At 46.4% G+C, this 57,671-nt stretch carries 35 protein-coding genes and 1 pseudogene (1 of these 36 cut by a window edge); 21 read left to right on the forward strand and 15 right to left on the reverse strand.

Annotated elements, in window-relative coordinates; translation table 11 throughout:
• From HMPREF9447_RS28805 to HMPREF9447_RS27820, 8 genes and pseudogenes are all read right to left on the reverse strand, one after another.
• A pseudogene (locus tag HMPREF9447_RS28805) lies at positions 1–304 on the reverse strand (RHS repeat-associated core domain-containing protein); the annotation flags it as partial.
• Positions 305–1,072: 768 nt separating this feature from the next.
• Positions 1,073–4,165 carry an RHS repeat domain-containing protein gene (locus HMPREF9447_RS28920; protein ID WP_009130124.1) on the reverse strand — a complete coding sequence of 1,031 codons (3,093 nt, stop codon included), beginning with the start codon at positions 4,163–4,165 and terminating at the stop codon, positions 1,073–1,075.
• A 9-nt stretch (positions 4,166–4,174) separates the two neighbouring features.
• A complete protein-coding gene (locus tag HMPREF9447_RS12610) occupies positions 4,175–7,018 on the reverse strand; it encodes an RHS repeat domain-containing protein (protein WP_244267611.1) in 2,844 nt (947 codons plus the stop codon).
• A gap of 106 nt (positions 7,019–7,124) precedes the next feature.
• Entirely contained in the window at positions 7,125–7,226 is a 102-nt protein-coding gene (locus HMPREF9447_RS28470) for a smalltalk protein (RefSeq protein WP_009130126.1), read from the reverse strand.
• A 21-nt stretch (positions 7,227–7,247) separates the two neighbouring features.
• Complete coding sequence (locus HMPREF9447_RS12615; RefSeq protein ID WP_009130127.1) at positions 7,248–7,688, reverse strand: N-acetylmuramoyl-L-alanine amidase; 441 nt, start codon at positions 7,686–7,688, stop codon at positions 7,248–7,250.
• Between the two features lie 178 nt (positions 7,689–7,866).
• Positions 7,867–8,352: an HU family DNA-binding protein gene (locus HMPREF9447_RS12620; RefSeq protein ID WP_009130128.1), complete on the reverse strand. Its 486-nt coding sequence runs from the start codon at positions 8,350–8,352 to the stop codon at positions 7,867–7,869.
• Positions 8,353–8,511: 159 nt separating this feature from the next.
• On the reverse strand, positions 8,512–9,546 hold the full coding sequence (locus tag HMPREF9447_RS12625) for a DUF4373 domain-containing protein (protein ID WP_009130129.1): 1,035 nt from the start codon (positions 9,544–9,546) through the stop codon (positions 8,512–8,514).
• 367 nt (positions 9,547–9,913) lie between these two features.
• Positions 9,914–10,252 (reverse strand): hypothetical protein, encoded by a 339-nt coding sequence (locus HMPREF9447_RS27820; protein WP_009130130.1) that lies wholly within the window; start codon positions 10,250–10,252, stop codon positions 9,914–9,916.
• Between the two features lie 375 nt (positions 10,253–10,627).
• Between HMPREF9447_RS27820 and HMPREF9447_RS12635 the strand changes: the two genes are divergently transcribed.
• Positions 10,628–11,350: a LexA family transcriptional regulator gene (locus tag HMPREF9447_RS12635; RefSeq protein ID WP_009130131.1), complete on the forward strand. Its 723-nt coding sequence runs from the start codon at positions 10,628–10,630 to the stop codon at positions 11,348–11,350.
• Positions 11,351–11,369: 19 nt separating this feature from the next.
• Here HMPREF9447_RS12635 and HMPREF9447_RS12640 read toward each other — a convergent pair whose 3' ends face one another.
• Entirely contained in the window at positions 11,370–11,846 is a 477-nt protein-coding gene (locus HMPREF9447_RS12640; protein WP_009130132.1) for a pyridoxamine 5'-phosphate oxidase family protein, read from the reverse strand.
• Positions 11,809–12,516: a YczE/YyaS/YitT family protein gene (locus HMPREF9447_RS12645; RefSeq protein ID WP_009130133.1), complete on the reverse strand. Its 708-nt coding sequence runs from the start codon at positions 12,514–12,516 to the stop codon at positions 11,809–11,811. The genes HMPREF9447_RS12640 and HMPREF9447_RS12645 overlap by 38 nt, the downstream gene beginning before the upstream one ends.
• Before the next feature lie 306 nt (positions 12,517–12,822).
• On the opposite strand from HMPREF9447_RS12645, the gene HMPREF9447_RS12650 reads away from it, so the two are divergent.
• Positions 12,823–13,635 (forward strand): AraC family transcriptional regulator, encoded by an 813-nt coding sequence (locus HMPREF9447_RS12650; protein ID WP_009130134.1) that lies wholly within the window; start codon positions 12,823–12,825, stop codon positions 13,633–13,635.
• 94 nt (positions 13,636–13,729) lie between these two features.
• Here HMPREF9447_RS12650 and rnr read toward each other — a convergent pair whose 3' ends face one another.
• The 4 genes from rnr to HMPREF9447_RS12670 form a co-directional block, all read right to left on the reverse strand.
• A complete protein-coding gene (gene rnr / locus HMPREF9447_RS12655; RefSeq protein ID WP_009130135.1) occupies positions 13,730–15,871 on the reverse strand; it encodes a ribonuclease R in 2,142 nt (713 codons plus the stop codon).
• Between the two features lie 197 nt (positions 15,872–16,068).
• On the reverse strand, positions 16,069–16,998 hold the full coding sequence (locus HMPREF9447_RS12660) for a PorV/PorQ family protein (protein ID WP_009130136.1): 930 nt from the start codon (positions 16,996–16,998) through the stop codon (positions 16,069–16,071).
• A 14-nt stretch (positions 16,999–17,012) separates the two neighbouring features.
• Positions 17,013–19,748: a S8 family serine peptidase gene (locus HMPREF9447_RS12665; protein ID WP_009130137.1), complete on the reverse strand. Its 2,736-nt coding sequence runs from the start codon at positions 19,746–19,748 to the stop codon at positions 17,013–17,015.
• Between the two features lie 142 nt (positions 19,749–19,890).
• On the reverse strand, positions 19,891–21,510 hold the full coding sequence (locus HMPREF9447_RS12670; RefSeq protein WP_009130138.1) for a BACON domain-containing protein: 1,620 nt from the start codon (positions 21,508–21,510) through the stop codon (positions 19,891–19,893).
• A gap of 562 nt (positions 21,511–22,072) precedes the next feature.
• On the opposite strand from HMPREF9447_RS12670, the gene HMPREF9447_RS12675 reads away from it, so the two are divergent.
• Genes HMPREF9447_RS12675 through HMPREF9447_RS12685 form a run of 3 tightly spaced genes read left to right on the forward strand, consistent with a single transcriptional unit; the run spans position 22,073 to position 24,938 of the window.
• Complete coding sequence (locus tag HMPREF9447_RS12675; protein WP_009130139.1) at positions 22,073–22,975, forward strand: cation diffusion facilitator family transporter; 903 nt, start codon at positions 22,073–22,075, stop codon at positions 22,973–22,975.
• Complete coding sequence (locus HMPREF9447_RS12680; RefSeq protein WP_009130140.1) at positions 22,975–23,982, forward strand: NAD-dependent epimerase/dehydratase family protein; 1,008 nt, start codon at positions 22,975–22,977, stop codon at positions 23,980–23,982. Before HMPREF9447_RS12675 ends, HMPREF9447_RS12680 begins: the two co-directional genes overlap by 1 nt.
• The gene (locus HMPREF9447_RS12685; protein ID WP_009130141.1) at positions 23,973–24,938 is read left to right on the forward strand and encodes a phosphatase PAP2 family protein; all 966 of its coding nucleotides are present in this window, start codon (positions 23,973–23,975) and stop codon (positions 24,936–24,938) included. Before HMPREF9447_RS12680 ends, HMPREF9447_RS12685 begins: the two co-directional genes overlap by 10 nt.
• Positions 24,939–25,657: 719 nt before the next feature.
• Here HMPREF9447_RS12685 and dusB read toward each other — a convergent pair.
• Positions 25,658–26,647, reverse strand: coding sequence for a tRNA dihydrouridine synthase DusB (dusB, locus tag HMPREF9447_RS12695; protein WP_009130142.1), 990 nt, complete (start codon positions 26,645–26,647; stop codon positions 25,658–25,660).
• A gap of 90 nt (positions 26,648–26,737) precedes the next feature.
• Between dusB and HMPREF9447_RS12700 the strand changes: the two genes are divergently transcribed.
• From HMPREF9447_RS12700 to HMPREF9447_RS12780, 16 genes are all read left to right on the forward strand, one after another.
• Positions 26,738–27,199: a DUF2059 domain-containing protein gene (locus tag HMPREF9447_RS12700; RefSeq protein ID WP_009130143.1), complete on the forward strand. Its 462-nt coding sequence runs from the start codon at positions 26,738–26,740 to the stop codon at positions 27,197–27,199.
• Positions 27,200–27,369: 170 nt separating this feature from the next.
• A complete protein-coding gene (locus tag HMPREF9447_RS12705; RefSeq protein WP_009130144.1) occupies positions 27,370–28,653 on the forward strand; it encodes a peptidase U32 family protein in 1,284 nt (427 codons plus the stop codon).
• Positions 28,654–28,774: 121 nt separating this feature from the next.
• Positions 28,775–29,188 (forward strand): acyl-CoA thioesterase, encoded by a 414-nt coding sequence (locus tag HMPREF9447_RS12710; protein WP_009130145.1) that lies wholly within the window; start codon positions 28,775–28,777, stop codon positions 29,186–29,188.
• A gap of 26 nt (positions 29,189–29,214) precedes the next feature.
• Positions 29,215–30,336 carry a DNA-processing protein DprA gene (gene dprA / locus HMPREF9447_RS12715; RefSeq protein ID WP_009130146.1) on the forward strand — a complete coding sequence of 374 codons (1,122 nt, stop codon included), beginning with the start codon at positions 29,215–29,217 and terminating at the stop codon, positions 30,334–30,336.
• 172 nt (positions 30,337–30,508) lie between these two features.
• Positions 30,509–32,578, forward strand: a complete 2,070-nt coding sequence (locus HMPREF9447_RS12720) for a beta-galactosidase (protein ID WP_009130147.1) — start codon at positions 30,509–30,511, stop codon at positions 32,576–32,578.
• A 72-nt stretch (positions 32,579–32,650) separates the two neighbouring features.
• A complete protein-coding gene (locus HMPREF9447_RS12725; RefSeq protein ID WP_009130148.1) occupies positions 32,651–36,595 on the forward strand; it encodes a hybrid sensor histidine kinase/response regulator transcription factor in 3,945 nt (1,314 codons plus the stop codon).
• A 145-nt stretch (positions 36,596–36,740) separates the two neighbouring features.
• The gene (locus HMPREF9447_RS12730) at positions 36,741–39,548 is read left to right on the forward strand and encodes a LamG-like jellyroll fold domain-containing protein (protein WP_009130149.1); all 2,808 of its coding nucleotides are present in this window, start codon (positions 36,741–36,743) and stop codon (positions 39,546–39,548) included.
• Between the two features lie 266 nt (positions 39,549–39,814).
• Positions 39,815–42,247: a glycoside hydrolase family 2 TIM barrel-domain containing protein gene (locus tag HMPREF9447_RS12735; RefSeq protein WP_009130150.1), complete on the forward strand. Its 2,433-nt coding sequence runs from the start codon at positions 39,815–39,817 to the stop codon at positions 42,245–42,247.
• Positions 42,248–42,421: 174 nt separating this feature from the next.
• Entirely contained in the window at positions 42,422–45,586 is a 3,165-nt protein-coding gene (locus HMPREF9447_RS12740; RefSeq protein ID WP_009130151.1) for a SusC/RagA family TonB-linked outer membrane protein, read from the forward strand.
• Between the two features lie 24 nt (positions 45,587–45,610).
• Entirely contained in the window at positions 45,611–47,626 is a 2,016-nt protein-coding gene (locus tag HMPREF9447_RS12745; protein WP_009130152.1) for a RagB/SusD family nutrient uptake outer membrane protein, read from the forward strand.
• Between the two features lie 27 nt (positions 47,627–47,653).
• A complete protein-coding gene (locus HMPREF9447_RS12750) occupies positions 47,654–49,000 on the forward strand; it encodes a BT_3987 domain-containing protein (RefSeq protein ID WP_009130153.1) in 1,347 nt (448 codons plus the stop codon).
• A 203-nt stretch (positions 49,001–49,203) separates the two neighbouring features.
• Positions 49,204–51,723, forward strand: a complete 2,520-nt coding sequence (locus tag HMPREF9447_RS12755; protein ID WP_009130154.1) for an alpha-L-arabinofuranosidase C-terminal domain-containing protein — start codon at positions 49,204–49,206, stop codon at positions 51,721–51,723.
• 597 nt (positions 51,724–52,320) lie between these two features.
• Positions 52,321–52,881 carry an RNA polymerase sigma-70 factor gene (locus tag HMPREF9447_RS12765; protein ID WP_044138073.1) on the forward strand — a complete coding sequence of 187 codons (561 nt, stop codon included), beginning with the start codon at positions 52,321–52,323 and terminating at the stop codon, positions 52,879–52,881.
• Between the two features lie 74 nt (positions 52,882–52,955).
• Complete coding sequence (locus tag HMPREF9447_RS12770) at positions 52,956–53,903, forward strand: FecR family protein (RefSeq protein WP_044138074.1); 948 nt, start codon at positions 52,956–52,958, stop codon at positions 53,901–53,903.
• Positions 53,904–54,122: 219 nt separating this feature from the next.
• Positions 54,123–57,494 carry a TonB-dependent receptor gene (locus HMPREF9447_RS12775; RefSeq protein WP_244267612.1) on the forward strand — a complete coding sequence of 1,124 codons (3,372 nt, stop codon included), beginning with the start codon at positions 54,123–54,125 and terminating at the stop codon, positions 57,492–57,494.
• Between the two features lie 13 nt (positions 57,495–57,507).
• Positions 57,508–57,671 carry the start of a RagB/SusD family nutrient uptake outer membrane protein gene (locus HMPREF9447_RS12780; RefSeq protein ID WP_044138172.1) on the forward strand. The gene runs 1,780 nt beyond the window's last position, so 164 of the gene's 1,944 nt are visible here — the first part of the coding sequence; its start codon is at positions 57,508–57,510; its stop codon lies beyond the right edge, outside the window.

The raw sequence follows: 57,671 nt of genomic DNA on the forward strand, positions 1-57,671 counted from the left end.
TGAACTTGCCACCCGTAATGCGGGTCAGCCAACTACGGATGTTGTAGGAATAGGTCGAACTGTGCGCAGTTCCACCCAGCTTTTTCTGCTCCATGTGACCAAGATCATTATAGGTATATTCGGTAAGGGTGACGATGGTATTGCCGTCCAGTTTGTGCTGTAACTTCAACAGTCGGTCGGCGTAGTCATAGCTGTAGGTGTAGACTTCTGTCAGGCTTTTGCTGCCTGAAGTGTGCACATGGGTCAGGGTCAGCGGTTTGTTAGTGAAGCTGTAGAAAGTCGTAGTCAGGTCGTAACCGTTCATGGCGTATTTTTCATATTCTCCCGACAATTGCTTGATGTAAGTGTCATTGTCGCTCTTATAGAAAGTCTTTTATCCCTTTATCATTATTGTAAAGATGGAGTATAAGTGTAAAGGTATGGGGAGCAATAAATAATCCTTGCCTTTACAGATGTGCATCTGTGCAGGCAAGGATTCTGAATTTAGTGCGGATTAGGAAATGCTAATACTTAATGACAGCTGGATAACATATCCATCTGGACGTAATGGACTAGTTGGCTTTAATTTATCTATCTAAGGAAATATCTTTATTTCAATTCTAAAGATTGCCATTTATGTAGAATAAACCAAATACAAATTACTATAGATAAGATATGCGGAACAAATTCTCCTATAAAACAATCCTTTATCCCAAATGTACTTATTTTAATCATGGTCGTGAAAACTAAATGATAAAGTTGAAAGCCTAATGCACCTATTCCAAGTACAATCAACGGTATTCTAACAAAGTTTTTTAATCTATTTTTTTGGATAAAATATTTGTTCAATTTGGATGTTGTCCTTCTATGGATGGAATCTAAGCTTCTCTTTTGTATCATAATTATTTGATAGAAAATAAACCAAATGTAAATTAAGATAGAAAATAAATGAAATATACCTTCAATTTTATAGCAAAAAAATAATATATAATCATTTGAGCATTTACAAACCGTAGTTCCAAAAATGAAATTCACAAACTGGAATCCTAAGGCATAGAATCCTAAAATAATTAATAATATTCTGAAAAGGGTTTTAGTTTCCATTTACTTTTATATTTGGGTTTTGCTGTATCCATTTTTGTATCAACGACATAGCGTCGTTCCAACTCTTCTCGTTATTGATATTCCAAAGGTCTCCATCATCAATTAAGTCTCGATGTATAGACTTCCATTCTTTTGTACTCTTTTTTCTTATTTTATAATCCGCATTTGGAATATCACGATTACCACTAATTGGAAGACTTAAACCTTGTACCCAATCATTCGTTATCGTAGCATCAACGCGAAGAGGTCCTTTTACACCGTACAATTCAGTAGGCTGCCATGCATTTAAATGAAACACTGTATTGACAGTCCACCCTTGTTCTTCAAGGTATCTAACCATCCCCTCAGAGAAGGCACCACCCATACTATGAGATATAAAATGAAATACATCCTTCTTTGAGTTCATTCCATCTATTAATTGAGAATAATTTTCCTTTGCATAATTATATCCATCCAAATTGCGTAAGAAAGTAGAACTACGCCAATAGTTATATTCAATATTTGTAAAATAAGTAGATTTATCTTGTAAAAAAACCTGTGCTCCTCTGACAAAACTACTATTTGTGCCTCCCCAATATACCGCATCTCCAGTTGGTGAGCCAAAACCTAAGAAACCATTAACAAAAACTATTTTCTCCCCATTTGAGTCAATTGCATTTACTGGATTGTTATTACAATAGATATAAGGAGAAAGAGAGTAATACTTTTCAGCCATTGGATCCACAACATGCCATCTTCCCAGTGCTGCATCATACATTCTCGCCCCATAGTCATACCAATTCAGCCCCTTCTTTGTATCAAGTTCTTTGCCATTATACTTGTAAGGTTGAATATTACCTGTACTTGCAAAGATACCGCCAAACGGGTAATAATGATTTGTTTCTTCCACGTTACTATTCTGATCCACGACTACCCGGTTATTTCCCAGATGATCTTTTAAGTAATAGTGGTATTTATTATCATTCAAAGAAACGTATCCTTCTTCAGTTAACAACAGTTTTGCTGTATTGTTTTCATAGACCACATTGCCGCAATAATCCGTAGTGGTAGTCGCACTGCCTATCGTATGTACCGTATGTCGCTTCGTTCCATCCGCTGCATAAACATAGGTAACCGTACTCCCGTCACTAAATATGACCTTACTTGGCAAATTTAAACAATTATATTGAATCCCGGTGATTCCTTTGTTTAAATCTTTAGTTAAATTGCCATTATTGTCATAGGTATACTCGTTTGCCTGTTTCACACCGTCTTTGAATTCAAAACCTCCATTATAAGCAGAGGCATTCACTGCATCGTCCACACGGTTCAACTGATTACCGTTCAACGTATAAGAAAGATTGTCGATCAGGCCATAGCCTGACGAAGAAGTTTGCCCATAGCGTTGCAATCCTTTGATGTTGCCATTCTTGTCATACGAAGTCACTTTTTCAGTGAAGCGACCTGCACCGTGGGTGGCATTCAGCAGTCGACTCAAACCGTCGTAGGTGAAAGTATAGCTGTGACTGTCACCGTCTGCCGTCCAGTCCATTGCGGTGATGTTGTCGTTGTAGCCGGCAGTACCGTTGTTGTAGGTTAGCGTTTGTGTGAACTTGCCACCCGTAATGCGGGTCAGCCAACTACGGATGTTGTAGGAATAGGTCGAACTGTGCGCAGTTCCACCCAGCTTTTTCTGCTCCATGCGACCAAGATCATTATAGATATATTCGGCAAGGGTGACGATGGCATTGTTGTCCAGTTTGTGTTGCACTTTTGATAGTCGATCGGCGTAGTCATAGCTGTAGGTATAGAGTTCTGTCAGACTTTTGCTTCCTGAAGTGTGCACATGGGTCAGGGTCAGCGGTTTGTTAGTGAAGCTGTAGGAAGTCGTAGTCACATCATAGCCGTTCATGCCGTTACTTTCCACACGCTTTACTTCACGCCCACGAATATCATAGTAGAAAGCTTTCCAGACGGGATTACTGTTTATGCCTGCCACCATTTGCCCTGTCAAAGCGCCTTTGCCGTAGCCGGATGTATCTGTGGAGAAGTTACTACTGGTAAAACCTTGACTCCCAATGAAACTATAGCTGTCATAATAGTTCATGATGTGTACGGTGGTTCCGGAGGTCGTCAGTTTGTTGGTGCACAAGCCCTGTTCGGTTAGACGGTTCAATTGGTCATACTTATAATAGGTCCAGTTGTGGGCGGACAAAGTACGTTGGTTACCATCCTGCGAGAACGTCAGGCGGTCGGAATTGTCATATACATATTCGATATATTGTGCTCCAGGCAGTTTCTTCCGAACACAGCGGTTAAATCCATCGTACCCATACTGATACGCATAAAGATTCAGGTTATCGGTACTGATATTACCATTTATAGCCGGTGGCAATACATAACACAGATTTCCATAGTTATCATATACATAATAAGTATCAAGCGCTTCGCTGCCGTTCATTCTGCGTTCAAGTAGTGTGCGCCCTATCTTGTCCACAAACGTGTAGGACACATTTCCATCTTCATCCGTTGTGCGGGTTACGTTCAGTGTACCGTTAGCATAGTCTCCCGAAGCCTCTAAAGCACCTGTCGAAGTTACTTTATATCGGGTACAGCGTAACTGTGCAGTTGCGCTATTGCCCATAAACTCCATTGCAACCGGATGTCCGCTGTGCCAGTCTGCCCCTGCGCCATATTGCTTCACAATGCGGTTTTGTGGAGAAGCCTCGTAAACAGCCTCTTGATAAGGACGAGAGTCATTGCTGTGACTGCCGGGCGCACTACTCTTGAAACTGGCCGGAGCAAGATAGTCAGAGGTTATAACTGCTGGAAGCCAGGCCTTCGTTTCTCGCCCGGCAGTGTCATATTCTTGCAGGGTGGCAAGAGACACTCCTCTTTTATCAGTGTTTTCTATCGCCTTGTTCACTGTCTGGAACGGACGACCTAATCCATCATAATAAACCACTTTGCTCAAGTAAGACTTTGTGTCGGATTTAAGCATGGTGCGGGTCAGGATGTAGTTTTGAGAATTATCCTGAGCATGTCCTGCCGCTGCCTGAAGCAGCAGCAATAGATATAATAAATAAATTCGTTTCATATTCATTCTGTTGTATTACTGTTTATACTGATATTGATAAGTCTCTACTGTCCCATTGGTGTCGGCTATTTGACTTAGGCGTCCCATTACGTCGTAAGAATAGGTCTTTTTATGTCCATTCGGCGCAGTCTCTGTGGTTATTCCTACAGAAGGGGCATAAGTATAAGTAGTGACTAATGCATTGGATAGGGAGGAGCGTATGTTATCCAGTTGTGCCTGAGTGGGAGCAGTGCCGGAAGCTATTGACGAAATTGTGCTTTCGCTTACTTTCGCCGTTACTTCACTATAGGTCAATCCTTCTATGCGTGCTATGGGATAACGGTAGTTGTATCCCCATAGAATGACAATTTTCCGGTTATCGAACGTAGTCAGGTATTGCGGATTTCCTTTACTGTCATATTTCTCGTAGCGTACCAGCACCCTGTTTGCATTATTGCCTTTCTGCTGGCTGATGTTAGCTGGCAGAAACTTGTCGCCCACTTGCTGGTAGGTAGTAAGGTCGGTAGATAACAAGGTAGAGTTGCAATACTTTTCTTTCTTTACAGGAGTATCCACATAATTTTTTGCAATCATATTGCTATAAACTGTTCCGGTCTGCTGAAAGGGGTAATAGGTTTTGGTGATATAATTATCCCCGTCACTATTAGTTGCGGTTTCTGTTATCGGCTGCAAGCAGCGTAGTTGAGGGTCGTACTGATAAGTACGGGTTGCGACTACGTTTCGTTCATAATCTGTTGTCTTTAAACTTGTCAGCTTACGCAGTTTCCTGTAACCGCGTACATTAGTATATACGATGGAACTATAATATTCGTCCAAATCACTATAGGGTGCACAGCTGAAGTCTATATCTTCGTAATAGATTACCCCTATTCCCATTCTTCCTAACCGCACGCCGATAGAGATGGAATCATTGGGAGGTACGAGTTCTGTATATTCATATTCTTCCGACAACTGCTTGACGTAAGTGCCATTATTGTTCTTATAGAAAGTCTTCTCTTTCAGCAGAGCCGGAACTGTACCTTCGTCATTATTGTAAAGACCGGAGTAGAAACGTAAAGGTACGGGGACAGGCACATCTTCCTCCTCTGCCCCGGGATAACTGCTTTCAAAGTCTTGTGTGAACTTATAAACTGTTTTTCCTACGTTAGACGATTTTATCCCCTTGTATTCTGTCACTTCATTGTAAAAGATGGGACTGCCGCTCCAACCGGTGAGGGGAAGGATGGGTGAAGCCACGGCAATTTGGTGCAAGCGGCTCCTGGATTGGTATGCTCCATTTCCTTGTCGTATAAAATAATGGAAATAATCATCATAGGCGAACAACTCGTTTGAGATTTCCATTGTAGCTTCTCCTTGCCCATATTCATAAGTTTTCTGCTCTAAGATAGTGCCGTTGTGGTCTTTATTTATAATTTCCGCAACCCGCAATCCACCTATGTATGAATAAGTGCCAGTCCGGTTGGTTTCAAAATTGAAGGTTGTGCTACCTCTTGTCGGGTACTGAATTGTCTTAAGAAGACACATCTGCATATGTGAAGGAGAAGCACTTCGATTTGCCAGATTTGAGGCAGGAAATACACCATTGGGAATCATATTATAACTCTGTGTTCCATTATAATATCCCCAATAGTCTTCACGGCAATAGGAACTTGAAGAGCCTCCTGCGTTGGAAGCATTGTAATGCTCCGGAGGTGTCGATGTGTCATACGAAAATGTATAGTTGTCGGCTATGGCATTGGTTGCGTTTCCTTTCATAGAAAGACTGCTAAGTTTCATCCTGTAGTTGGAGGAACGGTCGCCGAAGTATGCATTATTATTGAAAGTAACATGCTTGACGGTTGAATTATTGTCTTTTACCGTAATAGAGGTTAGACGCTCTTTCTGCGTGTCCAGCCTGTCTTTGGCATAACTGAAAGTTATATTGACATTGTTCCAACTGATGGAACTTAACATGGGGACTCGGTATGAGTAGGTTGGCATAGATACATCTCCGCCAAAATTGCCGGTGGTTTCATTCGCGACATATTGTTGTCCCACTCCCTCACTGTAGGTAATAACATTCCCCTTGTGCAGAAACTGAGAGCGATATCTTATAATATAACTATCTCCTGTGGTGTATGAAAGGGTAATCACATTCTTGCGGCCTGCTGTTTCTATCTTGGTCAGATACCAGGCACTGGTATAGGTGTTCATTTGGGGCGAAGTGCATGATTCCTTTGCCTCAAAGTAATAAGTCGTGCCATCGGTATCAATTACCTCATATCCCTTGCTTGTTCTCTCTATTTTTATCGGTTCATGAGGGATGGTAAAAGGAACTTCATTATAAACATTGTAGCGGAATATACCGGCTTTACCTGCAAAGTTATAGCTGTATCGGTCTGATTCGGAATCGTATTCGGGAACGCCTGCAAATGCACGGTTCCACAATCTTGTTTCCATGGCTGATTCCGAAAGCCGTTTCTCTACATCTGCCTTACTTTTGAAGAACATCCGGTAGTTATAACCTTCGAAATCCGGCATTCCGCATACCGTACGGGCTATCATCCCTCCGGCATTCAACGTCCATCCCAGTCCTACGGGACCGGAAACATCCAGTACTTTGATACCCGAAGCGTGGTATGAAACAGAGATAGGGAGTTCATAGTCTCCGGTATTCAGTGTATAGATCGGAATTTCTATTTTAGGAACTCCTGTAGAATGATCCACCGGATATTCCCCATAGCGGGCATAGGCGGCAGATTGTGGGCTGGGATGGAATGTAGCTTTCAGTAATTGGTCAGCTACTCCACTTTGTGCTCCTAAAAAAGAAAACGGGAGCAGGAAAAATATTAGCAGATAGTAAATTTTATGATTTGTCATTGCTGTATAAATATAAAAGTGAATTGGATAATTGGTTATTCTTTCTCTTGTCGGGAGACTACCCCAATGCATAGCATCTTATTGCATTGGGGTAGCGGATTGCCTCTTAAGGTGTCATGGCGTTCACTCCCAGTACCCCGGCAATGGCTGTAGCCACGGTGACAATTACCTTCAGGATGGTCTTCCAAGTGTTCTTACTTATTTTCATAATGTTTAATATTTTAATTGTTTATAGTTCCTTCTTCACCTCGAAGCACGGGCATTCCTTCACCCACTCTTCCGGCTCTATCACCCCGTTCCCATTCAAGTCCGGACTGAGGTCGCGATGCCCGCAGACATAGCTGTTCCGGAACCGTTTCAGTAACTGGTGCACCAGCAACCGCAGCGCACTGCGTTGTTCCGGTGTACGGGTATCCGCAGCCTGTCCGTTGCAGTCCAGTCCACCTTCGTAGCAAAGACCGATTGAATGAGCGTTGTGCCCCTTTGCATGTGCCCCGATAAGTTCTAGGGGGCGGGTGTTGACTACGGTGCCATCCCGGCGGATGTAATAGTGGTAGCCGATGCCACGGAAGCCACGACGGCGATGAATGGTTTCCAGTTCTTCTGTCGTAAGGGCATGATCTGCCCGGGTGGCGCTGCAATGCACCACAATTAAGTTGATACTTCTCATGATTCTTTTTGGATTAAAATAGTTTAGTTAGTAAAACAGTGAATAGTTTGGTTAAGTCGTAGTATTATCGTTGTGTACGTGTTGTTGAGCGTAGGTGAGTTGCGGAGGTACAGTGCTTTTTGCTCTGTTATCCCTGGGAAGCTCTGTGTCTCCGCGTCTCTTCTGTTTTCCTGGTGTTTTAGCCCAGCGGATTATCCTCGAGTCCGTCGTCACCGCCACTGCCGCTTCCACCGCCGGAACCGCTTCCGGTTACTTTGGAGTTGTAGGGGAGGCATTTCACGCCTGTCACCATGGAGCGGGTGGCTACGGTGCGGTCGGGATTCTTGGTGTAACTGGGCAGGAAGCGCACCGTCAGGGTGGCTTGTGCTGCCGAAACCTTGTCGGCGATTTCCACGCCCTTACCGTTGGATTTCATGGTCATGCGGAACGTGCCGAAGCCATCCAGGGTGACGCTTTCTGAAGATTGCAGATGAGTGGTCATTACTCTCACCAGGTTGTCGATTGTGTTCTTAGTGTCGCCTTTGGAGAGGGAAGAGTATTCCGCAATCTCACGAGCAATCTGATTGGTAGTTACGTTGCCTTTTAGCACAATGCGCGGGTAAAATAGTTTCTTGCCGGCTTTGTTTTCCAAAATGGATTGGGCTGGTTTATAAAATACTGGCATAATTTGAATTTGTTTTTAAATTGTTAATGAAATATTTATTGTTTGTGTCTTAAGCTTAACCATATTGCAAAGATAAGGCTTTGCTTGTGAACTAAGAAATGAATATATCCGTTTTTTATCAGAAAGTGTTTTTGAATTGTTTACGTTGTGCAGCCTACCCTATTTTACGCACAAGCTCAGCAGGTACTTTCCCGGGAAGCGTATTTTCCCGTGGCTTTCGCGCAGGTCGAAGAAACCTTTCCAGAGGGGATGTCCGATAATGCCGAAGTTGCTCTTGAGGATGATGGCGTACTGTTCCTGCTGTGTGATGTGGTGCTGTCGGAGATTAAAGACTAGTCCGTCCAGATTGCGTTTTAGTCCGTCTTGGGGCGGTTGCAGGCGTGAGATGTCGTCATCGGTCCATTCCTTGCGGGGCGGGCGGCTACAGGATGTTTCTTTTGAAGGCATTTCTCTGGGTACGGCATCTTCTGAGCCCACTTCTCTTTGTGAAAAAAGAATCTCCTCCTCCCTTTCCTCCGCGGACTTCAGGTCCGCGTTCTGAGTTCCCCTGCCGGGGGAACTATTGAGGAGGGGATATTCTTTTCTATTCTGTGCTATGCTATTCTGTGCTATGCTATGTGTACCGGATGTTTCATTTTGGGACTTAAATGTTACATTATTCTTTTCCATTTCATTCTTCCCGGAAGAAGCTATTTCTTGTTTGCCGGAAGTAATGTATTGATATTCAGTCATAACAACTTCGAGCTCTTCCTTGGTTTCTTCTTCTGTCTTTTCTGCAGTCACCTCCTCTTCCTCCACCTTTCTTCCGTTGCTGATGCGGAATCGCTCGTCTATAACGCTGGACTTGCGACGTTTGGTGCTGAAGAGGTATTGGCTTTGTATTTCTCTGCTGGTGAGCACGCCGTATTGGCTGAAAATGCCGGGGTGGAAGATACCATACTCAATGGCGAGGCCGAGGATGCGTTTCACGTCGGCGGCCGACTGATTGTAGAGGCTGGCGGAGAGGTCGTCGTAGAAGAGTTCGTCGGCATGGACATAGTAGCCTTCGCCGCCGTAGATGCAAGAGAAGGCGCACATCAAGGTGGCGAGGGCGCCTTCGCCTTCGCGCTTCATGATGCGGCGCACGAGGCGGTCGTTCATGAAGTCGATGTCGACGGGGAAGTAATCGAGTCCTCGTTTTTTGATTCTGGACATGGTGATTGTTTTTAATGATTAATAATTAATGCGAATCAAGAGTTGAAATTAACTCCTTTTTATAGGGTTTTGAACTAAGCAGGCATTATTGCGCAGCTCAAGGCTGAAAGCCTTTTATCTTATAGCCCGGGGCAACGCCCTGGGAATTGAGTTGGGTTTATCCCTGCGCCCTGTAAGGGCATAACAGCACACAACGGCTTTTGCCCTTACAGGGCGTAAGATTGTGGGGTACAATTCATTCCCGGGGCGTTGCCCCGGGCTATAAGATGAAAGCCTTTCAGGCTTGGGCTGCGCTAAATCATCATTCGTCTCCTTAGGCTGCGCTAAATTATCATTTGCCTCGTTTCTTATCAGTTATAAATCTGTTTCAACTACTGATTCGCATAATTAATGATTCTTGGTTAAGGTCAGCTTCGATGAGCTTTCTTCGTTTGCGGATTACGCTCTCTTTCACCACTTGGAGGGCATGCAGGATGAGGGTCATACGCTGCTTCCGATCTTGTATGTCGGTGATTAGGAGGGGAGTGTGCGAGGTGACATTCACGAAGTGTGAATCTACGTAGCGTTTTCTATAGGCGGCGCTGCGGCATGCTTTGCAGCAACTTTCCGGTCGCTGGGTGCGTTTGTCCATGTAGAAGGCTTCGGCAGGAAGTTCCTTCAGGCAATATCTACAAGTGTGTAGGGTAGTGGTAAGTATCTGTTCCATAATGAGATGGTCTTAGTAAGTATATCCTGTTGACTGAGTATATATATCTGTCGTGTAGCATCTATATATCCTGTGTGTAGCATCTGTATATCCAGCGTGTTGCATCTATATATCCAAGGTGTTGCATCTATATATGCTACGCCTTGCATCTATATATCTTGCGGTCGGTTCTCTGTTTCGAAACCTGAAATGTTTGTTTTTCATAATTCTTCTCTATTTGTTTGCAATATAAAAATAACTTGCTTACTTTTGCCACTGCAAATATAGAATTGTTTTCGAATACAACCCAAATAGTTTTAGCAATTAATTTTCAGAAAATACGTAATGGCTTGTAAATGAACCGTTATCACATTTTGACTTATATACAATAATATTATGGAGAAAGAATCGGACTTAGTATTGAATGTTTCGGAAATAGTGAAACGTGCCAAGACTGTGTTGAACCTGAGGAATGATGCGGCATTGGCTGCCTACCTTGGTGTCTCCCGCTCTACCCTGAGCAATTGGTGTGCCCGAAACAGTATCGATTTCCCGTTGTTGCTGGGAAAAATGAAGGATGTGGATTACAACTGGTTGTTGGTAGGCAAAGGAACTCCTGTGCATCAGGCGAAAAGATGCAACAGTGGGATGATGCAGGGCGAGGTGGAGATGATACACAAACCAAAAGCGGTTGAGGCTTTAGATAATCGCAGCATATCGTTATATGACATCACCGCTGCTGCCAATCTGAAAACTATGCTTGCCGACAAGCAGCAGTATGTGGTGGCCAAAATACAAATACCCGGCATTCCGGTGTGCGATGGTGCGCTCTACATCAGTGGAGACAGCATGTATCCTATTCTGAAATCAGGTGATATCATAGGTATCAAGGAAATCAGTAGCTTTAGTAATGTGGTTTATGGAGAGATGTATCTGGTTTCATTCAACACCGATGGAGACGAATATCTGGTGGTGAAGTACGTGAACCGTTCGGATGTGGCAGGTTGTATCAAATTGGTGAGTTACAATCCACACCACGAGCCGATGGATATCCCCTTTGCGTGCATCCAGGCGATGGCGATTGTGAAGTTCTCCATTAGAAAGAATATGATAATGTAAAGATTTGGAGGTGAGGGGTTTATACTTCACTCGGCCGCAGCCCGAAGGATCTGCACGTCATTTTCTCCACCTTGACTTCCCATACTTTCACGTTGCGCACGGCGGGTTCGCTGTATTTGAATTCGTAATCGACGTATTGCTGCATGACGATGTCGAGTATGTTCCGTTTTTCATCCATGTCTTCGATGAAACGGACATTGCCCCAACACATTACGCTGCGCGACTTCATGCTATAGCTGCATGCCACCTGCCGGTGCATGTACACCAGTTCGTGTCCTTCGCAAAAGGTGATGCAGACGCGCGGACGGCGTTCGACCATCTCCACTTTGCTGCCTTCGGGGCCGGAGTGCAGATAGATTACTCCATCGCGGTAGGCGAAGTTCATGGGAACCACGTAGGGGTTGCCTTCTAGGTCGGTGATGCCCACCATGCAGTAAGGGCATTTGCGGATGATTGCTTCAATTTCCGTCGGTTCGGTGATTGCGATTGTTTTCATAAGGCTGAATGGGTGTTTTATCCGGCGCAAAGGTAATCATTTTATTGATAAAGCCCAGCCGGCGGTTGAAGAAGCGTGCGAAAAGGCCTACAATCAGTGCGGCGATTATCGTGCCTTCGCGTACGCCTTCTATGGTGCCTGCTAATAGGAGGGATGCTGCACAGGCCAGGAGCGCCAACGTTGTATCAAAACCGATTTTGGTGATTCCGAACTCTTTCCCTGTGCGTAGGGTGATGGCTTTCACAAAGGCTTCGCCGGAGAGCATCACCACGTTGGCTATCACTTCTATGCTCACTCCTAAACCAAGTATTGCGCAGCCGGCCACCAGTGATAGTATCTGCGAGGCGTATCCCGCAGGAGCAAAGTCTCCCAGCAATGTCATGGAGCAATCTATGAAGAAGCTGAAAAGTATTGCCACGGGTATTTGCAGGAGTTGTTCTTTCTTGAAGTCCTTTTTCAGGAGCCATATTTGTCCGGCTATCAGCAGGGCATTCAGCAGGAGTGTGAATTGTCCTAGTGTGACGGGGAATTTTAAACTCAATGTATAGGGCAGGCTCGATATGGGCGATGATCCCAGGTTTGCTTTAATAATTAAACTAATACCGAATGCATTTACAAATAAGCCCATGATGAAAAATAGATAACGGGCTGTCAGTTCTCTTTTTACCATATTGTTTTCTTTATTAGGTTCATTCAGTAAATGATAATTTAGCGAAGCGGAGCTTTGTTTAGTGATTAGCGTTTAGTGATTAGTGATAAGCGCCATGCGGAATAATGGCGCAGCCCACTAATCACTAATCACTAATCACTAATCACTTATCATTTACTGAATATCCCCATTCTATTGTTGCCGCAAAGTTACTGCTTCTTCCCGCCTCTCCACGGTTCAATATTCGAAACGGATTGTTCAAAAAGTGGGATTTTCTTGTATTGTAGATTCCCGAATAGTATATTTGTACTTCAAAAACGGAACTTTATGCCTGAAGAATACCTATTGCACACCCGCCGGAGAGCGAACCTGCTTTCTTATCCCTGCCGAATGGAAAACGGTGAATTCCTGTTCTGCCTGCAAGGCGAAGTACAGCTCTACATCAATCAGCAGAAGTATGCACTGGCTACCGGGAGTGTGATTCTTGTCTTCCCCGGGCAGATTGTGTTCTATAAAGATGCCACGGACGATTTGGAACTGGCTGTTTTCGCCTTCTCCAGTCAATTCAGGCATGAGATTTTCTACTCGCTGCCTTCGGACAAAGTATCTTTCCTGCGCGAACATAACTATAGCTCGTTCCAGGCTGAAGCGTGGGACGGGATGCGCAGCCATTACCTGCAACTCCTGCAGCAGAAGTCGGCAGACGGCGGAAATGTGTATCAGCGTGAACTAGTTATTTATTGCTGCCGGATGCTGTTCTATGAAATCTGCAACCAGTCGGAGAGACTTTATCAACAAACTAAATCGAACCATCTGCGCTGGCGGTTGAAGGACAGGTTTATTGCGCTCGTCATAGAATCGTTCAGGGAAGAACGCTCGGTGGATTATTATGCGGATAAGCTTTGTGTCACCACCCGGCATCTGAGTAAGACGATTCAGCAAACGGTGGGTTGCACGGCGAAGGAGTGGATAGACGATTATGTGATACTTGAACTCAAAGTGACGCTTCACTCCACGGCGCTTTCCATACAGGAGATAGCCAACCAGTTTAACTTCCCGGACCAGTCGTATCTGGGCAGGTACTTCAAGCACCACACAGGGATGTCACCTACGGCTTACAGGGGGAATATCTGTGTGTGAGGATAAATGTGGTTCATCAGTAGAATGTGCAGTATAGTAAATGATAATTTACCAGCATATCCTGGTAAATTATCATTTGTTTAAGTAATCTCGTTTACATCAGTGCAAAGTCCAACTGTTTCTTTTCCAGGTTGGCACGTGCCACTTTAATTGTAATTGCATCCCCCAGACTATACGTGCGGTGCTTGCGGCGTCCGCGCAGACAGTAGTTTTTTTCATCAAACTCGTAGTAATCATCATCGAGATCGCGGATAGGTATCATACCTTCGCACTTGTTCTCGTTCAGTTCAACATACAGTCCCCACTCCGTTACGCCGGAGATGACACCGTCGAACACTTGTCCCAGACGCTCCGTCATAAACTCCACCTGTTTGTATTTGATGGAAGCACGTTCGGCATTGGCTGCAATCTGTTCCATGTTGCTGGAATGGTCGCAGAGATCCTCGTACTTCTTTTCGGAAACACTGCGTCCGCCATCCAGATATTTGGTCAGCAAGCGATGCACCATCATGTCCGGAAAACGGCGGATGGGCGAGGTGAAGTGCGTATAGTAATCGAATGCCAGTCCGTAGTGACCGATGTTATGCGTGGAATAACGCGCTTTCTGCATGGCACGGATGGATACGGTCTCGATGAGGTTCTCTTCCTTCTTTCCCTGAATATCATCCAGCAAGTGGTTGATGGACTTGGAAACATCCGTCTTGGTTCCGCTGGTGCGCAGCTTGTAGCCGAAGCGGGCGATGAATTGCGCCAGATTATCCAGTTTCTCCGGGTCGGGCAGGTCATGGATACGGTAAGGGAATACTTTGGGCTTCTTGTTCTTGGGCACACGGCCTATCTTCTCGGCTACGGTGCGGTTGGCAAGGAGCATAAACTCTTCTACCAGCTTGTTGGCATCTTTGGATTCCTTGAAGTAAACACTGATGGGCTTCCCCTTATCGTCTATCTCGAATTTCACCTCATAGCGGTCGAAGTTGATGGCTCCCGCCACGAAGCGTTTCTGTCTCAGTGCCTTGGCAATGGTATCCAGCATGAGGACTTCTTCTTTGAAGTCACCCTCTTTCGTCTCGATAATCTGCTGCGCTTCTTCATAGGTGAAGCGGCGGTCGGACTTGATGACGGTATGAACGACACGTGCATTCTTCACGTCGCCCTTCTCGTTGATGTCGAAAATGACGGAGTATGCCAGCTTTTCTTCGTTGGGACGCAGGGAGCAGATGAAGTTACAGAGGCGTTCGGGCAGCATCGGAATGGTGCGGTCTACCAGGTAGACGGACGTGGCGCGCTTCTCGGCTTCTTTGTCGATGATGCCGCCTTCGGTGACGTAGTGACTGACGTCTGCTATGTGTACACCCACTTCCCACAAACCTTCTTTCAGCTTGCGGATGGAGAGGGCGTCGTCAAAGTCCTTGGCATCCTTCGGGTCGATGGTGAAGGTGGTTACGCCCCGGAAGTCCTCGCGCTTGGCAATCTCTTCATCGGAGATTTCAGCAGGGATTTTGTCCGCAGCTTTCTCTACGGAAGCGGGGTAGACGTAAGGCAGGCCGAACTCGGCAAGGATGGCGTGCATCTCGGTGGTGTTGTCGCCCGCTTTGCCGAGGATGTCGATGACTTGTCCGATGGGGTTCTTAGCCTTGTCGGGCCACTCCACTACTTTCACAATGGCTTTGTCGCCTGTTTTTCCACCTTTCAGTTTCTCTTTGGGAATGAAGATGTCGTTGGCAAGTGTGCGGTTCTCCGTCACCAGGAAGGCGTAGGAGTTGGCAACTTCCAGTGTGCCTACAAAGGTGTCGTTGGCACGTTCCAGTACTTCGATGACTTCGCCTTCGGCTTCGCGCCCGCGACGTTTGGCGTAGAAGGAGATGCGTACTTTATCGTTGTTCATGGCGTGCGCCGAGTTGCGTTCGGCAATGAATATCGGGTCACCGCCACCTTCAGGGATAAAGGAATTCTTTCCGTTGCTCTTGCGCTGGAAAGTGCCCACCATCTCTACACCGTGGTTGTTCAGTTTATACTTGCTTTTGTCCACTTCGGTGATGTAGTCGTCCAGTGACAGGTCGCTTAGGATGTCCTTGCACAGCATCTTCAGGGGATGTGTGGTGAGGTGAAGTTGTTCGAATATGTATTTCAGGGACAGTACTTCGTCGGGTTTTGAATGGAAAAAATCCATTAGTGCGCTCACAAGCTCTTTCTTTTTCATGCGCTTGCCAGCTTTCTTTTCTTTGTTCTTGCTCATAATTATGATGGTTATTTGTTGGATTGCATATACTATGGTATATCGTTGAGCGAGAGGTTGTCTCGCGGAAACTCTGCTACAAAGAAAACAAATTTTTAGTTAAGTTGTTTGTTTAAGTCCTGAAAGAATGAGAGGTATGGGCAAAAATACCCATACCTCCCGTTCTTTTGGATTTAAATGTATGTCGGAACGATTACTTAAAAGCTCGCACTAAGCGATATGAGCGTCACGTTGACATCATTGCCGCCCATCCCCCTTTGGTGGGTTACGTCCAAGCGAAACATATGGTAGGCAAAACCGGCGCCAAAGGCGAAGTGACTATAGTCGTGCTGGGCATAGTTGTAGCCGGCACGTAAAGAAATCATCTTGGCGTAAGTGTATTCTGCACCTACGTTGCCGGTGAATAGTTTTGCCTTTTCGGGCAAATAATAATATTGTCCGGCCAGTGAAATATTCAGTTTGTTCTTCTCGCTGAGGTTCAATCCCAACTCACCTCCTCCGCCGAAGTTGGCAGGCAGTTTCGTTTTCTTGTATTTTTTGCCATAATCCAGATTGGGGCCCATGTTGGCGGCATTTATCCCAATGACATAGTCGGCATTGATACCCATGTTGAAACTGTTGCGATAGTAGGCTGCCACATTGAATGCCACGGTGCTGGCCTCTTCGAAGACTTTGCTCCGTATGAACGATGCTCCTACGGAAGCCGAGAAGTGGTCGAACAAACGCAACGAATAGGCTACGTCTACAGACCAGTCAGCCGGTTTCAGGTCTTTCCCTCCATCCATAGGGATGGAGTATCCTCCCAGGTAGCGGAAACCGGCATGTATCCCGTGAATGCCGAAACGCCGGGATACCGAAGCCCCGTAGAACATTAGACGTCCCACCTCATCTGCCGACGGGTAGATTTGGGTGGATGCAGAGAAATTCCATACGTCTTCATTGTATAGGATAGAAGTAGGGTTGGAATAAATCATCATAGTCTGAGCCTCGCCATATTGATTGCCACCCATGGCGGTTGCGCGGGCATCGGGATTTATTTCTAACATAGGTACTGCACGACTCTGTCCGAAGACGAACATCGGAGCGGTGAGCAATGCCATTGAGATGATTATATTTCTGATTTTCATAATTTCTGAGTGATTTACTGTTTGACAAAAGTCTTTTTATAAGTACCCTTGTTGCTTTCCATCACAAGCGTATAGGTGCCGGCTGATAACTTCTGTATGTTGAGTTTCACGGGGTCCGTGCCGTTTATGGTGTAGTTCTTACTGAATACTTTCTCACCGAATAAGGAACGGATGGTAAATTCCGCTTTCTTTATCTCCGGATTAACCAATACGTTGAGCACCGTGGTGGCGGGTATCGGATAGACTTGATAAACAATGTCGCCACTGCTGGCCACTACACTTACCTGGAACTTAGTCTGTGCCGTTTCGTTTCCGTCGGAGACGCTGACGCTGACGAAGGCTTGTCCGGGCTTGTTGCCTTTGATGATGAGGATAGATGCGTTGACGGTAGCGGTAACGATGTTATTGTCGGATGAACTGGCGCTGATAGTCACCTTGCTGCCCGATTGGTAGGTGAAATGCCGGGTCAGGTCAATTTCACGGGCTGCCTCGTCTTTGCCGATAAGCATGTTTTGTATGCTGTTGGAGAGGAACGGAGATTCGTAAACATATACTTCAAAAGGTATTTTTACGGATGTGGATGCTCCTAACTCGTCGGTAACCACCAGTTCGATATCATACTTGCCCGTAGGAGCAACCGCGCGGATGGTAAACTTAAGATTGTCATCTGTCCGTACAGCCGAAACGCCCCGGTTTTCACCTTTCAGGTCATAAGATATCTTGTGCCCATCCGGGTCGGATATCTTCACGGTGAAGCTCTGGACCTCCGCACCGCTTACTCGAATCGCATTTTGAGGCACATCTCCGATTACCGGCGGATCATTCTTTAAAGTCTTGAACTCACTGGCTGCAAAGTCCGATTCAAGTCCCCAGCGGTCCACTGCAATGACGGCGGCGTAATAGGTGGTGTTTTCCTTCAGGTCTGAAATCTTGTGAGTAACCTTTTCACCCGGTTTATATCCTTGGGCATTAATGTTGAATGGAGTGAGGCTCTTGTAGTTGGATGCCGTTAATTGTTTATCGGAGAAGTAGAGTTGGTATTTGATGGCAGTGCCGTCATCTTCGTCCTTTACGGCTGTCCAATTCAGTGTCATACCCGTATATTCCGATTCGGCTTTCAGATCGGATATATTTTCGGGCTTTTGATTCTTGTTTTCGGCAAGTGTGCGGGCAGCGTCAATGTAACCTGCGCCCAGACGCCCTACGTAGTTGGGATTGCGAACGTCGATGTTCTCAGGACGTAGCGAACCCAACAGGCGGTTCTTCAATTCTTCATTGGTGAAGCCCGGGCCGCCTAGTTTGGAGACAATCAAAGCTGCAATGCCCGAAACGTGCGGGCAAGCCATGGAAGTTCCCTGCATGTATCCGTACATTTCTCCGTTATATATGGCGGCAGGCACAGTGCTGTAGACCATGCCATTGGCGAAGAATTCATCACCACCGGGGGCCATGATGTCTACCCAGTCTCCGCGGTTGGTGTACCATGCCTTTTCCCAGTTGGGAGCCATGGCTGAGACGGATATGACAGGAGGATAGGCAGATGGGTAGCTGAGGTAATCTTTGTCGTCATTGCCTGCGGCATATATCACTACTCCACCTTTCATTGGAGAATTGGGCAGTTGCTTGCCCTCATTGTCGCAGCCGGCATACTTGATGAAGTAGTCTATAGCTTCGCGTATGCTGGCGGGGATGCTGCCGGGCCCTGGATAGTCATACCCCCAGGAGTTTTGGCTGATTACGGCTCCGTTGTTGGCGCCATATACCGTAGCTCTGGCACCTTGTCCCGACCCGCCTGCTCCTTCAAATATCTGGCAGCTCATTAGGCGTGCGCCTGAGTTGGGTGTGCCGTCGCCACCTGCAACACCGCCGACACCGATGCCGTTATTGTTTCGTGCGGCTACCGTACCTGCAACGTGTGTTCCGTGTCCTGCCTCGTCCAAAGTGATTTCTCCTTTGTCCGAGACGAAGTTATATCCATATACGTCATCAATGAATCCATTGCCGTCATCATCTATGCCGTTTCCGGGAATCTCTCCTGTGTTTATCCAGAGATTGTCTTTCAGGTCTTCGTGGCTTCCATCAATACCTCCGTCCACTATAGAGACGATTACGTTGGGGGTTCCCGTGGTTTGCTTCCATGCTTCAAAAAGGTTGATGTCGGCTCCTTCCACCGAGCGCGGCGTGACGCCGAAGTTTTGGTAATGCCATTGTTTGTTCAGTTCCGGATCATTGAAAGGCATCTCGTTGGCGCTTCTGGTAACGATTGGCGAAAATGCACTGAAAGTGGCTTTGGTGGTGGGGATAGTCTGTGCATATACCTCTTCTACAATTTCGAATTGGGGGTTGGAGGCGAGAGCTGTAAGAGTCTGCTTAAGGTCTTGCTTTTCATCAAAGCTGACGATATACCAGCGGTCCAGTCCTTCACGGTGCATACGTTTTTCGAAGCGCGGGTCGGGTGTGAAGAGTCGCTCGATATGGTTGGCTTTGATGCTTTTCAGCGTAGCAGCCATAGGTGATGGCGCACTGTTGAGTGAAATGTCGTTTGGGGATATTTTTTGTATCTCATCCCGGAGTGCATCTTGCACTTTGATATAGGCAATGCCGGGTATGCCTTTTCCCAGCAATTCTTTATTGGATTTTGATATTGCGGAGGTTGGGGAGTTTGCCTCTAGGTCGATAAAGTTATCTTGACTGCATCCACCCAACAGCAATGCGATAAATCCAAGAGCATAAAATAGGTGTTTCTTCATATACTATGTTTCATAATGTCGTTAAACCTGTTTTGATAATAAAAGAGAATCACACTCTCCCGGTGACTTCTGTCTCCCATGCGGGAAAAGTTGAAAAGGAGAGTGTGATAAACTTAATTGATGTTCAGTGTGAACGCTCTTCTTATTTTATGTGTTTCAGGGGCTGTATTTTCTCCAGCTTCTGCATCTTCTTTTCCATTTGTTTGAAGAACTCGATGCGCTTGTCCATATTGGTCAATATAGATACGGCGGAAGTGCCACCTTCTAGCTTGAACGTCTGGAAATCAACCAGCCTCGTTCCTACCATAAAGTCGCTGAATTGTACTACTTTGAAGACAAGTGCATTATTACCTTTAACATAGTTGAGATAGCCTTTTGAACTGGTACTCAAGTAGATGAATCCCGCATCGGCCAGCAGCTTCTCAAACTCTTTGGTCATACGATATGTGTTGCCGTCTTGCCACATCACTAAGTCTATTTTATCATAAAGTACTCGTGCTCCATTTATTTCACTTATGTACTCGGCTGGAGCTTTATCTTCTTCCGTATTTATCCAATAAGCACGTGCAACGGTATTTGCATCACTCTTGGCTGGGTCGAACCATGCGAAGGCAGGAAGGTTACTGCTTTCAGTATTGAGGGTGGCACCTTTTTTTGCTTCCCAATCCTCTACAACTGCGTATTTCGCACCATGTATTTCTTCTTCAAAGAGGCCTGTCCATTCCATCTGTTGTTTCAGAGGAATTTCGGAGAATGTGGGATAATCCTGGCTCTGTTTTGGGGCATAGGTAGCGAGAATAGTTGCACCGCCATCCTCAAATGTGATAGCAACAGAATACGGGAACTCCTTATGATTATACTGACCTTCCCCTTTCTTCTCGAATCCTTGCGTGGTCATATATTTCTCGAATTTATCACCTTTGCAAAGATCGCCGTTCGTGGTAGCCGTGGCCGCTTGTGAATAGTTGGAGTAAGCATCCGCGCATGCATAAATAATTAGCGGGAATTCCTCGTTGGCAGTAGCGAAATGGTATTGGTCGGCATTGAACAGTCCATCAGGTGTTTTGATCAATACGCTACCGCGTTCTTGTTCGTAGGCTGCAATCTTTCCGATGGTTGGCTCCTTGGCAAAGAATGGGAGTAGGATGAGTTCTTCGCCATTTTGTGATACTGTTACTTCTTTGGTTGTACTGCCGGCGGTAATGTAGATTTTTCCGGTACGTTCATCGGCTCCGGAGTTCATGCCGGCAGATATGGTAAAGTAGTTAGTACCTTCCATAAAAGTTGTCGTTAACCAGGTGTTTGCAGCTTGGTCAACTTCAACCTTGAAGTCATCGTTGCTTACCACGTCTATGCGCTGTTCACCGCCTTTCTTTGCGAAAGCGACTTTTTCAGCCGATATATTCAGGATGACATCTCCTGCACTTTGCATGACACTAATCTTGGCGGCGGCACTTCCCGCGTTTACCAAGATATAGCCTTTGCGCTCTACACCTTCAGTGTTGATATTTGCTTTCACGCTGAGTTGATTTCCGCTTTGTGTCAGGGTCAACCACGATGATTCCAGTGGAGAGGTTGCCACCCACTTATCCATATTGGTCGTGATAGTAACTGTTTGTTCACCTCCGGCTTTGGCAAAGTTAACCGGATCCATAGAAACTTCAAGAGTTGCCTCTTCCATTTCATTGTCGTCGTCACAAGAGAAGAATGCTAATGGCATAATGGCGAATAACCATAAGAGATAATAAAGTTTTGATTTCATGTATTTCTGATATTAAAGTTAAAGGTACACTTCTCCATTAAATATAAAAGTTCCATTCGAGAAGAAGAAGTATAATTGTGTGGGATAACCGTTTATTTAGATTTGTCAATGTTTTCATTACAAATGCTGAATAAAGAAGAGAAGATCTTTGTCGCCGTTGGGTTGAAAGATAAGAACGATTTGTGTTAGTTTTGTTTCGTCACAGCGCTATTTGTGTTTTTATGAATCCATTAAAAAACATCAGCCGGCGAGTTGTTTTTAGTTCATAATGCTCATAAAGCAAGAGAGCAGTATTGAGGTAGCTGAAACCTCTGTTGAAGAAAAACTTCTATCCTCTCTCGTTATACGAAAATAATAAATGCAAATATACTATAATATGCGTAATATGAAACTTAAAAGCATATTTATTTTCAAAAAAAAGAACTATTGTCCGTTTTCGACTAGGTTGAGACTGCTTAAGATGATCTAAAATAAACTCTGATAAGGTTTTCGTATCCGTAAGATACTATTATAGCTTTTATTTTATATCTTTGCGACGTTATTGCTTTATAATCAATATGAAATGAGTGTAGCAACTGCTTCTTCCCGGGAAAAGGGTATATACAGAGTAACGATTGTAGGTAGTGTTGTTAACTTAATGCTACTTATTTTTAAGTTCGTGGCAGGTGTTTTGGGGCATAGTGCTGCGATGTTGGCTGATGCGGTTCACTCATTATCCGATTTTGTGACGGATGTCATTGTCGTCGTATTTGTTCGTATTTCCAATAAACCTCAGGACAAGGGTCATGATTATGGACATGGGAAGTATGAAACGTTGGCTACAGCTATTATCGGTGTAGTATTATTGTTTGTTGGTTTCGGTATTTTGTGGAATGGTTCTTCTACTATTTATGCCTTTATAAAAGGAGAACGACTGGAAGCGCCCGGGATGGTAGCATTGATTGCTGCCCTTGTTTCTATCTTGTTGAAAGAAATACTATATCGCTATACGGTAATTAAGGGGAAGAGCCTGAATTCGCAGGCAGTAGTGGCCAATGCCTGGCATCATCGGAGTGATGCTTTCTCATCTATAGGAACGGCTATAGGTATCGGAGGCGCAATCTTGTTGGGAGAACATTGGCGGGTGCTCGATCCGATAGCTGCCGTCATTGTCAGTCTCTTTATAATGAAGGTAGCTGTCCAACTGCTGGTCCCGTGCGTTGACGAACTGCTTGAAAAGTCTTTGCCGGATGAAGTGGAGAAGGATATCGAACAAGCGCTGCTTTCTTTTCCTGATGTCAGTGAACCACATCACCTTCGCACACGGCGCATCGGCAGTTATTGCGCCATCGAGGTACATGTGCGTATGGATGGAGGGATTACTCTGGAAGAAGCTCATGCTACGGCTACGGCCATTGAATATAAACTAAAAGAAATGCTTGGCGAAGGAACGCTGATTAATATTCATGTAGAACCCAGAAAATAATGGAGAGTATATTAATTACAGGAGCCAGTGGATTTATCGGAAGTTTCATCGTAGAAGAAGCGTTGAAGCAGAAGTTCGGCGTGTGGGCGGGTATCCGCTCCAGCAGCAGCCGCGAATATCTGCGCAACCGCAAGATACACATCCTTGAACTGGACTTTGCGCATCCCAACGAACTGCGGGCACAGCTCTCCGGTCATAAGGGAACCTATAATAAGTTCGACTACATCATCCATTGCGCCGGCGTCACCAAGTGCACGGATAAGCGCGATTTTGACCGGGTGAACTATCTGCAAACGAAATACTTTGTCGATACCCTCCGCGAACTGAACATGATACCGAAACAATTCATCTACATCAGTACGCTGAGCGTCTTCGGCCCCGTCCGGGAGAAAACCTATCAACCCATTACGGAGGACGATTCTCCCATGCCCAATACCGCCTACGGACTGAGCAAACTCAAAGCCGAGCTCTACTTGCAGAGCATCCCCGGCTTCCCCTACGTCATTTATCGCCCCACGGGAGTCTACGGCCCGCGTGAGAAAGATTACTACCTGATGGCTAAGTCCATCAAGCAGCATACAGACTTTGCGGTGGGCTTCCGCCGCCAGGACCTGACGTTTATCTATGTGAAAGATATTGTGCAGGCTGTGTTTCTTGGCATCGAGAAGCAGGCATGCCGCCGCGCCTACTTCCTGGCAGACGGACAGGTGTACCGTAGCCGCGCTTTTTCCGACCTGATAAGGAAAGAATTGGGTAATCCGTTTGTTATTCGGGTGGTATGCCCGTTAATTATATTGAAAGTTGTATCTTTGCTCGCTGATTTCTGGGCGATGCGCAGCAAGAAGCCCGGCACTCTCAATTCGGATAAGTATAACATAATGAAACAACGCAATTGGCAATGTGACATCGGCCCGGCTGTCCGGGAGTTGGGATTCGCGCCCCAGTATAATCTGGAGCAAGGCGTGAAGGAAACCATTGCCTGGTATAAGAACGAGGGATGGCTTTAGATTTATTTAAAAAGGTAGAAACCCGGAAGGGGTTGTTTGCAGTAGAGAAGATAACACTTATATACAATTTGTTGACTTCTATTTTGATCTTGTTTCTTTTTCAGGAAATGGATCATCCTGGACAGATGTTGATTGACCGTGCCATGATTGCCGGTATGACATTCCTGTTGATGTATCTTTACCGGCTGGCACCCTGTAAGTTCTCTGCCTTTGTGCGCATAGCCATACAGATGTCTTTGCTTTCCTATTGGTATCCCGATACATTTGAGTTTAACCGGATATTCCCTAACCTGGACCATATTTTTGCTTCGGCAGAACAGTGGATGTTCGGCGGACAACCGGCGGTGTGGTTCTGCCTCCGCTTCCCGCATATGTGGGTGAGTGAGCCGTTCAATATGGGATACTTTTTCTACTATCCGATGATACTGATTGTAGTAATCTGGTACTTTATCTATCGGTTTCAATACTTCGAGAAGTTGTCGTTCGTGCTGGTCACTTCTTTCTTTATCTATTATCTGGTTTATATCTTTGTTCCGGTGGCAGGTCCGCAGTTCTATTTTCCGGCTATCGGGGACGATAATGTGGCGCAGGGAGTGTTCCCTTCCATTGGGGATTACTTCAACCATAATCAGGAGTTGCTGCCCGGACCGGGATACGATCATGGGTTCTTCTACAATCTGGTAGAGGGTTCGCAACAGATTGGCGAACGTCCCACGGCGGCTTTCCCCAGTTCGCATGTGGGTATTTCCACTATCCTGATGATTATGGCGTGGCGTGGAAGTCGCTGGCTGTTTGCTTTCCTGTTGCCGTTCTATTTGTTGCTTTGCGGTGCAACGGTGTACATTCAGGCGCATTACCTTATTGATGCGATTGTGGGCTTTGTTTCAGCTTTCGGACTCTACATTGTGGTGACGTGGATGTTTAAGAGGTGGTTTGCACAGCCGATGTTCAAGTAATATACAAACAATATTTTTATCATACTTTGCCTACATCCTACACCAATGGCTCTTCTTTGTTGATTATCAGGTGTATATCGTGGTATAAAAGAGTGTAGGCAGGTGTAGGGAATGTGTCTGCCTACACCCCGGAATTTGCTTTGAAATGCATATTTTTCTTCATAACATTCTTATTATCAGTGTGTAGGGGTGGCTAGTGCAAACTCTATCCGATTGTATACAAATAGCCTCTTTCTGCCAATAAGTTGGGGCATTTAGCACTTTATTCTTCGAAAAAGCCGTAATATCGTTTATGATATGCAGGCATAAAGAGTAAACTCCCCCTTACTAATCGCCATTTGCCCCTTTCCTTTTCCTCTTTTGCTTTAGGGAAAATGCCGTTATGCCATCGGCAAAACTTCGTTTTTCAGTTGGGGGCTGTGTAGCCCGCAATTGCAGGATGAACAGCCCCCAGGTGGAAACTATACGTCCCGCAATTGGAGGGCGAAGTTTTGTTACCGGCAAAAGAATAAAAACAATAAGGTAAAGTATGGTTTTCAACCGGACCTGTTCTGTTTTTTATGGTTGTATTGGGATGTGCCTTAGGCTTATTGAACGTATTCATAAAGCTTTCGGAATACGTTCTGGAAGCTTTACGAACGCGTTCCGAAAGCTTTATGAATAAGCTGTTTATATACAGAGGTGATTATAAGCTTTCGGTTTTTAGAATAAATGGCATATTATAATGCAGAGAACAGGGAACCTTCGATGCTGTCGAATATTCGGAACAGTTCCTCCTTTGTTTCCGCACGCAGCATGGCGATACGCGTATCCCGGAAGTTCGGTATCCCCTTGAACAGGGGGCTTGCTGCCAGATGGCGGCGTACATGCAGAATCCCTCTTCTTTCATCCAGCAGATTGACGCTGTCTTCCACTTCCTGCCGCAGCACGCCCAGTCTCCATTCGGCACTCAGCGGGGGGAGTTCCTCGCCCGTTTCCAGATAATGCCGTACCTCCTTGAATATCCACGGGCGCCCAAAGCTGGCACGTCCTATCATAATGGCATCTACACCGTAGAGGTCGAAGCACTCTTTTGCCCTCTGGGGGGTGGTGACGTCTCCGTTCCCGATGATGGGGATGTGCATTCGCGGGTTCTTTTTCACTTCGCCGATAAGCGTCCAGTCCGCTTCGCCGGTGTACATCTGTGCACGGGTGCGACCGTGGATGGTGAGGGCGGCAATGCCGCAATCCTGTAGTTGTTCGGCAAGTTCTACAATGATTTTGTTGTTGGCATCCCAGCCCAGACGAGTCTTTACGGTGACGGGTATTTTTACTGCATCCACTACGGCACGGGTGATTTCGAGCATCTTAGGAATATTCTGTAGCATGCCTGCGCCTGCGCCTTTGCCTGCTACGCGCTTCACGGGGCAGCCGAAGTTGATGTCGAGAATATCCGGGCGTGCTTCTTCCACAATGCGTGCGGCTTCCACCATTGTTTCCGTGTCCTTACCGTATATCTGTATGGCTACAGGACGCTCCTTATCGCTGATATTCAGCTTCTGCTCGGTCTTGCTGACGGAGCGTATCAATGCGTCACTCGATACGAATTCCGTGTACACCATGTCTGCACCGAACTTCTTGCACATCAGTCGGAATGCAGGGTCGGTGACGTCCTCCATCGGGGCTAAAAGTATGGGGCGTTCGCCCAGGTCTATGTGGCCTATCTTCATGGACAAATTGAACTAAATGATTATTTCGCTGCAAAAATACGGAAAAAAGCCTACCTTTGTATCATTCATTTATTTAACTAATATGGAATTATGAAAAAAGGTTTGGTTTTAGTTGTGATGTGTGTGGCTATGCTGTTTGCTGCGACATCTTCGGTTTCGGCACAAACTCCGAGTAACGAGTACAAGGCTACGTTGGAAAAAATGCTGGAAGCATCCGGTTCTATGGCATCGGCAAAGGCTATGGTACCACAGATGATTGCTATGTTGAAACAACAATCACCCTCGGCTTCAGCTTCTTTCTGGGATGGTTTCCAGAAGAAATGGGAATCAAAATTCGGTTCTAAACTGGCGGAACTTTATGCTCCTATCTATCAGAAATACCTGACACTGGATGATTTGAAAAAAATAGTCGCTTTCTATGAATCACCCGTCGGAAAGAAACTGGGTACTTCTACCCCTGCCATGATGACTGAGAGCATGCAAATAGGCCAGCAGTTGGGCATGGAAATTGCTACTGAACTACAGCAAGAATTGCAGGCACAGGGAAAATAAGTGATGAGTAGTCATCTCTGTATGAACTCCGTACAATCTCCATGCGAACTCCGTATCTTCTCCGTACCTCCTCCGTATCATCTCCATATAAAGGGACACGGAGCGAGTACGGAGCAGGTACGGAGTTGATACGAGGATGATACGGTTGTTATAAACTATATGATTGATTTATGGATTTAAAGGATTTTGAAATCATGGCCCCTGTCGGCTCACGCGAATCACTCGCAGCAGCTATCCAGGCAGGAGCCGACTCTATCTATTTCGGTATTGAGAACCTGAATATGCGCGCCCGTTCAGCGAATACCTTCACCGTTGAAGACTTGCGGGAAATAGCGCAGACGTGTGACGAGCACGGGATGAAGAGCTACCTCACCGTCAATACCATTATTTACGACCAGGACCTTGCACTGATGCGCACCATTATAGACGCCGCAAAGGCTGCCGGCATCTCTGCGGTGATTGCGGCAGACGTGGCTGTGATGAGCTATGCGCGGCAGATAGGTCAGGAAGTGCACCTCAGCACCCAATTGAATATCTCCAACGTGGAAGCCCTGCGCTTCTATGCACAGTTTGCAGATGTGGTGGTGCTGGCACGCGAGTTGAATTTGGAACAGGTAGCGGAGATTTACCGTCATATCTGCGAAGAGAATATCTGTGGTCCCAGTGGCGAGCCTATCCGTATCGAGATGTTCTGTCACGGTGCACTCTGCATGGCAGTCTCCGGAAAGTGTTATCTTTCTCTGCACGAGATGAACCACTCGGCCAACCGCGGCGCTTGCATGCAAGTGTGCCGCCGCTCTTACGTGGTACGCGATAAGGAGACGGACGTGGAGTTGGAAGTGGATAACCAGTATATCATGTCGCCCAAAGACCTGAAAACCATTCACTTCATGAACAAGATGCTGGACGCAGGCGTGCGTGTGTTCAAGATAGAAGGGCGTGCCCGCGGACCTGAGTATGTTCGCACGGTGGTGGAATGCTATAAAGAGGCCATCCGCTCTTATCTGGACGGTACATTCACGGATGAAAAGATTGCCGTCTGGGATGAACGCCTGAAGACGGTTTTCAACCGTGGCTTCTGGGACGGATACTATCTGGGACAACGCCTTGGCGAGTGGACGAAGAATTACGGTTCGGCGGCTACGGAACGTAAAATCTACGTAGGCAAAGGTATCAGGTACTTTTCTAATATCGGTGTTGCCGAGTTCTTGGTAGAAGCTGCCGAACTGAATGTGGGAGACAAGATATTGATTACGGGTCCGACTACCGGTGCGGTATTCATGACACTTGATGAGGCCCGCGTCAATCTGGAGCCTGTGCAAACGGTGAAGAAAGGGCAACATTTCTCGATGAAAGCGGACAAAATACGCCCCAGTGACAAGTTGTACAAGCTGGTTTCTACAGAAGAATTGAAGAAGTTCAAGGGGCTGGATATTGAAAAAAAACGGGGATGACACACTTTTGACACACTTTATAATTGTAAAGCTATACCTGTAAAATGATTCAGATAGAGTGTGTCACAAGTGTGTCATTTTCAAAGAAAGTGTGTCATAAGTGTGTCATTTAAGTTTTATTATGGAAAAGTATATCTATGAATTGGAGATGAAGGTGCGCGACTATGAGTGCGACCTGCAAGGTATTGTGAATAATGCAAACTATCAGCATTATCTGGAACATACCAGGCATGAGTTTCTTTCTTCTACAGGCGTCAGTTTTGCCAAGCTGCACGAGCAGGGTGTAGACCCGGTGGTGGCACGCATCAATATGGCGTTTAAAACTCCGTTGAAGAGTGCCGACGAGTTTGTTTCCAAACTCTATATGAAGAAGGAAGGCATCAAGTATGTTTTCTATCAGGACATCTTCAGGAAGAGTGACAATAAAATAGTAGTCAAGGCGGTAGTCGAAACAGTTTGTCTGGTGAACGGACGTTTGAGCGACAGCGAACTATTTGACGGAATCTTTGCACCCTACCTCACTGCTAATCACTAATCACTTACCCCTAATCACTCACTATCGTGAATAACGACGAACGTATTTGCAGTATAGCCCTCACACTTTGCCCCGGTATTGGACATATCGGGGCAAAGCGTTTAATAGAGGGTATGGGTAGTGCCGCCGAAGTCTTCAGCCGGCGCCAGGAACTGCCTGAGCTCCTTTCCTGTGTAAGTTCTGCTGTGATTGCAGCTCTCGATAATCCCGCCGCTTTTCTACGTGCCGAACATGAAATGGAGTTCGTGGAAAAGAACCGGTTAACCTGTCTCACCCTGAAAGACGAAGCCTACCCCTCCCGCCTGCGCGAATGTGAGGATGCTCCGGCAGTCCTTTTCTTCAAGGGTAATACCGATTTCAACCGCCTTCGTGTAATTGATATGGTGGGCACCCGTAATGCCACGGAATACGGCAAGCAGTTTTGTGCCGATTTCCTGCATGATTTATCGGCCCTTTGTCCGGATGTCCTGGTCGTCAGCGGTCTGGCCTATGGCATAGACATCCATGCCCATCGTGCCGCCCTTGCCAACAACCTTTCCACCGTGGCCGTTCTTGCCCACGGGCTGGACCGTATTTATCCATACGTCCACCGCAAAACAGCCATTGATATGCTGGAAAATGGTGGACTACTCACTGAATTCCTTACCGAAACCAATCCTGACCGCCATAACTTTGTCAGCCGCAACCGCATTGTGGCGGGTATGAGTGATGCCACCATCGTTGTAGAGTCTGCCGATAAAGGCGGTTCCCTTATTACAGCAGATTTAGCCGTGGACTATCATCGCGATTGCTTTGCTGTTCCCGGGCGCATCACCGATGCTTCCTCAAAGGGTTGTAACTTGTTGATACGCGATAACAAAGCCGCCCTCATCCAGTCTGCCGAAGAGTTTGTGCAGGCTGTGGGCTGGAACGCCGAGGAGCAGTCAGCCAAGCCGGAAGGTATTCAACGTAACCTTTTCCTCGAACTGACTGACGAAGAGGAGTCCGTCGTCCGTATTCTTTCCCGCTTGGGCGACTTGCATATCAATACGCTGGTGGTAGAAGCTGATATTCCCGTGAACCGTATGACCAGCCTGCTTTTTGAATTGGAGATGAAAGGTGTGATAAAGGCAATGGTGGGCGGAGTATATCATTTATTGGGGAATTGATTCAAAGTATAGGGGGCTTTTAGTCATTATTGGGTGCGACCGGATTTCACCGGCTTTTTGAATAAAAAGCCTTCCGTTGAAAGTAATTATTATGCCTACTTTTACAGGGAGAATTAGGCTTATGAAGTTTCCGGGCTTTGTCAGCGGAAGTAGAACTAAAACTTAGAAGAATATGAAAACTGAAAAACACGTAATCTCTTTTCTATTGATTGTATCTTTATTGTTTCCTGCGCTTGCCAACGCACAATACAAATTTGATAATGTGTTGTATGGTGCTGCTTATTATCATGAATATATGCCGGCGGACCGGTTGGATAAAGATATTCAGATGATGAAAGACTGCGGACTCTCCGTTGTTCGTGTCGGAGAATCGTCATGGGGGCTATTCGAGCCTCGCGAGGGTGAATTCGAGTTTGAATGGATGGATCGGATAATAGATAAGATGCATCAGGCAAACATAAAAGTAATCTTAGGAACTCCCACCTATGCCATACCTGCCTGGATGGCTGAAAAGCATCCCGAAGTGCTGGCTGTCTACGAACGGGGAGGCAAAGCCTATTATGGCACACGCCAGAATATGGACCTGACTAATCCTACCTACCTGTTCTACAGTGAGCGCATCATTCGCAAAATGATGGAACACTATGCGAATCATCCTGCTATTATCGGATATCAGGTAGATAATGAAGCTACTGCACGCGGTACCAATAACCATGACTTCTTTGTAGGATTCAGAAGTTATATCAAAAAGAAGTTTGATAATAATCTCGATTCTTTAAATAAGGCATGGGGTTTGAATTACTGGAGTATGAACATCCACAGTTGGGAGGAGTTCTATACGAGAGATGGTGTCACCAATCCTTCATATAAGAATGAGTGGGAACGTTATGGGCGGAAAAGAATTGCTGACTTCTTGAATTGGCAGGTAGATATTGTAAATGAGTACAAGCGGAAAGACCAGTTTGTGACGCATTGTTTCATGCCGGCTTTCCATGAAATAGATCAGGTGGAGAGTTTCCGCCAGATGGAGTATCCTGCCATTAACCCCTATCATAGTGTGCAGGATGGTCAGAATGGCAGGGCTATATCATACTCCGGTGACCACATGCGGACTGTTGCCAAAGGCAATTATCTGATTACTGAAACCAATGCCCAGACCACAGGTTGGGATGCAAGATATCAGTATCCGCCCTACGATAACCAACTCAGGCAAAACGTATATTCGCATCTGGCATCCGGGGCAAATATGGTCGAATATTGGCATTGGCACTCTATACATTATGGGCAGGAGACATACTGGAAAGGTATCTTAGGGCACGATCTTGAACCGAACCGCATTTATCGTGAGTTTGCAGCTACCGCAAAAGAGCTGAAAAACATAGGCAGCAAACTGGTCAACCTTAAAAAGAAGAATGATGTAGCTATCCTTTATAGTCATGACTCTTATTATGGATTAAGATTCATGCCTTACACTCACGGTGATAACTATCCTGTCGAGATGATACATGCTTCGCTCTATAATATGAATATAGAAACGGATATTGTTCATTGTGACAAGGTGAGCGACTTCTCTGGGTATAAAATGTTGGTTATTCCTCCTCTTTACATTGCTACTGATGAACTTCTGGAAAAGATAGATGCTTTTGTGAAGAACGGTGGTAAAGTAATTATGATGTATAAAAGCGGCTACTGCAATGAGCATTCCGCAGTCAGGGCTATGTTGGCTCCTGGTCCTTTGCGCAAAGCATGCGGGTTCTATTATCAGGAGAACTCAACCATTGGCTGGATGGAGTTGAAGGACAATCCATTTGGATTGGATAACAAAAGAGCCATTGGGGAGATAATGGAATTCGTCATTCCCGAAACCGCCCGTCCTCTGGCCTATGCCGACCATCCGTTCTTTGGAAAGTGGCCTGTGATAACTGAGAATAATTACGGCAAGGGCTCACTGGTGTATATTGCCTCTTATCCTACACAAGAGTTACTTGAGAAGATAGTTCGCACAGAAGCAGTGAAAGCCGGCATCATTTCCGATGGCGAATATAAGTTTCCGATAATAGTGAAGAAGGGAACGAATGATAAAGGGCGTACAATCCGTTATATCTTTAATTATTCACCTGTATCTCAAACGGTAGCATATAATTATGCATCCAAGGGAAAGGAATTACTGAAGAATAAAACCTTAAGCGAAGGAGATTCCATCATGATTGCTCCCTGGGATCTGGTCATTGTTGAAGAATGAGGTTCTCTTTAAAAGATGTGGCCCTTGTCTTGTTTTTTTATACCTTTGCTCCCGTAACCATATCATTGTGCTATGAGATATCTTCTCCTTTGTATATTTCTATTGCTGGGAGGGCTGTGTGCAAGTGCTCAACACATGCTCTCCAGACAATTCCCCTTCTTCAATCAACTTTCGTCCAATGAGATTTTTAATATTCATCAGGACAGGGAGGGTTATTTCTGGATTGGCACCACAAATGGTTTGTCCCGTTACGATGGATATCAGTTGAATACATTCCGGTCCGACTATAAGAATCAGAATGTGCTGACGAATAATTCAATCACTACTATCAATGACAATGACTCGTATGTATGGATTGGTACACAGAGGGGAATAAACCTGTATGATAAGCAAACTTGCCGGGTGATTCCCTTTCCCGATGCACGCTTCCGGGACAAGGTTATCGATGCCATCACGATTGATAAGGAAGAGTCTGTCTGGATAGCTGCTGCAGGTAAGATGTATCGCTGCGATTCTGCTGCCCATGTTGTGAAGGAGTATGAGCTTGGTGCTTCAAACAGATATGTAATTAATCATATTTATATAGATAAGGAGAAACAACTCTGGGGAGTAGGATCGTGCGGCATATTCAGATACGAGCCGGAAACAGACTCTTTTTTCCGCTATCCGCCATTCGGGAACGGGCATTCGGCGTATGTCATGTGCCAAGATAGCTCCGGCAATTACTGGATAGGAACCTGGGGAGAAGGACTGTGGCAGTTTTTGCCGGATGCTCAGAAGGGAGGACACTATAAGAGGCATGATATAGGTAAGAGTGGAGTTGAATCTGTTATTTTCAGTTTAGAGCAGGATGATACATTCGGTTATCTCTGGATGCTGTCTTATGCCGGGCTTCATGCTTTCAGATGTGCCAGTGGAGGAATCCTGGAGAAGGTTGATATACACGACTTGGTTGATACACACATGATGTATACCCGGATTCATAAGGATAAGGAAGGCAATCTGTGGCTGCCTTCTTTTGATATGGCATACACTATCTTTTTTGATAATTCAAATGTGGACAACTACCTTCTTCCCCAACTGAAAGAAGAGATGGGATGGGATGCCAATATTCTGAATCTTTGCCAAAGTCAGGACAGTGTCATGTGGTTCAGACAGGATAGATACGGGCTGTGTTTGTATGATTTGTCACGGAATTTGTTTGCGGATAGCGGTCTGGGAGAAGTCAACCTCGTGGTGAAGTCTCTTCATAAACCCGGTGTGTGGATCAATTCGAGCTTTTCTCCGCATGTGATGAGAGTGACACAACGAGGCATGAAGGTACAGGTTGAAGAAGATATCAATGTGGGTGGAGTAAACAATCTGATTGAAGATAAAGGCGGTAATCTGTGGATATCTACATGGACAAATCTGAATGTAAAGCGTCCTGATGACGGAACATTGGTGGTATCAGGTGGAGATATTCCCGGAATGGCCATCCTGACGAAAGATGTTCAGGGAGAAATCTGGGGTATGTCCGGCGATAAGCAGTTTTATCGGCTGAGCTGCGTTGACGGGCAGGTTGTTTGTGAACTGAAAGGGCAAGTTTCGGCAATATCAGATAAGGAAGCTATAAATAACATTTGTATTGACAGAAAAGGCTGTCTGTGGCTGAATACTTCTTGGGGACGGGTGTTCAGGTCGGATGAGGCGATGAAAACCTTTGAGAATGTGTCGTTGGATAATGTATTGGATGACTGTACCGTTCTGGGCTTACTCTCCGATGAGAATAATGTATGGATCATTGCTAATAAGAAGGTGTTGCAATATAATGTCGATTCACAGACTTTCCGGAACTATTCCACTGCGGATGAAAACATCATGGTAGATGTGTTCAGATACAAGGCAATCAGTCTCGATGGGTGGGGCGGACTCTATGTAGGCGGACACCGGGGATTTATACATATCCGGCCCGGCAGTGCGCCGCAAGGGAACAAGATTCGTCCGAGCCTGCATATCACTGATGTCAAGGTTGAGGATAAGAGTGTCTTCTTTGCCGGTCATTCGGGAAAAAATACAATCAGCAAAGTAATTCTGAATCCGGATGACCGGAATATTGAAATCTCTTTCTCCCCGCTTGTCTATTCGTTAAATGCCAGATACCGCGTGGCATATAGGTTGGAAGGGGTGGATCAGGATTGGATTTATTCGGATTACGGAAGATACTCTGCTTTTTATAATCACTTGTCAAAGGGAACTTATAAATTCCGTTTGAAACTGGAGTATGAACGGGGCAAATGGACAGAGAGTGAAATGCTGCTGACCCTTGTGAAGGAACCTGCTTTCTATGAAACCTGGCTTGCATATTTCATTTATACCATCTTTGTTGCATTGTGTTTCTATACCGTAATCCGGCTTTATATGCGCCGTATCAGGTTAAAGAGTGAGGTGAAGTTGCAGGAAGAGCTGACGCGGACAAAGTTGACATACTTTACCAATGTTTCCCACGAACTGCTGACACCACTCACCGTCATCTCTTGCATATCTGATTATCTGGACCAGAAGGCGCCTGCCGTGCACCAGCAGTCCGTCATGCTGAAAGCTAATGTGGACAAGTTGAAGCGACTGATACAGCAGGTTCTTGATTTCCGTAAGATGGATGTGGAAAAACTGAAACTGAATGTTTCGGAAGGCGACATCCGTGAATTTATTCTGAATGTCTGCCGGATAAACTTCATGCCGCTTGCCGAAAAGAAGCATATCACGTTGGAGGCGCATGTGAATGCGGAAGCAGTGCAAGGCTATGTGGACTTCGATAAATTGGATAAGATATTGCATAACTTGCTGTCGAATGCCATAAAATATACACCAGATAATAAGCGTATCTGTGTAGATGTGCAAGTTGTTGACGAGGCAGAGCATAAGGTGTTGGTGGTAAAAGTGCAGGATGAGGGCGTTGGTATTCCTGGTAAAGAGATTGCCCATATATTCACCCGCTTCTACAGCAGCAAGAGGAATAGGGGAATAGAATCGAACGGAATCGGGCTTTCCCTGACCAAAGATCTGGTCAATCTGCATCATGGCAACATTACTGTGGAGAGCATCCTGGGGCAAGGTACGTGTTTCACCGTGACGCTTCCTATTGATAAAGAAAGCTATTCATCCGATGAATTGATAGTAGAAGAAGCACTGAATCAGTACGTTGTTCCCGACAATGCGAAGGAAGATGGCGTTCTGTCTGACGGTACGGATAAGCCTGCTATTCTGCTGATTGATGATAATACGGAGTTACTGTCTGTCATGAAGGAGATGTTCAGGGAGCGATATAGTGTGCTGACAGCCGTAGACGGACAGCAGGCTTGGGATAAACTGAACAACAATGAAGTGGATGTGATAATCTGTGATATCATGTTGCCCGATACCAATGGTTGGGAACTCTGCACCCGCATAAAAGGTGATTTGCGCTTTAACCATATACCTGTCATCATACTTACGGCAAAGAATGGCATTGATGACCGTGTGGCCAGTTACGAGGCGGGGGCTGACGGGTATATAGCCAAACCGTTCGAGTTGAAGATACTCTTTGCCCGTGTAGATAATCTCATCAAATCTTCAAGGATGCGCCAGGCTGCTTTCCGTAAAGAGGAGAATATTAATCTGGAAGGCTTGGCCTTCCCCTCAGCCGACAAGCAGTTCCTGCAATCCATCATCGACAGTATCGAGCAACATCTTGAAGAAGCGGAGTACGACCTGGAACAGCTTGCCACAGAAATGAATATGTCCAAGTCTACCCTATATCGCAAGATAAAGTCCATGACCGGGCTAACACCTTTGGACTTTGTGCGGAATATAAAGATGAAACGTGCCTGTATGATGTTGCTTTCCCGCACGCAGAACATATCGGAGATTGCTTATGCCGTAGGCTTCAGTACTCCCAAGTATTTCACCAAATGCTTCAAGGATGAATTCGGGATTACACCGACGGAATATCAACAGAAACAGAGTGGAGGAGGCCAGCTTTTACGTGAAGATAATTAATCAGGGGGCACAATCCTTTCATTTGGGTACCTGATCCTGTCATGAAAGGATTATGCACGTTGGATAACCGATTACTGTATCCTCCTTCTCATAGAAAATGGCTTGATTTGTTTTGAGATAACCAAACTTAAATCAAAACATTGTTATGAAGAACCCTTGTATCGGTAGTGGAAAATTCTCCAAAAGTAAATCCGTAATCTTACTTACCTTATTAGCGTTGGGAGCAGAATCATCTTCTTTGTCTGCCCAGACGGAAGCTGCAACTAACCCAATCGCAGCACAACCTGTTGCCGACCGCAGTGTGCCTTTTGCTCTTAGCGGACAAGGTGTAATCCGCCCCGTGGAGTGGGGACTGGATACCGCCTGGGCTGATGAAGGCAATATACGACGTGGAAAAGCATTTATGGGACAGGTAGACGTGGTGCGTGTTTCTTTCCGTCCTACGCATCCCGTGGTGAACGGTGATCTGGATCCGGATCAGAAGGAATATATCAACACCCGCCTCAGGTTGGCCGATTTTGCCGGTCCCGATGCCAAACTGACGATGAACAGTGACCATCCTTCTGTGCATGAGTTTTATAAGGGCAATGCCGCAAACTGGGCTGAGATGATCGACCTTCATACCCGGTATTTCCAGGAAGGAGGAAGAGAGGTTGTTTCTGTTGTCCCGTTTAATGAACCGGATTACGTCTGGACAGGACAAGGCACCAGGGAAGATTTCTATAATATTGCCGGTGAACTGAAGAAGAATCCCCGCTTCGCAAATATCCGTATTTGTGGCGGAAATACGTTGAACTGTGATGAGGCCCTTCCCTGGTATAACTTCCTGAAAGACCGTCTTGATGAAGGAAACACCCACCAGTTGGCTGGTGAATTCGATGGTTATGCAGGTTTCTTTGAGGCTGTCCGTAAAGACGGGAAACATGCTACGGCCGATGAGATGCATAATGTCATGGAGGCGATGGTAGGTCTGGAGTATGGCTTGCAGACGGGTATCTGGTGGGGCAGCGCAGAGTATGCCCGTGGCGAATTCTGTAGAACCAGCCGTGGCGAACGCCTGGCATATGCCGAACATCGTCCTAACTGGACTGCTGCCTCCGTATATCGTGCTCCTGATGGAAAAGTACAGGCTTTCGGCGGAGTTTCCGAACGTCAGGCCACGACCACCACATATCGTTTTGTTTCTACAGAAAGAGATGTATTTTATGATGGCTACGGGCCGCAACGGGAATACTATCTGGAGATGCCCGGAGGAACCGGTTATCAGACGGAGGACCAGAAGAATGCCGAACGCCTTGTGAACATTACCTGGGGAGAGGATATACAACCGGCTGTCAACGGACTGTATGTCCTGGTCAACCGAGGCAGCCAGCGTGCCGTTGAAATAACCAATGGCTCAACAGAGCAGGGAGCCAATGTAAAGACCGGAAAATATAGTACCTCCAAAGCCTATCAGCAATGGTATGTCCGTCCGGTCTCTAACCGTATCGGCGGCGACTTCAGTTATTTCTATATTACGTCTTATACCACTGGAATGTCATTTGATGTATGGAACTGGTCGATGGAGGATGGTGGAAATATTGCCATCTATGGTGTGGGTAATGGCAGCAACCAACAGTGGGTTTTAGAGTATGCCGAAGACGGATGGTTCTATATACGCAGCCGCCACAGCGCCCTGTATCTGGAAGAGGTGGGCTACAACGTGCAGCAAGGAGACAAAGATGGCTCCAACCAACAGCAGTGGCGCCTGATACCTGCTCCGGCATCTAAAATTGAAATCAAATCCTTAACCGCTCCAACGGGGCTGACAGCGGAGGGGCAATCGGCATCTGTTCTGTTGAAATGGAACAAGCAGGCGGATGCCACTGAGTATACCATATTGCGCTCGGAAACCCCGGGTGGTGCCTGTGAGATTATTGCACGCCATGTGGAGGCCACTAGCTTTGTAGAGCATAAGGTTCTGCCGGGAAAGACCTATTATTATACCGTGAAAGCCAATGATGACTGTCTGAACAGTTCACCGAAATCCCGGGAAGTGACTACGGCTACTACCGGCGTACATGCCTTGGTGGCGCATTACGCTTTCGACGGCGATTTGGTCGACGAGACAGAAAACCTGAACCATGGCGCATCCTTGAAAAAGGCATCGTTTACGACCGGCAAAGCAGGCAAGGCTATCCAACTGAATGGTTCAACAGAATTCCTGCAATTGCCCACGGATATTGCCAACCATCAGAATCTGACTGTTGCCAGTTGGGTGAAGTGGGCGGGCGGTGCCGACTGGCAGCGTGTCTTCGACTTTGGCAGCGGAGAGAATCAGTACATGTTCCTGACTTATAGTTCTGATACGCAATCCCTTCGTTTGGCAATGAAAAATGGTGGTGAGGAGCAGTCTTTGGAAACAATCCTGCCTTCTCCCATACGCGTTGGCAACTGGGTGCACTTGGCTGTTACTGTCGGCGAGGCGGAAGCCGGGATTTATGTCAATGGAGAATTGGCTGTTTCATCCGGAGATATTACTATCCGTCCGATTGATATTAAACCATGTCTGAACTACATCGGACGCAGCCAGTTTGCGACCGACCCGATGTTTAAGGGAGCTATTGATGATTTCAGAGTCTATAATTATGAGTTGCCGGAGGAAGAGATTAAGAAGCTGGCCCAAGGCGAATCAGTAGGCATCCCGACCCCGCAGATATCCGGAGATGAATGGTCTATCGGCCCTTTGCCTGCCGACCGGGAATTGCAGGTGACTTATACTTCTGTCCCGTCGTCCGGTAAAGTCTCGTTCCATATTTATAATATGCAGGGCGTTTCAGTTCTTTCTTCCGGGATGGCAGCCGGGACTGGTGTTGCAACGTTGAATGTTTCAGAACTTCCTGCCGGACTATACATGTTGCGGCTTGTAGATGGTAACCGTTCGGCTACGCGTAAGTTCACGGTGAAGCATTAAAGAGAACACACTGTGCAGAGTTCTTGCCTAAGCTTTGGCAAGACTTTGCCACAGCCTTGTCAAGACATTGCCTAAGCTTTGGCAAAAGGATGGCAAAGCTATGGGAACGGCTGGTTCAAGCAGGGTATAAAATCCTTTCAATGGGGTATAAAATCGTTTCATGAATGAATTGTATCCCGTCGATAACCTGTTTTTATCCTTTCTCTTAATCTGCAAAGGACTTATTTTGTCCCTCGGATTATTCAACTTAAATCGTGATTAGTATTATGAAAACAGTAAGCAAATTGCTTCTTATCTGTGTGTTGTTATTCACATTATCACCGGACGCGCTACTCCATGCATCCGACAGGAAAACTCTTTTCGATAAAAACTGGAAATTTCATTTGGGCATTGTTGCCAATGCCGAACAGCCGGAATACAATGACAGCCGCTGGAGAGTTCTTGACCTTCCTCACGATTGGAGTGTGGAACCGTTACCTTTCCAGAAAGAAGGCGTCACCATCGGCCCCTTCTCGCGTATGAGCGAAGGAAATGTTGACACAGGACAGACCGTAGGTGGTGAAGGCTGGTACCGGAAAGAATTCACGCTTTCCGGAAGTGATGCCGATAAACGCATTGTTCTCTATTTTGAAGGAGTATACAATCAGTCCGAACTTTGGATAAATGGCAAGAAAGCCAATTTCAATGTCTATGGCTATACGTCCTATAAAGTAGATATTACTCCTTATCTGAATGTTCCCGGTATCCCGAATACGATTGCCATGAAAGTGGTGAATGCGGGGCGTAATAGCCGTTGGTATGCCGGTTCGGGCATCTTCCGCCACGTATGGCTGATAAAAACCAATAAACTTTATCTGGATAAATGGGATACTTTTGTTGATGCTTCCGAACTGCAAAAGAAGGATGCTGTAATAAAGTTCTCTACTGTTATACATAATGAGGGCCTGCAAAATAAATCAGGTAAAATAGGTATTAAAATATATTCGCCTGCCGGAAACGAAGTGTTTTCAACTTCACAAGACGTGGAACTCTCTGATGAGACTCCGGTGGCAGCATCTTTCTCAATCAAAAAGCCCGAATTATGGTCAGTAGATACACCGCTGCTTTATACGGCGGAAGTATCTCTTTTTTCAGACGAAAAGGAATACGATAAGATTACAGTTCCTTTTGGTATCCGAACCATCTCCTTCTCTGCTGAGAAAGGCTTCCTGTTGAATGGTAAACCCATGAAACTGAAAGGCGGTTGTATTCATCATGACAACGGACTGCTGGGGGCCGCAGCCATCGACCGTGCCGAAGAACGGAAAGTGGAATTGTTGAAAGCCAACGGATACAATGCCGTGAGATGTTCGCACAACCAGGTTTCCGAACATTTCCTTGATGCTTGCGACAAACATGGCATTCTGGTGATTCACGAAACCTTCGACCAATGGCAGAGGGCGAAGCGCGAACAAGACTATCACCAATTCTTTGATGAATGGAGTGACCGTGACTTGGCTGCATCCGTCCGTCGCGACCGTAACCACCCCTCCATCATTATGTGGAGCATCGGGAATGAAGTGGAACAACGTGCCGATGAACCCGAGGGAGATCTCATTTCCAAAAGGCTGGTTAACACAATTCGCCAATACGATACTTCCCGTTTCACCACCATAGGCTCGAATGACTTCTGGGACAGACGTCACTTCACTTGGGATAAAGATTCTTACCGAATCTTCCGAAACCTGGATGTGGCAGGCTATAATTATGTGTGGCACAAATACGAAAGTGACCATGCCGCCTACCCCGACCGTGTCATCTACGGCAGTGAATCCTATCCTAAAGAAGCTGCGCAGAACTGGAATCTGGTAGAGAAGCATCCTTATATAATAGGCGATTTCGTCTGGACTGCCATTGATTACCTCGGTGAGGCCGGGCTTGCCCATGCCCTCGAGCTTGCTCCCGGTGAACACAATCCGCAATTCATGGGCTGGCCCTGGTATAATGGCTGGTGCGGAGACATTGATCTTTGTGGCGATAAGAAGCCCCAATCCTACTATCGTGACGTGCTATGGCGTGAGCGTCCGATAACGATGGCTGTCCATGCCCCTGTCACTCCCGGTAAGCAAGAAGTGGTAAACGGTTGGGGCTGGCCCAACGAACTTGTAAGCTGGAACTGGAAAGGCCGTGAAGGGCAGACTATGACAGTGAATGTCTACAGCCGTTCCCCTAAAGTAAAGCTCTACTTGAACGACCGTCTGGTAGGCGAAAAAGAGACCGGTAAGGAAAACTACACCGCTACTTTCGAACTTCCTTACGAACCGGGTACGCTGAAAGCCGTAAACTCTAAAGGTAGGGAAGAATTTATCCTGAAAACTGCCGGAGCGCCTGCCGCCATTCGTCTGACTGCCGACCGTAGCAGGATTAAAGCCTGCAAAGACGACCTTTCTTACGTGAAGATAGAGGTGGTGGATGAAGATGGAAATGTGGTTCCCGATGCTTTCTTCCCTGTTAAGATAGAATACTCCGGCGAAGGACGTGTCATAGCCGGTGGTAATGCAGCTTATGATGATATGGAGAGTTTCCGTTCACTCACTCCGAAAACGTTCCGTGGCAGAGCCATTGCCATCGTTCAGCCCACGGAAGAAAAGGGCGGGATACAGGTGAAAGTATCTGCCGAAGGGCTGCCGGATGCCTCTATTGCAATTGAAACGCATTAATCTCTGACATAACCGATAGAAAGCTGAACTGGCTTTGGCACAGTCTTGCCTTGGCAGGACTGTGCAGTCTTTTCGGCTTTATATTATTATACACTTCCAACTTAAAACAAGATATATATCCCAATATATAATAAAAGAATCTAACTTATTTTTTAACTTTAATCTAATAAGATGATGAAGTCAGTATTATTGAAAAACAATCGGAGAGTCCTTGCCGGACTACTCGTTTGCACTGGTTTTGTTTGTAGTTATCCCTCTGTTGTCATGGCAGAGTCGGCTGACGCCTCAGTGCAAATCGTTACTCAAAATCAGACACCACAGAAACGTACTCTGGTAGGAACAGTTGTTGACGCCTCTACCGGAGAAACACTGATTGGTGTGAATGTGAAAGTACAAGGTCGGGAAGGGGGCACCATCACCGATGTTGATGGTCGGTTCAAGATTGACGTTACGAGCAAGACGGAATTGATATTCTCTTATATCGGTTACAAACCACAGACGCTGATGGTAGGCGATCTGGGTGTGATGACCGTGAAACTGGAATCGGACAACGAGGTACTGGATGAAGTTGTGATTGTAGGCCAGGGTACACAGAAGAAAGTATCCGTGACGGGCGCCATCACTACCGTGAAAGGAGCTACTTTGAAAGCGCCTTCCTCTTCACTTACCGGTTCACTGGCCGGAAAATTGGCGGGTGTGGTGTCTATGGTGAATAGTGGTGAGCCGGGTTCTACTTCCGAGTTCTATATTCGTGGTATCAATACATTCGGCAGTTCGGCATCTCCGTTGATTCTGCTGGATGGCATTGAAATCTCGTCTGCCGATTTGAACCGTATTCCCGCAGAATCCATCGAAAGCTTCTCTTTGCTGAAAGACGCCTCGGCAACTGCTATCTACGGTAACCGTGGTGCAAACGGCGTAATGTTGGTGACCACCAAGAAAGGTCAGGAGAATACAAAGGCTACCGTCAATGTATCTCTGGAAGCCTCTTACTTCAAACCGACAAAGGTGACGAAGTTTGCTGACGGTGCCACTTACATGCGCACTTACAATGAAGCGGCGCAGGCCAGAAGTCTGACTCCGATTACATCTCCCAAATTCAGTGAAGACCAGATACTGAACACGGAGCTGGGTACCAATCCTTATGTGTATCCTGATGTGGACTGGTTCGATATGATTTACCGGGACGGTAATTACAATCAGCGTGCCAATGTCAATGTATCGGGTGGTGGTTCGCGCGTGACTTACTATATGAGTCTTCAGGCCAACCACGATACGGGACTTCTCGATGCACCGGATTATTACTACAATCCAAACATCAACAACTGGCAATATAACTTCCAGAACAACATCTCTTATAAGCTGACCACTACTACTACCATCGACATGCGTATGATGGCTCAGATAGGTAATATGCAAGGTCCAAACTATAAGACTACAGACTTGTACAACATGGTGATGCGCACCAATCCGGTGGCATTCCCCGCCTATTTTCCCCAGCAAGATGGTGATGAAGGTTTCATCCGTTTCGGTGGAGCGGAAATGAAGCCGGGCGTTGTTGGCAAAAACCCCTATGAGTATATGATGAGTTCTTTCAAAGAAACCAATTTCAATACGCTGAATACTTCCATCGCATTGAACCAGGATTTGAAGATGATTACCGAAGGTTTGAGTTTTAAAGCATTGGTGAACTTCAAAAACTGGTCGGAATCATCTTATAACCGTTCTATCAAATCCAATATGTATAAGGTGAAGGACGGTTCATGGAATCCGGAGACAGGTACTTATGAAATGCAACTGTTGCAAACCGGTGACCAGTTCCTTAGCCAGTCTGATATTGCCCGTAATTCGGACCAGACTTTCTATTTTGATGCCCGTCTGGACTGGAGACGTAGTTTCGGCGACCATAATCTGTCGGCTATGGCCATGTACATGATGCGTGAATATCGTCAGACGCAGTTGCCGAACCGTAACCAAGGTTATTCGGGACGTGTGACGTATGATTATGCCAACAAATATCTGCTTGAGTTCAACTTCGGTTACAACGGTTCCGAGCGTCTGGCTTCCGGTCAGCGTTTTGAGTTCTTCCCGGCTGTTTCCGCCGGTTGGGTAGTGAGTTCCGAGAAGTTCTGGGAGCCGGTCAGCAAATATGTCAACCATTTCAAGATCAGAGGTTCCTATGGCCTTGTAGGTAGTGATGCATTTGCCGGTGGTGCTCCGCACTTCCTCTATCAGAATAACATCGGTATAGGCAAGGCGTTTGACTTCTGGACCGGACTTCCGTCAAGCGAAACTAATAAGAAAGGTCCTGCCTTCTGGGTGCTGGCTGTGGAGAATGCCGGATGGGAGCATGTGAAGAAGTTCGATATCGGTGTCGATATGGTACTGTTTAATGAGGTGAATATTACGTTCGATTATTTCCATGACGTACGCGACCGTATTCTGATGGCTCGTGCATCCTGGCCTGTCATGTTGGGATACTGGGGATCAACTCCCTGGAGTAACATCGGAGAGGTAGTGAATCAAGGTGTTGAATTGAGTGTGAACTGGACGAAGCAATTCGGGAAAGACCTGACGGTAGATTTCCGCGGCAACTTCACTTACAACCAGAACGAACAGAAGTATGTGGACGAACCCGACTATCCGTATGTTTGGCAGACCAATACCGGTAAGCCGTTGAATACTCACAAAGGATACATTGCCGAAGGTCTTTTTTCCAGCGAAGAGGAAATAGCTAACTCTCCGGACCAGTCGCAATTGAGTGCCAATATCATGCCGGGTGACCTTAAGTATCGTGACGTCAACGGTGACGGTAAGATTACTTCCGAAGACCAGGTGATGATTTCACCCTACAACCATGTGCCCCGCATCCAGTATGGTTTCGGTCTGAACGTGGTCTACAAGAACTTTGATTTCGGTGTATTCTTCAACGGCTCGGCAAAACGCAAGATTATGATTAACAGTGGTATGGCTCCGTTCTTATCAGGCGGTGGAGATGGCGAAGAAGGCGAGACACTGGAAAGAAACCTGATGGAGTGGATTGCAAACGACCACTGGTCGGTGGACAATCCGAATCCCAATGCCGCTTATCCGCGTCTGGGTATCAGCAAGACCGATATCAACAACAATATACAACCCAGTACCTTCTGGCTACGCAACGGAAACTTCCTCCGCTTCAAGACACTGGAAATCGGCTATCGTCTGCCCTACTGCCGCATTTACTTCAGCGGAGATAACCTGGCGGTATTCAGCCCCTTCAAGCTATGGGATCCGGAACTGGCATGGAATGCTTATCCGTTCTCACGTACTTTCAATCTGGGTGTTCAATTTACATTCTAAAACAATCTAATACCATTTCGAGATATGAAACTTACATCTAAAATAACCCGAACAGCACAGGTACTGATAACTTCCTGTTGCTTGGCATCATGTAATTATCTGGATGTCATTCCGCCCGCACAGGCTGATTTTAAAGACACTATGAAAGATCAGGAAGCCACGTTGAGCTTCTTGTACTCCTGTTATATCAATGTTCCGCGTTCAACCCCGTTCCAGTATCATTCTTTTGAACTGTCGGCGGATGAATCTGCAGCTCCTTACGAATACTCCAACTATCAGCAGCAAGTGGCTTGGGGAACCATTTCTCCAACATTCTATAGTAGTTGGGGTGGTGACGACCAGAGTATCTGGGTTCCCAGCTATAACAGCTTGGGCTATGTACACCATTTCCTGAGTCTGATTGACGAACTACAGCCGGTTGGCGTGACGGCAGAAGATAAAGAAGAGTATAAGGCTGAATGCTATTTCCTGGAAGCCTATTATCACTTCCGTGTATTGCAGGCTTTTGGTCCGTGTCCCCTGATTCTTACAAAGGTAGATCCGGGCATCACGAACGATGGCATTCCGGGACGTTCGCACTTTGACTATTGTGTAGATTACATTGTGGGCAAGCTGGATGATGCTGCCCGTGTACTTCCTGCAACGCGCTCTACCAATTACCTGGGACGTGCCACATCCACGATAGCCAAGGCTTTGAAAGCCCGCGTACTGTTGTATGCCGCTTCTCCGTTGTGGAACGGTTCATTCCCCCATCCGGAATGGAAGAATAAGAATTACGAAACTCCGGGATACGGATATGAACTGGTGAGCAATACTTACAGCAGAGAGAAGTGGACACGTGCCCTGACTGCTTGCCAGGAAGCTCTGACTGCTGCCAAAGAAGCTGGTTACCAACTCTTCGACATAGAGGCTGCCAACCGGAAAGCCGATCGTGACAATCTGGGTCTTCCTTTCATCCCGGGACGTGAAGAGGATACCGAGGAAAACCGCGAGTTCAAGGAACGCGTGCGTATGTTCCAGTATCTGATTTCGGCTAACGAAGGTGACAATAACAAAGAATTGATCTGGGGACAACGCATTGCGATAGATGGCAATAATAGCGGTGAGGCTACCGATTGGCGCTTGCCGAATAAAGTAGTGAAGAGAAGTAACGGACAATATACGGGCGGCTGGGCAGGCGATGCCCCGACACTGTACTCCGTGCAACACTTCTATACAGAGAACGGTAAACTGCCGGCGAAGGATTCTGATTTCTATCCTGAAGACCAATGGTACACCCGCTTCTATGAGGGCACTCAAAGTCCGGCACTTGCCACCGACCGTCTGGATGGAGAGGACGTGAAGAATGATATCATCAAGCTGAACTCCAGGCGCGAAGCCCGTTTCTATGCATGGATTGCATTCGACGGTGGACAGTATAGTCCGAAGATTAATAATGGCGGACCGCTGTGGCTGAATATGAAGAATACCAATACCAACGGATATAATACGAGTAATACCCGTAACTGTGTGGGAACTGGTTATCTGACGAAGAAGTTCATCGATCCCAATATTTACTATGGTGCCGACGGTACGCGTACCCATACTGCTATCCGCCGTCCATTCATCCGCATGGGAGAGCTTTATCTGAATCTGGCGGAATGTTATGCTGCGCTGGACAATACAAGCGAAGCCCTCAGTAACCTGAATGAAATTCGCCGCCGTGCCGGTTTCGAAGATTTGACCGATGCTGATATTACAAGTGACATGACCTTGACCGACTGGGTACGCAACGAGCGCTTCGTGGAACTCTTTGAAGAAGGACACCGCTACTACGACCTGCGCCGTTGGATGGTGGCTCCTGAAATGCTGAAAGCCGGTGCCCGCTACGGTCTGGACGGACTGCGTGTGAATCCGAGCTTCGAGGATTTCAATAAGCCGACACTGATTAACCAGCCGTTCAAATGGGAAGACAGACTGTATCTGCTCCCCGTGTGGTCGCGCAGTGGTATGGACGAGCTTTATAGCAACCCGCAGTTAATACAGGCACCCGGATATTAATCAATCTCTAAACAAAAACAACATGTTATGAAAATAAGAACAATCTTGTTGACAGGAGGCTTGGTGTTGCTGGGCGCCTGCAGCGAATCAAAATATGATTTGGACCAACTGGTACCCGAAGAGTACCATAAAATATTGTATGTGAACAATAGCGGTAAACAGGAAGTGACGCTGTATGATACGGATGCAGACAACCTGTATACACTTTCAGTCATCAAATCGGGAAGCGATCCCAGTCTGACGGCTGCTGCAACCATCAGGGTATTGACGCAGTCCGAACTCGATGCGGAATATAGCATACCGGAAGCGGTGAACTACAAACTGATAGGTGAGGATGCCTATTCACTGGCTGCAACCAGTGTGGACTTCTCGTCTGCCGACCGCTATAAACTGGTGGAAATAGCCTTGAAGCCCCAAGTTGTGAAAGCAGCTATGGAAAGCAATCCGGATGCTGTCTGGGTGTTGCCTCTGAAGGTCACCAGCGAAACGGATTCTATCAATGCCGATAAGGATGAACTCTTCCTGAAACTGAAAGCGGTAATTACACCTGCCATAGGATTCGCCGACCCGACGCTCGTGGTGCAGCAGTTCCAATACGGCTCTGTCTCTACCATCATGCAGAAGGTGAAGTTCGGCCTCGATACGAATAACTTATGGGAGCTGGAAGCTAAACTGGTGGTAGATAATGATTATATTCAGGAATACAACTTGGATTATGGCACGAATTACAAGGCGTTGCCCGAAGGTACTTATACCGTGCCGGAAACGGCGGCATTGCCTGTGGGAACTACCACCCTTGAACTGGAAATCTCGATAAACGGCAACCAATTGACGCCGGGCGATTATATGTTGCCTGTCAGGGTTGCGGAAGTTTCCCAGTTTGAAATAGCTGAAGCAAAAGCGGTATATCCGCTGGCCATCCGCATCATGGGAAATAAACTGGACCGCACGGGCTGGACAGCAGAAGCCGATACGGAAGAACTGACGGGTGAAGGTGCCGGAAACGGTGTGGCAGGCTGTGTGTTGGATGATAATCTGGGTACTTTCTGGCATTCCACCTGGCAGACCGGTAACAGGATTCCTCTCCCCTATGAGTTGATTATCGATACCAAGAAAGAATATACTTTCACCCAGCTTGCTTTGATGCAACGGCAACATGATACCAACAGAGATACAAAAGCGGGTGAATTCTATATCAGCTCCGATAAGGAAAACTGGACAAAGGTGGGAACCTTCAGCATGCAGAAGATACTTGAAGCCCAGACTTTCGCCGTTACTCCGACAAAGGGTCGTTATGTCAAGATAAAGATGACGGAAAGTTTCAGAGACGGCTATTGCTCTTTGAGTGAAGTTTACGTTTACGGTCTGGAATAAATAACTGACTTGGAAATCTAATAGGAGGGATAGCGCTTCTTTCTCGTCAGAGGAGAGAAAGAAGAACTATCCCTTTTTGTTGTTAATTCTTTGGTTTTGACTTAAAAGCGGCATATTTTGGCAAGATTCTATCCCATCTCTTTGTGTGTCATGCCCTATCTTTGCAATTGAACAGTTGTATCTAATACCAAACAAATAACTTTATGAAGCAAAATCTTTTATGCCTTGCGGCAGTCGCATTGTTGATGAGCTCATGCAGCGGCGTTATGCCGGAAGAAGAACTCGTAATCAACCTGCAGGAAAAAGGTGCCGAAGTGGCGCCCTCCATGTATGGCATCTTCTTCGAAGAAATCAACCACGCTGGTGATGGCGGCTTGTATGCCGAACTGGTGAAGAACCGCAGTTTTGAAGAACTTGAAATGCCCGAAGGCTACTATGCCGAAGGGGATGTACTCCATCCGAAGGAAGTTTGCAATCACCTGACGGGCAAAGTAAGTCACGGCAGCTTCCGCTGGACCACCGAACCCGTGCCGGGATGGGCTCTGCAAGCCAAAGACGCCTCAGCTGCCGGGATGAAACTGACGAAAGAGAATCCGAAGTTTCAGTCGGCTCCGAACAATCTGAAAGTAACCATTAAGGACGCCTCCACCCCTGTCCGACTGATAAACGAGGGGTATTGGGGGATGAATCTGGTGAAAGGCGACTCTTACCGCTTGCGCACCATCCTCCGCACTTCCACTGATTATAAAGGTAAGATAACCGCCCTGTTGCTGTCTGATAAAGACGAAGTGCTGGCTTCGGCTCCTGTTGAGGTGACCGGAAGCAATGTCTGGATTGATACCCATCAGATGCTGAGTCCTTCGGCAACCGCTGCAAAAGGAAAGCTGGCACTGGAATTTGACGGTACGGGCACGGTCAGCTTGGACTATGTATCCCTCTTCCCGGAAAAGACTTTTTGCGACCGCCCGAACGGCTTGCGCACCGACGTAGCCGAAATGCTGCAAGGTTTGCATCCCGCCTTTGTCCGCTGGCCCGGTGGCTGTGTGGTGGAGGGCATCTCACTGGCGAACCGCTTTGAGTGGAAAAAGACGTTGGGCGACCCGGCTGCACGTTCGGGAGAGTACAGCACTTGGGGCTACCGTTGCTCATATGGCTTCGGTTACCATGAGATGTTGCAGTTCTGCGAAGATATTAATGCCGATGCCATGTTTGTCTGCAATGTCGGATTGGGTTGCCAGTACCGCATGGGCGACGCTTCACCCGAAGACAAGATAGCTTATTATCTGGACGACTGCATGGATGCCATAGAGTATGCCATCGGCGATGTCACTACCGAATGGGGTGCCAAGCGTGCCGAACAGGGGCATCCGCAGGCTTTCCCACTGAAATATGTAGAAATCGGTAATGAGAACTGGGGCGACGAGTACGACAAACGTTTCGACATCTTCTATAAGGCGATTAAAGCCAAACATCCCGAGCTGATTCTCATCTCTAACCACGGTCTGGGCGGAACGGGCAAGATTGAAAAGACGGACATGATTGACCCGCACTGGTACGTCAACCCCGAATTCTTCTTCCAGAATACGAAGATTTTCGACAACCATCCGCGCGGCAAATACGATGCGTATGTAGGCGAATATGCCTGTAACGCCAACGTGGGCGGTGGAAACATGCGCGCTGCCCTCTCCGAAGCTGCTTTCATCTCCGGCATGGAGCGCAACGGTGACTTGGTGAAGATGGCTTCCTACGCCCCGCTTCTGGAGAACCGCAACGACCGCTCCTGGGCTGTTAATCTTATCTGGCTGGATACAGACCAGGTGTTGGGACGTAGCTCTTATTATGTGCAGCAGATGGCGGCCGAAAACCGTCCGACGTACAACGTAAAGAGCAATATTACGATGAGCACACCCCGTTCCCTCGAATACAGTGCCGGCAACTTAGGCTTTGGTTCCTGGAACACGCAGGTAGAATTTAAGGATATGAAAGTGACCGGGGAAGACGGCACAGCCGCCAACCTTGATTTGAATAACGCCACAGACCAGAAAGGCACATGGACGCTGAAAGACGGTGTACTGAGCCAGACTTCTTCGGAAACGCCGACCCGCTATATCGTGGACGGTTTCAGTAGCAACCACTTCACGCTGGAGTGTAAAGTTCGCAAAGTGGGTGGCGACGAAGGCTTCTTCCTCTATTTCGGTTTGTCGCAGGGCGCAAAGCAGGGTTACGTATACAACGTTGCCGGCTGGAACAACCAGACTACGGCTGTGGAAAGCGTTTCGGATGGTCGTACGGGAGGTGTGGTTAGCGAGCGGGTATCCCAGAGCCTCGAAAACGACCGGTGGTACGACGTGAAACTTGTGGTGGCTCCGCAGAAGAGCGAACTCTACATGGACGGCAAGCTGATAGTGTCTTATGCGCCCGAAACGACTCCGCTCCAGTTCTTCTCTTCGGGCTATGATGAAGCCACAGGCGAGGTGATTGTGAAAGTGGTGAACGCTGAGGCTGTGCCCTATCCGTTGAGCGTGAAGCTGGACGGAGTGAACCAAGTGGAGAAAACGGGTAAAGTCATCTCCCTCTCTGCCGTCAGCGATATGGACGAGAACTCTTTTGAAGAGCCCAAGAAGATTTATCCGCAGGAAAGCGAGTTCAAAGGCTTTGGAAAGAACTTTAGTTATACGTTCCCGCCGTTCTCTTATACCATTCTGAGAGTAAAGGCTAATTGATAGAAAAGGACCGGGCACTGATGCAATATGTCATCAAAGTGCCCGGTTTACTTACATCCGTAGTTGTTGGAAATCTCAAAATAGAATCTTGCCGTAGGAAACAGTGCATAAAAATGCGGAATATGTGTGCTATAATCAATCCTTATCCACCATTTATGCAATAGCCACAGACTTTCGGCAGATAGTGTAGCCCTTCCGGACGGATAACGTAAGCTTTACCACCGAATAACCTAAGCTTTACGAATAGACGGGGTAAGCTTTCCGAATGGATTCCGCAGGCTTTTCGAGCGCGATGAGGCTGTTCGGGAAGAAAACAGGGGTACTTTTGCTTTAATAGAGTGGTATGCTTTTTCGTATCTACTTATTTATAAGCCGAATACTGTCTTTTATTCCCGTCTTTCCCGTAGCACCGCCCTCTGGATGTAAAGAAAGCATTCTCGATGCACAGGAAATGCAAAGTGTCAGAATAACATCCCATTTCCCCGCACGGTTCATTTACCGGGTGTACTTTACATTTTAAGTCCGCTTTTCTTTTCTTATTCATGAAAAAGCGTACATTTGCGGCATCATACCTTTTTTAATACTGTTGACAGTCCAATGACCACTAATCTAAATGCTTTTAATAAGTTTTTTATAGACTATCAGCAACGCTTCGTCCACTTTGCCTGTACGTATGTGCACGATGAAGCTGTTGCCGAAGATCTGGTTATCGACTCCATGATGTATTACTGGGAGAACAAAGACCGGCTGCCTGCCGATACCAACATCCCCGCCTACGTGCTGACCGCCATCAAGCACAAATGTATCGACCACCTGCGTCATCAGCAAATCCGGCAGGACGCTTCGGACGAGATAGCCCGGATATATGCCTGGGAGTTATCCGGCAGAATCGTTACCTTGGAAGACTTTGAACCCTATGAAATCTTTACGGCGGAAATACAGGAGATTGTGGACAAAACCCTCGCCAGCCTGCCCGAACAAACCAGGCGTATCTTCGTCATGAGCCGTTATGAGAACAAGTCCCATAAAGAAATTGCCTCCCTGCTGGACATAACGCCTAAAGGTGTAGAATTCCATATCTCCAAGTCAACCAAAGCATTACGCCTGGCTTTGCAGGATTATCTGCCCGTCTCCCTACTCTTTTTCTATCTTAATTAGAAAAAAGTTTGTTTTTCCACTGGGGATTCTCCTCCGTGGTTCGCTATTACTGTAGATACACCAATAGAGTATTTATGGATAAAGACTTATTATATCGCTTTTTCGAAGGAGACGTTTCCGTAGAGGAGATGAAATCGGTAAAAGAATGGGCTGAGGCCTCGGAGGCGAACAGCCATCTGTTGCGCCGTGAGCGGAAGCTCTTCAATGCCATGATTCTGGCCGGACACGTGGAACCTAAGGACAGGCAAACCACGCTGAATAAGAGAAAGAACTATTTCATCAGGGAATTCCTGAAAATAGCTTCTGTTGTCGTGATAACGGTAGGCATAACGGCTGCATTGTTTTCAATAGGAAGAGATACGGACGATGTGAGTGTAGCCATGCAAACCATTACCGTGCCGGCAGGCCAACGTGTGAACCTCGATTTACCCGATGGTTCAAACGTTTGGCTGAACGCCGGAACCCGGATGCAGTATCCCGTTTCCTTCATGAAAGGCAAACGCGAAGTGATACTGGACGGAGAGGCTTACTTTGAAGTGGCGCACAATGCGGAGTGCCCGTTCATTGTGCGCACACATGCCATGGATGTGGAGGTGTTGGGAACCAAGTTCAACGTAGAGGCCTATTCAAAGAGGAATATCTTCGAAGCTTCGCTGATGCAGGGAAAAGTCAGGGTGAAGTCGCCCAATAATGAGAAAACGGCCGTGGTGCTTTTGCCTCATTATAAAACAACCCTGAGGGATGGCAAGCTGGTAGTGAGCAAAATTGACGACTACAACGTATATCGTTGGAAAGAAGGTCTGTATTGCTTTAAGAACAAACCCTTTGCCCGCATTATGGAAGACCTGGAGCGGTATTACGACCTGAAAATACAGTTGGACAAGAAGAGCATAGAGAATGTGATACTGACCGGAAAGTTCCGTATATCCGACGGGCTGGACTATGCCTTGCGCGTGTTGCAGAAGGATGTGGCCTTCACATACAGGAGAGATAAGGATAATGACGTCATTTATATAAAGTAGAAAACAAGTATTAATCCCTTAAAACAGAAGATTAGCCTATGATGCAGTACTGATGAAAAACAAAAAAGCCGGTAGATGTTTGCCCCATCCACCGACCCCGATTAACACAACTTATTTTATAAATCGTATTAATAACTTATATGCAAAGATATGAAAAACATTCCTTTGTCGGATATTTATTGCCCTAAATATCCGCACTTAAAACAACTATTTAGAATCATGCGACTATCAATATTCTTTTTATTCTTCTCTGTTCTTAGTATGATGGCAGAGAGTGGTCACTCTCAAAACGCCCGGGTGACCATAAAGCGGACGAATGCACAACTGGAAGCTATACTGAATGAAATAGAGGCTCAGACGGATTACTTGTTTATCTACAAAAAAGATGTGGATGTGGAGGTGCGCAAAAGTATCCGTGTGGACAATGCCAAAGTGTCGGATGTATTGAACACATTGCTCAAGAACTCTTCTATTCATTATAAGGTGGAGGGAAATCATATAATCTTGACTAAGACAGACACATCCGGCGTGCGCCAGGCAGGTGTAACCGGTATTGTGACGGATGAATCGGGCGAGTCCCTGATTGGCGTCACTGTGTTGGTGAAGGGGGCCACTCAAGGCACCGTGACGAATGTTGAAGGTAAATTCTCCCTAGCGGCCGGAGTAGGCGATGTGCTTCAATTCAGTTACATCGGATATGTTCCGCAGGAGATAAAACTGAAAGATATGAAGTTGCTCCGCGTAGTCTTGCAGGAAGACGTCAAATTACTGGATGAAGTCGTTGTAATCGGCTATGGCAGCATGAAGAAGAAAGACCTGACAGGCGCCATCACCCATGTACAGGCCGATAAGATGGTGAAAGAGAAACCGGCTACTGTGCAGGCCCTGTTGCGTAGCGCAGCCCCGGGACTAAACGTTGACATATCCAACGATGCCAAAGGCGGCGGTAAACTGCTGGTGCGCGGCCGGCGTTCCCTGAAAGGTGGAACCGGACCGTTGATTGTCTTGAACGGTATGATTTTTCAGGGTGACCTTTCTGAAATCAATCCGGTGGATATAGAGTCTGTCGATGTATTGAAAGATGCCTCGTCAGCGGCAGTTTATGGAGCAAAGTCGGCTAACGGTGTGGTTCTTATCACTACCAAGAAGGGTACGGAAGAGAAACCGACTATCCGGTTCGATGCAAGCGTAGGCTTTGTGACGATGGGAGCCAACCGGGACGTATATAGTGCCGATGAATATTTGCAGTATCGTTCAGACTATGCCGCCAGCAGCAATGGATTTGGAAATCAAGGGTATTACGCTAAGCCCACGGCAGAGAATCTGAGCAAATATAACTTGACCGAGGCGCAATGGCGCAATCATGATGCCATAGGCCAAGGCTCCACCAACATGGAGGACGTCTGGTTGCAACGTATCGGGCTTGGAGAGATAGAGCGTGAAAACTATTTTGCCGGTAAAACGTACGACTGGTATGATGCTTCTTTCCAGACCGGGCTGAGACAAGACTACAATGTGAGTTTGTCAGGCAAGACGTCCAACCTGAATTACTACTGGTCTTTAGGTTATCTGGATAGTGAAGGTCTGGTAGTGGGAGATCGCTTTAAGAACTATCGCACCAGCTTGCGTCTGGATGGAAAGATTACCAGTTTTCTTGAAGCAGGTGTCAACCTCAATCTGCAAAGCCGTGCAGAAGGTTTCCAGACAGTGAACTGGGGAGGGCAGATTGCCAATTCTCCTTATTCAACGCCTTACTACAGCGACGGTTCACCGAATCCCTGGCCTATGGGAGAGAAGAATCAGGTGACAGGCGTGAACAGTCTTTATAATAACTCCATGTCCTCTAAAGATGCGGGAACGCAGACTGTGACGGGTAACTTTTATACTAAAGTTAAGTTGCCTTTCAACGTCTCATACCAGTTCAGCTTTGCCCCCCGTTATAGCTGGAATCATTCAAGATACTGGAACAGTGCGCGAAGCGTTTTCGACAAAGATAACGGAACCGCCGGCAGGTCTACCGCCCGCTCCGTAGACTGGACATTGGATAATATGGTGAAGTGGAACTATACCTTTGCACAGAAGCATAATCTGGATGTAACCTTGCTCCAGAGTGCCGAACAATACGAGATATGGACGGAGTCAATGGCTGCTTCCAACTTTACACCTTCCGATGTATTGGAGTGGCACAATATGAAAACCGCAGCAAATAAAGAGATAAATGCCGATGACACCAAGCATACGGGCGCTGCTTTGATGGCCCGTGTATTCTACTCGTATGACAATCGGTATATGCTGACTGCATCTGTACGTCGTGACGGCTTCTCTGCTTTTGGCAGATCTAATCCTTGGGCTACATTTCCTGCTTTGGCTGCAGCATGGAATTTCACGAATGAGAAGTTTTTTAAATGGGAACCTATGAGTAGTGGCAAACTACGTTTGTCTTGGGGCAAAAATGGCAATCGTGATATCGGTATTTATCAGGCTTTGTCTCAACTATATGGCGGGACAGCTGGTAAATATACTTATGTCACTTCACAGGGGAATATGTATGAAGTGTCTTCATTACAGATTGAAAGGATGTCTAATACTGATTTGAAGTGGGAGACTACTACTTCCTGGAATGTCGGTCTGGATTTCGGTTTCCTGAACGATCGTATCAATGGTAGCTTCGAATGGTATCACATGCCGACAACGGATTTGCTGATGGATAGAAGTTTGCCAAACTTTACCGGTTATGATAAGATTGTAACCAATTTGGGACAGGTCAATAATGAAGGTTTCGAATTCTCGCTGAATACGGTTAATATCCGGAATAAGAATTTCACCTGGTCTTCCACGTTCGGTCTTTCACATAATAAGAATACAATCAAACATCTGTATTACCGCTATGAAGATGTACTGAATGAGGCTGGAGAAGTGATAGGCAGCAAGGAAGTGGATGACGTGAACAAAGGCTGGTTTATAGGAAAAGATATTTCTACTATTTGGGATTATGAATTTATTGGTATTTGGCAGGAAGCTGAAGCTGAAGAGGCTGCAAAGTATGGGCAGAGACCAGGTGATGCAAAAGCAAGAGATTTGAATGGCGATTATAAAATCACTCGGGAAGATAAGGTTTTTTTAGGTCAGACAACTCCCAAGTTTAGATGGTCGTTCAGAAATGAATTTACTCTATTCCAGAATTGGGACATATCTTTCAGTCTTTATTCTCAAATGGGGCATAAACAAAGTACTACGGAGTATCTGAACTTTTTTGATCATCAAGGGGACTATTTGAATACATACAAACGTAAGTATTGGACTCCTGAAAATAAATCAAATGCCTATGCTCGTTTAAAATCGACACGTCCTTCGAATATTGAGCCTAAGAAGGTGATGAATAAAGGTTTTATTCGTTTGGAGAATATTTCTGTTTCATATAAAGTACCTCAACAGTTTGCACGGAAGTTGATGGCAAAAGAAATCAGTGTGTATGGAACTGTAAGAAATGTAGCTGTTTGGGCTTTCGATAAAGAATGGGATTATTGGGACCCGGAAACAGGTGGACTTCTTCCCAGAACATTTACTTTTGGTGTAAGTATAACTTTTTAATTAAATGAATATCATGAAAACGAATTTTGTAAAAGCAATATATTTAACTCTTGGGTTATCTTCATTAACATTGGCTGGATGCTCTGATGATTGGTTGAAGCCAGAGCCATTATCATTTTATGAACCCAGTATAACTTTATCGACTAAAGAAGGACTGGAATCTGCGCTTACTACCTG

This window comes from Bacteroides oleiciplenus YIT 12058, assembly GCF_000315485.1.
Classification (GTDB): Bacteria; Bacteroidota; Bacteroidia; order Bacteroidales; family Bacteroidaceae; genus Bacteroides; species Bacteroides oleiciplenus.

Excerpts from the sequence above, each read along its gene's own strand:
- HMPREF9447_RS12650 (WP_009130134.1), top strand. The coding sequence starts at position 12,823 with ATGCCTGAAGAATACCTATTGCACACCCGCCGGAGAGCGAACCTGCTT.
- HMPREF9447_RS12765 (WP_044138073.1), top strand. The coding sequence starts at position 52,321 with ATGACCACTAATCTAAATGCTTTTAATAAGTTTTTTATAGACTATCAG.
- HMPREF9447_RS12745 (WP_009130152.1), top strand. The coding sequence starts at position 45,611 with ATGAAACTTACATCTAAAATAACCCGAACAGCACAGGTACTGATAACT.
- HMPREF9447_RS12730 (WP_009130149.1), top strand. The coding sequence starts at position 36,741 with ATGAAGAACCCTTGTATCGGTAGTGGAAAATTCTCCAAAAGTAAATCC.
- HMPREF9447_RS12665 (WP_009130137.1), bottom strand. The coding sequence starts at position 19,748 with ATGAAGAAACACCTATTTTATGCTCTTGGATTTATCGCATTGCTGTTG.
- HMPREF9447_RS12640 (WP_009130132.1), bottom strand. The coding sequence starts at position 11,846 with ATGAAAACAATCGCAATCACCGAACCGACGGAAATTGAAGCAATCATC.
- HMPREF9447_RS12610 (WP_244267611.1), bottom strand. The coding sequence starts at position 7,018 with ATGACAAATCATAAAATTTACTATCTGCTAATATTTTTCCTGCTCCCG.
- HMPREF9447_RS12680 (WP_009130140.1), top strand. The coding sequence starts at position 22,975 with ATGGAGAGTATATTAATTACAGGAGCCAGTGGATTTATCGGAAGTTTC.
- HMPREF9447_RS12700 (WP_009130143.1), top strand. The coding sequence starts at position 26,738 with ATGAAAAAAGGTTTGGTTTTAGTTGTGATGTGTGTGGCTATGCTGTTT.
- HMPREF9447_RS12675 (WP_009130139.1), top strand. The coding sequence starts at position 22,073 with ATGAGTGTAGCAACTGCTTCTTCCCGGGAAAAGGGTATATACAGAGTA.
- HMPREF9447_RS12620 (WP_009130128.1), bottom strand. The coding sequence starts at position 8,352 with ATGCCAGTATTTTATAAACCAGCCCAATCCATTTTGGAAAACAAAGCC.
- HMPREF9447_RS12670 (WP_009130138.1), bottom strand. The coding sequence starts at position 21,510 with ATGAAATCAAAACTTTATTATCTCTTATGGTTATTCGCCATTATGCCA.
- HMPREF9447_RS12770 (WP_044138074.1), top strand. The coding sequence starts at position 52,956 with ATGGATAAAGACTTATTATATCGCTTTTTCGAAGGAGACGTTTCCGTA.
- HMPREF9447_RS12710 (WP_009130145.1), top strand. The coding sequence starts at position 28,775 with ATGGAAAAGTATATCTATGAATTGGAGATGAAGGTGCGCGACTATGAG.
- HMPREF9447_RS12755 (WP_009130154.1), top strand. The coding sequence starts at position 49,204 with ATGAAGCAAAATCTTTTATGCCTTGCGGCAGTCGCATTGTTGATGAGC.
- rnr (WP_009130135.1), bottom strand. The coding sequence starts at position 15,871 with ATGAGCAAGAACAAAGAAAAGAAAGCTGGCAAGCGCATGAAAAAGAAA.
- HMPREF9447_RS12775 (WP_244267612.1), top strand. The coding sequence starts at position 54,123 with ATGCGACTATCAATATTCTTTTTATTCTTCTCTGTTCTTAGTATGATG.
- dusB (WP_009130142.1), bottom strand. The coding sequence starts at position 26,647 with ATGAAGATAGGCCACATAGACCTGGGCGAACGCCCCATACTTTTAGCC.
- HMPREF9447_RS27820 (WP_009130130.1), bottom strand. The coding sequence starts at position 10,252 with ATGGAACAGATACTTACCACTACCCTACACACTTGTAGATATTGCCTG.
- HMPREF9447_RS12725 (WP_009130148.1), top strand. The coding sequence starts at position 32,651 with ATGAGATATCTTCTCCTTTGTATATTTCTATTGCTGGGAGGGCTGTGT.
- HMPREF9447_RS12625 (WP_009130129.1), bottom strand. The coding sequence starts at position 9,546 with ATGTCCAGAATCAAAAAACGAGGACTCGATTACTTCCCCGTCGACATC.
- HMPREF9447_RS12735 (WP_009130150.1), top strand. The coding sequence starts at position 39,815 with ATGAAAACAGTAAGCAAATTGCTTCTTATCTGTGTGTTGTTATTCACA.
- HMPREF9447_RS12685 (WP_009130141.1), top strand. The coding sequence starts at position 23,973 with ATGGCTTTAGATTTATTTAAAAAGGTAGAAACCCGGAAGGGGTTGTTT.
- HMPREF9447_RS28470 (WP_009130126.1), bottom strand. The coding sequence starts at position 7,226 with ATGAAAATAAGTAAGAACACTTGGAAGACCATCCTGAAGGTAATTGTC.
- HMPREF9447_RS12720 (WP_009130147.1), top strand. The coding sequence starts at position 30,509 with ATGAAAACTGAAAAACACGTAATCTCTTTTCTATTGATTGTATCTTTA.
- HMPREF9447_RS28920 (WP_009130124.1), bottom strand. The coding sequence starts at position 4,165 with ATGAATATGAAACGAATTTATTTATTATATCTATTGCTGCTGCTTCAG.
- HMPREF9447_RS12740 (WP_009130151.1), top strand. The coding sequence starts at position 42,422 with ATGAAGTCAGTATTATTGAAAAACAATCGGAGAGTCCTTGCCGGACTA.
- HMPREF9447_RS12615 (WP_009130127.1), bottom strand. The coding sequence starts at position 7,688 with ATGAGAAGTATCAACTTAATTGTGGTGCATTGCAGCGCCACCCGGGCA.
- HMPREF9447_RS12750 (WP_009130153.1), top strand. The coding sequence starts at position 47,654 with ATGAAAATAAGAACAATCTTGTTGACAGGAGGCTTGGTGTTGCTGGGC.
- HMPREF9447_RS12635 (WP_009130131.1), top strand. The coding sequence starts at position 10,628 with ATGGAGAAAGAATCGGACTTAGTATTGAATGTTTCGGAAATAGTGAAA.
- HMPREF9447_RS12705 (WP_009130144.1), top strand. The coding sequence starts at position 27,370 with ATGGATTTAAAGGATTTTGAAATCATGGCCCCTGTCGGCTCACGCGAA.
- HMPREF9447_RS12660 (WP_009130136.1), bottom strand. The coding sequence starts at position 16,998 with ATGAAAATCAGAAATATAATCATCTCAATGGCATTGCTCACCGCTCCG.
- HMPREF9447_RS12645 (WP_009130133.1), bottom strand. The coding sequence starts at position 12,516 with ATGGTAAAAAGAGAACTGACAGCCCGTTATCTATTTTTCATCATGGGC.